Source organism: Shimia sagamensis (genome assembly GCF_900182745.1).
In the GTDB taxonomy this organism is placed as follows: Bacteria; Pseudomonadota; Alphaproteobacteria; order Rhodobacterales; family Rhodobacteraceae; genus Shimia; species Shimia sagamensis.
Genome location: NZ_FXTY01000007.1, coordinates 170,580 through 216,183, shown reverse-complemented (window position 1 = coordinate 216,183; position 45,604 = coordinate 170,580). Strand labels below are relative to the sequence as shown.

38 protein-coding genes, 1 tRNA gene and 1 pseudogene (1 of these 40 running past the window's edge) are annotated in these 45,604 nt (G+C 55.6%); 18 read left to right on the top strand and 22 right to left on the bottom strand.

From position 1 onward, the window contains the following. Window positions 1–18: 18 nt before the first annotated feature. Window positions 19–95, top strand: a tRNA-Met gene (locus QOL67_RS17660). 113 nt (window positions 96–208) lie between these two features. Here QOL67_RS17660 and QOL67_RS17655 read toward each other — a convergent pair. Next, window positions 209–1,157, bottom strand: a pseudogene (locus tag QOL67_RS17655) (transposase). Window positions 1,158–1,556: 399 nt separating this feature from the next. On the opposite strand from QOL67_RS17655, the gene QOL67_RS17650 reads away from it, so the two are divergent. The 3 genes from QOL67_RS17650 (at window position 1,557) to QOL67_RS17640 (ending at window position 6,002) form a co-directional block, all read left to right on the top strand. Continuing rightward, a complete protein-coding gene (locus QOL67_RS17650; RefSeq protein ID WP_283427305.1) occupies window positions 1,557–2,966 on the top strand; it encodes a S41 family peptidase in 1,410 nt (469 codons plus the stop codon). 329 nt (window positions 2,967–3,295) lie between these two features. Beyond that, window positions 3,296–4,471, top strand: coding sequence for a helix-turn-helix domain-containing protein (locus QOL67_RS17645; protein WP_283427304.1), 1,176 nt, complete (start codon window positions 3,296–3,298; stop codon window positions 4,469–4,471). Between the two features lie 364 nt (window positions 4,472–4,835). Continuing rightward, window positions 4,836–6,002, top strand: a complete 1,167-nt coding sequence (locus QOL67_RS17640; protein ID WP_283427303.1) for a tetratricopeptide repeat protein — start codon at window positions 4,836–4,838, stop codon at window positions 6,000–6,002. A gap of 18 nt (window positions 6,003–6,020) precedes the next feature. Here the strand turns inward: QOL67_RS17640 and QOL67_RS17635 are convergent, their stop codons facing one another. Next, window positions 6,021–7,610 (bottom strand): hypothetical protein, encoded by a 1,590-nt coding sequence (locus tag QOL67_RS17635; protein WP_283427302.1) that lies wholly within the window; start codon window positions 7,608–7,610, stop codon window positions 6,021–6,023. A gap of 89 nt (window positions 7,611–7,699) precedes the next feature. Here QOL67_RS17635 and QOL67_RS17630 point away from each other — a divergent pair, with 89 nt between their 5' ends. Beyond that, on the top strand, window positions 7,700–8,095 hold the full coding sequence (locus QOL67_RS17630; protein ID WP_283427301.1) for a hypothetical protein: 396 nt from the start codon (window positions 7,700–7,702) through the stop codon (window positions 8,093–8,095). A gap of 126 nt (window positions 8,096–8,221) precedes the next feature. Here QOL67_RS17630 and QOL67_RS17625 read toward each other — a convergent pair whose 3' ends face one another. The 19 genes from QOL67_RS17625 to QOL67_RS17535 form a co-directional block, all read right to left on the bottom strand. Then, window positions 8,222–9,346, bottom strand: coding sequence for an energy transducer TonB family protein (locus QOL67_RS17625; protein ID WP_283427300.1), 1,125 nt, complete (start codon window positions 9,344–9,346; stop codon window positions 8,222–8,224). After that, on the bottom strand, window positions 9,343–9,720 hold the full coding sequence (locus tag QOL67_RS17620; protein ID WP_283427299.1) for an ExbD/TolR family protein: 378 nt from the start codon (window positions 9,718–9,720) through the stop codon (window positions 9,343–9,345). The genes QOL67_RS17625 and QOL67_RS17620 overlap by 4 nt, the downstream gene beginning before the upstream one ends. Window positions 9,721–9,724: 4 nt before the next feature. Beyond that, window positions 9,725–10,090 carry a biopolymer transporter ExbD gene (locus QOL67_RS17615; protein WP_283427298.1) on the bottom strand — a complete coding sequence of 122 codons (366 nt, stop codon included), beginning with the start codon at window positions 10,088–10,090 and terminating at the stop codon, window positions 9,725–9,727. Next, window positions 10,083–10,730 carry a MotA/TolQ/ExbB proton channel family protein gene (locus QOL67_RS17610; RefSeq protein WP_430458966.1) on the bottom strand — a complete coding sequence of 216 codons (648 nt, stop codon included), beginning with the start codon at window positions 10,728–10,730 and terminating at the stop codon, window positions 10,083–10,085. Before QOL67_RS17610 ends, QOL67_RS17615 begins: the two co-directional genes overlap by 8 nt. A gap of 2 nt (window positions 10,731–10,732) precedes the next feature. After that, on the bottom strand, window positions 10,733–11,164 hold the full coding sequence (locus tag QOL67_RS17605) for a hypothetical protein (RefSeq protein ID WP_283427296.1): 432 nt from the start codon (window positions 11,162–11,164) through the stop codon (window positions 10,733–10,735). A gap of 349 nt (window positions 11,165–11,513) precedes the next feature. Further along, window positions 11,514–12,698 (bottom strand): NnrS family protein, encoded by a 1,185-nt coding sequence (locus tag QOL67_RS17600; protein ID WP_283427295.1) that lies wholly within the window; start codon window positions 12,696–12,698, stop codon window positions 11,514–11,516. Continuing rightward, complete coding sequence (locus tag QOL67_RS17595) at window positions 12,695–13,453, bottom strand: ABC transporter ATP-binding protein (protein WP_283427294.1); 759 nt, start codon at window positions 13,451–13,453, stop codon at window positions 12,695–12,697. Before QOL67_RS17595 ends, QOL67_RS17600 begins: the two co-directional genes overlap by 4 nt. Next, a complete protein-coding gene (locus QOL67_RS17590; protein ID WP_283427293.1) occupies window positions 13,450–14,289 on the bottom strand; it encodes an ABC transporter permease in 840 nt (279 codons plus the stop codon). Before QOL67_RS17590 ends, QOL67_RS17595 begins: the two co-directional genes overlap by 4 nt. Beyond that, on the bottom strand, window positions 14,267–15,259 hold the full coding sequence (locus QOL67_RS17585) for an ABC transporter substrate-binding protein (protein WP_283427292.1): 993 nt from the start codon (window positions 15,257–15,259) through the stop codon (window positions 14,267–14,269). The genes QOL67_RS17590 and QOL67_RS17585 overlap by 23 nt, the downstream gene beginning before the upstream one ends. A gap of 395 nt (window positions 15,260–15,654) precedes the next feature. Next, on the bottom strand, window positions 15,655–16,581 hold the full coding sequence (locus tag QOL67_RS17580) for a sugar kinase (protein WP_283427291.1): 927 nt from the start codon (window positions 16,579–16,581) through the stop codon (window positions 15,655–15,657). Continuing rightward, on the bottom strand, window positions 16,578–17,312 hold the full coding sequence (locus tag QOL67_RS17575; RefSeq protein WP_283427290.1) for a FadR/GntR family transcriptional regulator: 735 nt from the start codon (window positions 17,310–17,312) through the stop codon (window positions 16,578–16,580). The genes QOL67_RS17580 and QOL67_RS17575 overlap by 4 nt, the downstream gene beginning before the upstream one ends. Before the next feature lie 172 nt (window positions 17,313–17,484). Then, window positions 17,485–18,261 (bottom strand): hypothetical protein, encoded by a 777-nt coding sequence (locus QOL67_RS17570; RefSeq protein WP_283427289.1) that lies wholly within the window; start codon window positions 18,259–18,261, stop codon window positions 17,485–17,487. Continuing rightward, complete coding sequence (locus QOL67_RS17565) at window positions 18,258–18,620, bottom strand: hypothetical protein (protein WP_283427288.1); 363 nt, start codon at window positions 18,618–18,620, stop codon at window positions 18,258–18,260. The genes QOL67_RS17570 and QOL67_RS17565 overlap by 4 nt, the downstream gene beginning before the upstream one ends. A 62-nt stretch (window positions 18,621–18,682) precedes the next feature. Beyond that, window positions 18,683–19,642: a dynamin family protein gene (locus QOL67_RS17560; RefSeq protein ID WP_283427287.1), complete on the bottom strand. Its 960-nt coding sequence runs from the start codon at window positions 19,640–19,642 to the stop codon at window positions 18,683–18,685. Beyond that, window positions 19,639–21,720, bottom strand: coding sequence for a dynamin family protein (locus QOL67_RS17555; RefSeq protein ID WP_283427286.1), 2,082 nt, complete (start codon window positions 21,718–21,720; stop codon window positions 19,639–19,641). The genes QOL67_RS17560 and QOL67_RS17555 overlap by 4 nt, the downstream gene beginning before the upstream one ends. After that, window positions 21,717–22,925 carry a hypothetical protein gene (locus QOL67_RS17550; protein WP_283427285.1) on the bottom strand — a complete coding sequence of 403 codons (1,209 nt, stop codon included), beginning with the start codon at window positions 22,923–22,925 and terminating at the stop codon, window positions 21,717–21,719. Before QOL67_RS17550 ends, QOL67_RS17555 begins: the two co-directional genes overlap by 4 nt. Further along, a complete protein-coding gene (locus QOL67_RS17545) occupies window positions 22,925–23,857 on the bottom strand; it encodes a PP2C family protein-serine/threonine phosphatase (RefSeq protein ID WP_283427284.1) in 933 nt (310 codons plus the stop codon). Before QOL67_RS17545 ends, QOL67_RS17550 begins: the two co-directional genes overlap by 1 nt. Beyond that, window positions 23,841–24,938, bottom strand: coding sequence for an FHA domain-containing protein (locus tag QOL67_RS17540; RefSeq protein ID WP_283427283.1), 1,098 nt, complete (start codon window positions 24,936–24,938; stop codon window positions 23,841–23,843). Before QOL67_RS17540 ends, QOL67_RS17545 begins: the two co-directional genes overlap by 17 nt. 11 nt (window positions 24,939–24,949) lie before the next feature. Further along, window positions 24,950–26,260: a serine/threonine protein kinase gene (locus tag QOL67_RS17535; protein ID WP_283427282.1), complete on the bottom strand. Its 1,311-nt coding sequence runs from the start codon at window positions 26,258–26,260 to the stop codon at window positions 24,950–24,952. A 531-nt stretch (window positions 26,261–26,791) separates the two neighbouring features. On the opposite strand from QOL67_RS17535, the gene QOL67_RS17530 reads away from it, so the two are divergent. Beyond that, the gene (locus tag QOL67_RS17530) at window positions 26,792–29,497 is read left to right on the top strand and encodes an AsmA family protein (protein WP_283427281.1); all 2,706 of its coding nucleotides are present in this window, start codon (window positions 26,792–26,794) and stop codon (window positions 29,495–29,497) included. 14 nt (window positions 29,498–29,511) lie between these two features. Then, window positions 29,512–30,006: a hypothetical protein gene (locus tag QOL67_RS17525; RefSeq protein WP_283427280.1), complete on the top strand. Its 495-nt coding sequence runs from the start codon at window positions 29,512–29,514 to the stop codon at window positions 30,004–30,006. 239 nt (window positions 30,007–30,245) lie between these two features. Here QOL67_RS17525 and QOL67_RS17520 read toward each other — a convergent pair whose 3' ends face one another. Further along, on the bottom strand, window positions 30,246–32,726 hold the full coding sequence (locus QOL67_RS17520; protein WP_283427279.1) for a Hint domain-containing protein: 2,481 nt from the start codon (window positions 32,724–32,726) through the stop codon (window positions 30,246–30,248). A 290-nt stretch (window positions 32,727–33,016) separates the two neighbouring features. Here QOL67_RS17520 and QOL67_RS17515 point away from each other — a divergent pair, with 290 nt between their 5' ends. The 11 genes from QOL67_RS17515 to QOL67_RS17465 form a co-directional block, all read left to right on the top strand. Beyond that, the gene (locus QOL67_RS17515; RefSeq protein ID WP_283427278.1) at window positions 33,017–33,502 is read left to right on the top strand and encodes a DUF2946 family protein; all 486 of its coding nucleotides are present in this window, start codon (window positions 33,017–33,019) and stop codon (window positions 33,500–33,502) included. Between the two features lie 56 nt (window positions 33,503–33,558). Then, window positions 33,559–35,673 carry a NosR/NirI family protein gene (locus QOL67_RS17510; RefSeq protein ID WP_283427310.1) on the top strand — a complete coding sequence of 705 codons (2,115 nt, stop codon included), beginning with the start codon at window positions 33,559–33,561 and terminating at the stop codon, window positions 35,671–35,673. A gap of 18 nt (window positions 35,674–35,691) precedes the next feature. Further along, window positions 35,692–37,599, top strand: coding sequence for a TAT-dependent nitrous-oxide reductase (gene nosZ, locus QOL67_RS17505; RefSeq protein WP_283427277.1), 1,908 nt, complete (start codon window positions 35,692–35,694; stop codon window positions 37,597–37,599). A 3-nt stretch (window positions 37,600–37,602) separates the two neighbouring features. Further along, window positions 37,603–38,865, top strand: a complete 1,263-nt coding sequence (locus QOL67_RS17500) for a nitrous oxide reductase family maturation protein NosD (RefSeq protein WP_430458963.1) — start codon at window positions 37,603–37,605, stop codon at window positions 38,863–38,865. Further along, entirely contained in the window at window positions 38,855–39,748 is an 894-nt protein-coding gene (locus tag QOL67_RS17495; RefSeq protein ID WP_283427276.1) for an ABC transporter ATP-binding protein, read from the top strand. Before QOL67_RS17500 ends, QOL67_RS17495 begins: the two co-directional genes overlap by 11 nt. Further along, window positions 39,745–40,566, top strand: coding sequence for an ABC transporter permease (locus QOL67_RS17490; protein ID WP_283427308.1), 822 nt, complete (start codon window positions 39,745–39,747; stop codon window positions 40,564–40,566). The genes QOL67_RS17495 and QOL67_RS17490 overlap by 4 nt, the downstream gene beginning before the upstream one ends. After that, window positions 40,563–41,087 (top strand): nitrous oxide reductase accessory protein NosL, encoded by a 525-nt coding sequence (locus QOL67_RS17485; protein WP_283427275.1) that lies wholly within the window; start codon window positions 40,563–40,565, stop codon window positions 41,085–41,087. Before QOL67_RS17490 ends, QOL67_RS17485 begins: the two co-directional genes overlap by 4 nt. Next, window positions 41,084–41,977, top strand: coding sequence for an FAD:protein FMN transferase (locus QOL67_RS17480; protein WP_283427274.1), 894 nt, complete (start codon window positions 41,084–41,086; stop codon window positions 41,975–41,977). Before QOL67_RS17485 ends, QOL67_RS17480 begins: the two co-directional genes overlap by 4 nt. A gap of 65 nt (window positions 41,978–42,042) precedes the next feature. Beyond that, window positions 42,043–42,951, top strand: coding sequence for a YegS/Rv2252/BmrU family lipid kinase (locus QOL67_RS17475; protein ID WP_283427273.1), 909 nt, complete (start codon window positions 42,043–42,045; stop codon window positions 42,949–42,951). 116 nt (window positions 42,952–43,067) lie between these two features. Further along, window positions 43,068–44,540 carry a globin-coupled sensor protein gene (locus tag QOL67_RS17470; protein WP_283427272.1) on the top strand — a complete coding sequence of 491 codons (1,473 nt, stop codon included), beginning with the start codon at window positions 43,068–43,070 and terminating at the stop codon, window positions 44,538–44,540. A 170-nt stretch (window positions 44,541–44,710) separates the two neighbouring features. After that, window positions 44,711–45,604, top strand: the 5' portion of a protein-coding gene (locus tag QOL67_RS17465; protein ID WP_283427271.1) for an NnrS family protein. It continues 285 nt past the right edge of the window; 894 of the gene's 1,179 nt are visible here — the first part of the coding sequence; it begins with the start codon at window positions 44,711–44,713; the stop codon falls past the right edge of the window.

Here is a 45,604-nt window from a genome sequence, read left to right as displayed (position 1 = left end):
TAGGCCAACATAAAGCGTCGCGGGATGGAGCAGCCCGGTAGCTCGTCAGGCTCATAACCTGAAGGTCGTAGGTTCAAATCCTACTCCCGCAACCAAAATTACAACATTACATCAATATACTAGCGACACCCTCGGGGAGCTCTTCGCGTTGGCGTAGACCCCGTAGAAGGGTAATCCCCCCATTTTTGATGGGGTCCAGCCGTGGAATTCAGGCGGCTGTTTTAAGTTTCATGGCAGGTGTGATCCCGCCGACGCCCATGTTGGGTCTCTCGTTATTATAAGTCCAGAGCCATTCGGTCGCCTGGTCTTGCGCCTCCACAATTGTTTCAAAGATGTATTGTCCGAGCCACTCACTACGAACGGTGCGGTTTTAACGTTCGATGTAGGCGTTCTGCTGCGGCTTGCCCGGCCGGATGTATTCAAGCCGAATATTGCGTTTCTCAGCCCATGTCATGAGCGTGCCACTGATATATTCTGGGCCATTATCGATGCGAATTGCTTGCGGCTGACCGCGCCACTCAATGATCTGGTTCAGGCAACGCACAACGCACTCCGCTGGCAGTGAGAAGTCGACCTGCCATCCGCGAGTTGATTCGCCATGAAATCCAACGACCAAGTGTCGTTTGGGGCGCCTGGCACGGCCAACGGTTCAGGCTTATCGCGCTTCAGCCGTTTCTTAGGTTTGATCCGTAGGTTCAGCTCCAGCTTGCAATAGATCCGATACACCCGTTTGTGGGTCCATCCATAGCCCTGCACGTTGAATAGACACAAAAAGCACAGTCCAAAGCCCCAACTACGCTTGTTCGCCGTCAGGCGTTCCAACCAATCCGCGATCGCCTCGTTCTCGTCGCTTAGCACTGGCTGTATCTGTAGCAGGTCTCGCTGATCTCAAATGCACGGCAGGCCAGCGCTTCCTTCAGTAAAGCATTCTGCATGCTCACCTCCGCATACATCTTCTTGAGCCTGCGGTTTTGCTCAGCAATATCCTTCATCTCCGCGATCAAAGACGCATCCATTCCACCAAACTTTGCCCGCCATTTGTAGAAACTGGCACTGCTCATACCATGCTCGCGGCACAGCTCAGAAACGGGAACACCGCCCTCTGCCTGCTTCAGGATGCCCATAATCTGCGCGTCGCTATATCGTGCTGTCTTCATTGTAAATCTCCTCAGATTTCTTGCCGAGAAAACTCTACTTTTGAACGCCACTAATTTTTGGGGGGATTACCGGAGGATTGCGCATGTTGATCAGGTTGCCCTGCATGTCCAGAAGATGGGCCTTGGTGTTTCGACCTTTTGGACACGCCAACATGATTTGGATTAGTCACGGTTTAATCCGCTTCTTTGGTAATTTCCTTGCGATCAAGAGGTACAGGATGTCGCCGGCTGACTGTAAAAATATGGTCACGCTGACTGCTGCTAACATCCCGCTTCACACAATACTTTGTCTCTCCCGATGGAGTGAGACGACGAAGACTCCCAGTTTTGGCATCGGTGGCATTGGTCACAACAACTGGATTTCTCCTTATGCCTCGACACGTACGAACCTTCATTTCAATGGCAGCCCTTTTTCACCTGCTTGCTTGTCGCGAAGAAATTCCGATTGAAACGGCGGCCCTGTATGCCCGTTTGGATGGGATTTTTGTCAGCGACGGCTACGGATACGTAGTTGATTTGCGTGGCGAGACGCGGGAAGTTTATCATTTGTCAGCAGATACTTGCGTGTTTGATAAAGATAGCAGTGCCTCCCTGCAACATATCCTCAAGCCAGACCACGTCTTCGAAACAGTTGACGGCCAAAGCTTTGCTTTTGGCAGTGCTTATGAACCACATAAGACAATGTTCCACCGGTCTGCTGCATTACCTGAGGCCTGCACAACGCCAATGCCAAACACACCACAAGGCAACTATGATGCTTTTGTCGCAACCTTTGCCGCGCATTACGCTTTCTTTGAGCTTCACGGTGTAGATTGGCTTCAGCAAGTCTCTGCAGACCGGCTCAAGGTAACCCAATCTACGACAGACGAAGACCTATTTGCCCTGTTCTCTGAAATGGTTGCACCACTTGCAGATAGCCACGTGTCGATTGAGGCTAAAATCAACCGTCGCGACTTCAGCTTCAATCCGGTTACAACCAGCCTCAGTCGAGGGGCGATCCGACGGGCTGCCGAAACAGACACCTCCAAAAAAGAGGTCGTGCTGGCAGCGCTTGATGACTACTGGACCCAGGGGGTGGCTGAGACTGTTCTTGCGGGCCAGGGGCGCGAGACCGCGGGTGGCAAGATGCAATACGGCGTTATCGATGGCACAATTGGCTACCTCAATGTGTTGATGTTGATGGGCTACAGCAGCGAAGTGCTCTTTCCGGACACCAATTCTCTGGATGAAGCAGCCGAATACCATTGGATCAACAAAATCCTGGATGAAATTATGATTGTCTTCGCGGAGGCCGAAGTCAACGCGGTCATCATTGACGCCAGTCTGAACTTTGGGGGCAATGATTTCATGGCGCGTGAAATTGCAGCTCGTTTTGCCGACAAGAAACGGCTGGCTTACACCAAGGCGGCCATTGATGGGGCGGGGGCGCCGGAAACGGCGGTGTATGTTGGGCCCACTGATCGGCCATCGTTTGATGGGCCTGTCTATCTGATGACAACGGATTCAACCGTCAGCGCAGGCGAAATTATGACGATGGCGTTACGTGCTTTGCCAAATGTTACTCATGTTGGGCAGCCAACCAATGGGTCTCATTCTGACGTATTGCACAAAGCTCTGCCGAATGGTTGGACTCTAGCTTTATCCAACGAAATCTACCGCGATCACACCGGCACCGTTTGGGAAGGGCGTGGAATTGTCCCTGACATACGCCTGAATATTTTTGACGAAACCAATCTTGTTGCGGGCCATCCTGTCGCCGTCGCGACCCTGGTCGCACACATCAAATCTGTCTTAAACAAACCACAATAATCTTGAACGACAAACCAAATTGAAAGCACGTAACCGGGCAGTGCGACCTTCATCACAGCCATTTGACCAAAGGTACAATCACGCAGGGCGCATGCACCGCAATGAGTCCCATCGACTAAGTTGGCTGCCGCGTCGTTCCCTTTGTGGCACAGGTTGAATTTATGGGTTTGAACGACGTGAAACGCGGCCCCTTGTTTGATATCGACAACCGCACAACCGAACTAATCGGAAAGGCAAATCAGTCGTAGCGAGATGCCACGGCGGGACACCACTCGCCCTGTGCTCCTGTAAATGACACGAGTACATCGTAGATATCAACCGGAACCAAAATGCCATTTTTTGCTCTCATTTTGATAATTCACAGCGCGATTACGGGGTTATGTCTTTTCTGTGCAAACCTGCTGCTACTACGCCGCAGAGACGAAGGCGTTTATGAGCCTCTGGCTCTCCTTTTTCTGTTCCAAGGACTGAGTTATCTTCCTGATCTACTTGCCGACGCGATCTATGGGATCAACGCACAGGTGTCATGGCAAATATACCTAAACGTCTTGACCAGCCCTCTGGACCTCGCCAGCCCACTTCTGTTTTGGCTTTATGTGCGCGCTTTGACCGCCGAGGGACCGGTCGTGGCTGTTGCACGAAAATTCTGGCATGCGGCACCAATTTTTGTGGCATCACTCTGTATTGTGCCGGTGGTCGCGATACCCGCAGAGGTTTTAAATGGAACGATCCCTCCACCTCCAGAATTGATGTCAGGTATTCGGCTGGTAAAGCGGCTTCTACTGACCGCCGATATGATTTTTATGGTCATCGTCACAATCTATTTCACGCTAACCATCCGCATGCTCAAAGCTTATCGGGAGCGGTTACGCGACGTTTTTGCTAGCACCGAAAATCGCGAAGTCACATGGATTTGGGTCATCACGATCAGTGCGGGTGTGTATGTACTGATCGACTTTCTTGACACTATATCGGATAGCTTTGGCTGGGATGCTTCGGCCACGGAACTTCCAAGTCTTCAGGTTCTGTCCGAGTTCATCATTCTTGTTTTGCTGTGGATCATTGGAGTTTGGGGATTGCGGCAACGCCCTGGTCTCCGTGCCGCCATTCAAGATCACGGGACGGAGACAAGCAATCCTGTAACATCAAAGTACAAACACTCCGCGCTAGACTGCGACCGGGTCAATCGTATTGCTGCAAAAATCGAAGCCGCAATGCAAAACGATCTACTTTATCGTGACCCAAACCTCTCGCTGTGGGACCTGTCAAAGCACATTTCAGTCACTTCACACTATGTGTCGCAAACATTGAACACGTCGCTGGGGCGTAGCTTCTTTGACTACGTCAATTCTTGGCGGATAAAAGATGCGGTGGCTCAGCTGACGGCAACTGAAGAGACGACTTTGAAGATCGCGCTCGATGTGGGCTTCAATTCGCGATCATCTTTTTACAAAGCCTTCAAACGAGAAACGGGAAAAACACCGCGAGACATTCGGGCGAAATGATTCGCCTCAACCTGCTCCTATACTTGGACCGTCATTTGCAAAACGCCGCCTTGGCGTTACCGTGATTGCGGCGGAATGTCTTGATACCAAACCCCGCCTTACGCTCCTTATTGTCCCTTTTATCGACTCTTCTCCGACGCGACTTCTTTTACGTCCGCCTGTCAGTTGGAGCATTGGTTGAGCAAAACAACAAATCAGGCTCGGGTCTCTAGTCGGTCATCTCGGCCCTCGGTTTCTGGTTTGAGGAGCGACTACGTCCGGCGGGCAGGGCTCATTATTCAAAAATTGCGTTTGGAAACAAAGATGTGATGACCTACGGTTTCCGAACCTAAGAACAATGTCCTTGGCAAATGGAAATGTGACCGTGAAATTTCAACTATCTCTCATTCTTTCGTCCACTGTTTTGGCGAGCGCCGTATTTGCGCAAGATGTGTGCGAAGATGCGCGTTCGATCTGGCCTGATGTAAAGGATAGTGGCTCTGTTGATGTTCTGAGCAGCTTTGTTGCAACTTTTCCGGAATGCGCGGTCTATGCCAGCCTTGCGAAGGAAAAACTGGATCAATTGCGGACAGGTGACGAGCGTGCGCTGACGGATCTCGATGAGATGCCTTCGGACGCCTTGTCTATGGATGACGAGACCTGCCTGACTATGGCCAGCGCGCCGCTGCAGCATGAGGACTTTCTGGGTGTTGAGTGGACCGACATTATGGTCGCGCCCGCGCTTGAGGCCTGTGAGCGGGCCTATAGCCGGCAAGCAAACCTCAACCCAGAGGTGCGTGCCGTCTACGCCCGCGTTCTGACCAAGGCCGAACTCTACGACGACGCTGTACAGCAGGCGCTTATTGCGGCCAATGATGGCAGCGCTTTGGCAATGGTCATACTATCCAATGCATATGAGCAGGGACGTGGAATTGAGAAAGATGATGACCAGAGCCGTGCCTGGTTGGAAAAAGCTGCAGCACTCCAATTCCCGATGGCGCAACATAATCTGTTTTTTGCTCTGCGTGATGAGGACGCAGACAGAGCTCTGTCAAACCTAAAGCTTGCAGCTGAAGCGGGATACGGCAATTCTCAATTCAAGCTTGGAAATCTGTATCGCAAAGGAACTTTGGTGTCCGAAGACTTGGACGAAGCGATGTTCTGGTACGATCAGGCTATCGAGTTTAGTCAACACACCGATGCAATGTTTTGGGCGGCCTACATCCTTGGCGGAGACAGCGGGTCCTATCCACTTGACTACGAACGTGCGGTATCGCTTTACGAGCGCGCCGCTTCGACCGGAGACAAATGGGCTCAGCACAATCTGGCCTCAATGTACTTCCACGGCAAAGGCGCATATCCAAACTTGGAGAAAGCCACCCATTACTTCGGCCTTGCTGCGGAACAAGGGCACGTGATGGCGATGCGCAAATATGGGCGCTTGCTGCATGAAAGCGGCGATCCAGAAGCGGCGATGTACTGGTATCAGCAGGCTGCTGCAGAAGGTGATGACGTCGCCGCCAAACTGCTTGCGCAGATGCTGGGCGAATGAACGCCAGACGCAGGAGGGTCACCTGCCAGAGATGATGCTCCTCAAGGCTTTCTCTGCCTCACCCAATTTGTAATCTTCCTCCGGGTTGATCAAGAGCACCAATTGAGAGCTGCTCTCTTGAAATCTGTCTGGATATGACGCCGACGTATAGTAGTTTTCCGAAAGGGTTTGGCCTGCAAAATTGATCACTAGTTTCTCGTCGGTGAGCTCATAGGACGCGATATCAAGGACCGAGAATTCGAAAATTGAATTTCGATTGATATCGCTGCCATTTCCACACATTGGCACATGCTGCAGTACATTGAGAGTTAAGACGCCGGTGGTTTCGTCGCTGTCCACATCCGGCATCCGGAAGCTGGCTTTCCCACAATCAATTTCGTAGTAGTCAACAGCAATGCCGCCCAACGCATATTTCAGTTTGCCAACAACGTTCTTGAGATCGAAAGGGGGAGTGTCCTGCGGCGTGCTTGCACCCAATTCCAGAGCTGCCTCGTCGGTGGTCTTGTCATCAGAAGACGTGATTTCCGCTCGTCGAATCGCAATCTGTTCCCTTTCCGCCTGTGCACTGATCGTGCTGGAATGCGTCAAAAGCTGCCAGAACTCTTCATTTTCAAGCGGCGCATCGATTGCTTTCAAAAATGCATTAAGGCCCTTTGTCTGTTCTGCAATTTCAGCTGCGATCGCCGCATCGTTCGATCGGTTTAACAATTGCTTATGCAAGGCTTGAATGTCGTCGATGGTTCCGCGCAGCGCAGCAATGTTGTCCGGGGTTTTTTGCCGGAGGCCTTCAACTATGCGGTCGTGAACGCCTGGCGGGTAATTGGCAAAAGTCTCTTGCCCCCAATCCGCCAAACGATTTGCAACCTTGGCAAGTGCTGCAGCGGTGTCAGTTTGGGCGCCGTAGTTTGATTTCAAATCAGTTAGGTCAAAATCCGCGTTAACCACGTGGACTTGCACCACCTCAAATCCGTTGGAGAGCACGGTCTTGGCATCTTCAGATGTCAGGTACTCGTAGGTATCCGTTTTCCAAAAGTCGTATGACGTTATGGGCATCTTGAAGAATAGTGTGTCCCAGTTTGGCGAACCCGAAGTGTTGTAACCCGGCTCGCCCGCTTTGGATGACAGTGCGCCGGGATTGAACGGCAGATAAATTGAGTGCGAAGAAATGGACGGGGCAACGATCTCTGCGACAAGATCCACGTCAAAGGGGTGCGACCGGTTGTCAGGATCATAGCGCCCTGGATCGGACAGGCGCACAAAACCGTCTTGGCCATAGGGTTTGATACAGGTCGACCCAAACCCGGAGCGCTGCCATGTCAATGATGAACGTACGACGGGCTCTCCAAGCAGCAGGCCTAGTTGCAGCATTGTATCAAACCGGAATGAAATACCCTCTGCGGCGGGTTTGCCCGAAAACCCAAGGCTGCACGTCGGTGTAAAGTCACCGCTCACCTCAAAGGTTTGATCATTCGCCGATACTGCGGGTGTCAATAAGGTAAGGAAAGCACTTGCCCCAACAAGGGAAAGAAAACTGCGACGCAAGAAATTCATTGAGACTGCCCTAGAATATTGTTTCGAAACACTATTGTTTCGGTTGATTTCCTTCAACCCTTCGCAGAGGTTTGGGGGCAGTTAGACGTGTGCCGCCAATCTGGAGCGGGACGGCACTGATAAAATGGCAGGAGGCTCAGCAAAAAATGCGCATGCTAAAAAAATTGGCGTTGCCTTTGGGGATCGTTTTCCTTGCAGGATCAGCGCAAGCAAAAGGTTCGGATTGTTTGGACCAACTGTTTAACTCCGGTCGGGATGATGTTTCGGATTCCGCGTTTTTTGCGGCTTTGGGTGACATGGTGCACACGCCACAAGCTTGCAGCGATATTTTGAGCAAAGCCCATTTCGAACCAGAAATTCCTGAGCTTGCACGGGTTGAGACCGATCTCGAAACCTGTCGTGCAGCCAAACAAACGTGGATTGACGTCAAAGATAGCAGCAGCGCAGCCGTGTTTGAGGCTTTTTCAAATCTCTATGCGGCCTGTCCGATTTACGCCCAGTTGGCGAAGGCAAAAATCCAGAGCGCTCAAGCCAAGAACTAGATCTGAGCCTTAGAGGCTCGAGCTTTGCGTGCCGAAGTGGTTTTGTTTGAGTGAATCTCCCTATGCAACAATTGTATCGCGTCAACGGCACAGTGCGAGATTGCCAAAAATGAAGGGCTGGAACGGTTATCTGGAACTGTACAAAAATGACAATTGGCGTCGCGTGCCGTTTGGTGGCGCGGGAAAAGGAACTGCACTCTGAATTTGGGTTCGTGCTGCGCGGTTGACGGCTTCGTTGCCTGAGCTGTCAATTACCTCAACCCAGTTTAGCGAACCATCTGGGTTAATCTCAAAAAACACACGCGCAAATCCAGAAGCTTTCACGTGCACGGAGCGCGTTCGGTTGAGGTGCACCAGCACGCGGCCAGCATAGTTTGTGGTGTCAGAGTTGCCTGGGCCGCGGGAGGTGGCGGCGGAACCGGACGGGATGCCAAAACCACCAACCGACGCAAGAGATCCTTCTCGTTGGAAGGTTTCCAGTGGAGATTCAAGGGTTTGAGTCGGATTGCGCAGGTCATCAAACCCGTTGCGCAAGCCTGGGAACAAAGCTTGCGGTTCGCTCTCAGAGCCGTCCTCTGGTCGTTCTTCGTCCGATCTCTCACTTGGCACGGCTTCAACCAGGTCTTCCACTTCAGGGAGGGAAAGTGGTGTGACAGGCACAACCGGCATAACAGTTTCCGGCAGCGCAGCTATCTCGTCTTCAACGGGCTCTGTTACCTCAGGGACAACCGGTGTGGCGGGTGTCTGTGCGGCAACGGGAGCGATTGCGTCAGCTGTATCCGTTTCTGTACCAAGTGGCGCAGCAGTGTCGGTTTGCGGTGGCACCGGGTCAGTGTCGTTCGGCTGGGAGGTTGGTTCTGTGACGTCCGGTTTGGGGGTGAAGTCGTCTTGGGTGCCAGCCAAAGGGACGGGCGCGACAATTTGAGCGGTGCCCGTATCGGGCGCATAGGTGTCCTGCGGGTTTTCAGAGGCCACCAACACTTCTGTATCGGGCACTTCCGCTTCACTGACTGGCGGCACCGGTTCAATCGGTTGTTCCAGCTCAGGCTCAGGGGCGCGTTCTGGCGCTTCTGGTTCCTCAAGAGCTTCTGCAATTTCTTCAAACGCATTGCCCACGGCGATTGTTTCACCAGCGCTTTCTGACGCCGGTGGAGATCGCTCTATGCGAATGGCAAATCCCAATCCCAACAGGTGTGCACCAAGGGAGAGCAACACAGCCACTGTCGCAATGAGAAGTGAGCGGCGGATCACTTTAGCGCTCGTTCGGTGACCAGAATCACGGAGGTTGCGCCCGCTCGTCGCAAAGCGCTCGTGACCTCCATGAGGCGCTGCGCCGGGACCGCCCGGTCTGGCACGATGCGGCTCGGGCCTGCGCCGTTAGTTGTAATATGCCGCGCTGGTGTGATGGGCTGGCCTCGAAAACTCAGCCGGCCGTCGGCATGCAGAACCAAAGCATCAGGCGGCTCGCGTCCTTCAAGCTCACCGGTTTGCACCAGATTCAGATTTGGATCGAGCGGCGGCGCAACCGTGCCGGCGATCAGGAAAAAGACCAACATCAGAAAAACAACGTTGATCAACGGTATGGTCGAGTCTCGCTTTTTTCGGGGAGGAGGCTGTCGGATCATCAGGTCACTCCAACACCAAGACGTCCAAACCGGCACGGGCACGCATAAGGTGGAGGAAATCCACAAGTCTTTGCGCCGTGGTGCCGTCATCCAGGCTGACCAAAACCTGCCCGGTTTCGATTTGCGCTGTGATATCCTCCATCGTGCTGGCTTGTCCGTTTAAGGTCAGCCGCTCCGGGCCCAACTGTACAAAGAAACGTTCGATCTCCACCGCCGACGTATCGTTGCCTTTGCGTGCATTGCTGAGTTCGATCTCGCCAAATGTGGAAAACGTCGAGGTCAACATAAAGAACAAGAGCAAAAGAAAGATCACGTCGATCAGTGGCGTGAGTGCCAAAGGGCGGCGGACAAAAGGGGGCAGATTACGCATGGTCCTGTGTCGCGTAACGAGCCGGCTGATCGGCTGTGACATGTGGCATCAAGACGATGCGCAGGGCCTTATCTGCAAACACCCGCTCGCGCGCTGTGCGGCTCTCCAGCCAAGACAGGATCATCGACGTCGGCATCGCGACGGCAAGCCCAACGGCCGTTGTGACCAAGGCCACCCAAATGCCACCTGCGAGCAGAGATGGATCCACCGTTGCTCCGGCAGATTGTAAGCTTTGGAAAGCTTCGATCATGCCCAGTACAGTTCCAAAAAGACCAAGCAACGGCGCCAATTGCGCGATGGAATCCAGCATGCGAAAACCACGTTCCAGACGGGCCAAAGCCAAACCGACCTCCGCATCCAAACGGTCACTAAGGGCCTGCGAGGTTGGCGATTGAATCGCGATTTTGATAAACGGTGCTAGGTAGCTTCGGCTGTCACTCAGGCGCGCGCGTGCTGTATCCTCATCGCCCGTGTCCCAAGCCGCGAGCGCTTCAGAAAGCACTTTATGCCGACCCACACCTGATGCTGCAAATTGCCAGAGCTTGTAGATGGTGACGGCAACCGTCAGAACTGACATCACCAAGAGAATTGCCACCACTGGCCCGCCAAGGGTTAAAATATCGCGCAAACCGTCCATCATCTTCATCCCAGTAGCTTCATTGTGATACGACTGCTGAGCGTTAGTCCGTCGCTGCAAGTATTACTGTTAGCGCCATCAACGACGCATGTATTTGTCCCATTGATAAGAGTTTGCGCAATGGTCTCACAGGTCATTCCGGGAACATCAAACTGGCGCACCCGTGGGCGCCCTTCTGGCAACTCACGAAAATCAAACAGCGCCAAGCGTACCACAGCCCCCGAGGTGTCAAAGATTACCGTTTCAAACACCGCGTTGTCGATGTTTGCACCCGTGTTGTTTTGGGCTACGAAGGTAAACCGGCAGGCGCCTGCGACGTCTTGTACGGCGTTGAGCTCAAGAGAAAGTCCTGATGGTGCCGTGTCCTCGGCTTGCGCTTGAACCAGAGCCGGAGCAGCGAGCAAAGCGATTGTAAGTAAACGAGGAATTAGAGGCATTGCATTTCCATCATAACGACCAAGGTGGCCCTTGATCTACTAAAGTTATCCACTGGATCAGTTTTCTGATAGCTTAGACGAAGGCCGAGTGAAAGATGGGGACGCATCTTGGTGAAGTCTTGAGCTATGATTGAGCGATTATCCGCGCCTAAGCAGCACCAAAACCAATTGGCACTGCGTGAAGCTGATGGCCCCCCTCATTGCGCAGGACTGCGATCATCGTGTCGCGGACATCCAAAACCATAAGGCGTGTTCAACCGCCACGCTGCCATTGGCATACCGGCTACAGAGACCGTAGGAAAAGCCATCCCGGGCAGGACTAGGTTACGCGCCGTCGCCGACACCGGCATTATTGCGCGTCATTTGGATTGCCTGTCAGGATTGGTAGAAAACGACCCAGCCAAATCGCAAACGTCGTTGACCAGATGATTGATGCCAATGCGTAAGGCGCGTGAAACGGGTGGCTGAATAGACCAAGGTCAGGCCCGACCCTTAAACCGACGGAAATAAGAAGGCAGATCATCACAAGCCAAATGACGGCAGGAAACGGAAACGTGTGATCCGTGTGTAGAAGGCCCGCAGTGGTAAAGACGGCGATAATCCCAAACCCAGCCCCGCCCATAGTCGCGACATGCAGACCAGAAATGGATGCGATATTTGTGCCCAAATAACTCGCTCCAAGCAGAAGAAGCCCAATGCCCGTTAGCAAAGACGCGGCCCATAAGACAACAATTTCCGCTCGAAAGAACGCCCGCCCAACAAAGGATTCCGCAAGCCGATCCATATATCCGGCGCCTGCGGCGATCCACAGGAACCCACGAACAGACTCTGAAGTTCCCAAGAGCTCACAAACCATGGCCACCCAAACCAAACCTGCCGCCAAGTTGAGGCGCCCTGGATGCGGCCGAAAGGGGGATGTCTTTTCGCTGGGATCAAGAACAAGATTTGTGACCGGCACGGTGATACGCCCAAGTGCAATGGCCAGGAGGCCGAGAAATACAAATCCAAGCGCTTGGGTGAAGGTTTGCAGGCGCTCCAAATTATCAACCAGCATGTAAAAGCGCGCGCCCGCCTCACAAAAGGCCAAACTGCCCAGCCAGAACAGGAAGCCCAGCAGACGATCTGTACGCCGTTGTCTGCTAAGCGCCGTCAAATAGACTATCAAAGTGAGCATCCAGGCGAGATCGGCCACGGCTGCGAGCCCAATCATGTTGTCCCAGGCCAACAAGCCTACACACCGAGCAACCGCCCACAGACCCAGCAAGACATAGAGCGGGCGATTGCGCAGTGTTGGGGTGTCCGTCCACTCCGGGACCGCGGTGGTGATAAAGCCAATCAAAGCGGCGCCAAAACCACCAACCAGCATTTCATGTGCGTGCCAAATACTGGCCGGGATATCACTTTCAAAAGGCAGGTCAAACCCCTGAACAACAACCCAAAACAACGGCCACAGCGCCAAATGAAAGGCTGATACGACAAAAAACAAGCGCAGGCCTTCATGGCCAAGGTTGCGAAAACCCTTGGACAACGTCATGTAATCGCCCTTTCATCAACATCGAAAATCTGGGCAAAAAGTGGATCATTTCGAAGGGCGTCTCGCACCCATTCAGCAAGAGTTTCATCGCTGCGTGAACCAGGTGAACCCGGTACTTGGCGTGTGCCCAAAATACCGTGTCCATTGGCTTGAAGAACCACAATGCGATGCGCAACCCGAGCGGCTTCGTTGAGATCATGTGTGATAAACAGGCCAGCCGTTTTTGTGGCAATCGCATTGCTGATTACCAGATCCTGCATGCGCCGTTTCAGGGCCACGTCAAGTGCAGTGAACGGTTCGTCGTAGTAAACAAAATCGGGGTGCGCAACCAATGCACGGGCGATCGCTGTGCGCTGCTGCATACCGCCTGAAAGTTCGACTGGAAACTTTATTAGATCGTCTGGCAAGAGGTGCACTTTTTGTGCGGCCTCCAGAACGTGCGCCCGGCGTTGGCGCCTTGGTATTCTGGCAAGCCGAAGTGGGTAGGCGATGTTCTCCGCCGCGGTGGCCCACGGCATTAAGCGGGTGTCTTGGAAGATCATCGCATGGCGTTTGTAGCGACGCTCAATCGCTCCTTCGTGCACCTGCAAAATACCCGATGAAATATGGGCCAAAGTTGATTTTCCGCACCCGGACGGACCAACCAATGCGAGAACTTCGCCACTTTCAACAGTCACGTTGATGTCTGCCAGCACTTTGCGGCCTAAATAGGCATGTCCCAGATTTGACAGTTGGAGGACGGGTTTAAGGGTCATTTTTTGACTCCCCAAGGCTGCGCCGCGGTTTTCCAGCGGTCAAGTTCGGCCCGAAATGGATGGATGAGGCCATACTCAATCCCGATCAACAGCCCAACACTCATCACCACCCAGGCGAGCGCTTCTGCGATGTCGAAATTGGTGCGCGCATCAGAAAGTGCGCCACCTATGCCCCCAGAGTTTGCCAATAATTCGGCCATGACCGCCACTTTGAAGCCAGTCGCGAGTGCGAGGATAAGGGAGGGGAACAGGTGAGAAAGCGTGTGCCGCCATGAAAGGGTTGTGAAGCGGCGAATGGGGCCTGCACCGTAGAGTTGCCCCATGGCATCGAGGCCTCGGTCTCGCGAAAGAATACCCTCCGCCGTTCCAACCAGTACTATCGGGGTAGCTGCCACCAAGACCGTCACAATAACAGTGCCGTCGCCTCCGCCAAACCAGATCATGGCCAGTACGATCCATGCCACGGGAGGCACGCCCAGCAAGACCGTCAAGAGCGGCTTTTGCAGACGCATCACAGCTGGCGCGTGGCCGGAGATGACCCCAAGCGTTACGCCGACTAGGACTGCCAAGAGAAAGGATTCCCCGGCACGTTTGGCGGTTGTTAAAGCAAGCGCCCAAGTCTCGGGAATGTGTAACAACCCAAAAACAGTTGAAAACACCTCCAGAGGCGCAGGCAGAATGAACGCCCCGTAAGTTTCGAACCCGGCCTGCCAGACAGCGCAGAAAAGAGCAAAAGATGCCAAACCTGCCCATCCGCCCCAGATAAACTTGAGGGCACGCGCACCTCGATCAACAAGAGCGCGTGTCATCGCATTAGAAATAGTAGAACCCGTCATCCGGAAGTTTTCCTGCGATTTTTTTGATGTCGACTTCGCCCATGGCTGTCAGCATGGTTTCCACAGGTCCACGCAATTCAGAGGCCTTCCAAGCCCCAAGATGGCTGTGTTTGATTGAGTCGGCGATGACCGGCACTGGCAGTTTCATGGCGGGCGCTGCGGCTTGGGCCGCTGCCATCGGATCGGCGAGCGTCGCGTCTGCGGCCTGCACCAATCCATCATGAAGGGCAGGTATAATGTCGCCGTGCGTTTCCACAAAGCTGCCGGTGACAGCAAGTCCGGCCTGGGGAATGATTGGATCCGAACCGTTTAGTTTGCCCCATTCTTCTTGAATGTCGATCACGCGGGTGATGGAAAGTCCCTTTTGCTTGCCAGCCATAATGGCAGCTGAAATCGCAGGTTCAGGAAGAAGCGCTGCTTCGATCCGGCCAGAAACCAGCATTTGCACAGCCTCAATTGGGGTTCCAACATTTTTGACATCGGTCGACTGCAGAATGCCTTCGTTCTCAAGCAGACGATCAAGAATGATGTCAGGCGTATCGCCTTTGAAGGGCACAACAAGGCTTTGGCCCTTAAGGGCTTGCAGCGAATTTATTTCAGGATTTGTCGAAATGACATAGAGCAACCCTTTGGTCATGATGTTGACCAATTGAATGGGGAACCCTTTGTTGTAGAGATTAACCGCTGCCTGAACAGGCACCACCGACAGGGCGATGTTTTTGGAGGTCAGACCGGCGCGCAATTCATCTGGATTCCGCCAAACCTTGACCCTGACCTCGGCATCGGGAGCAACATTAGTGAGCGCACCGATTTTAACCGCATGTGCCAATACGGCGGATGGCCCAACTGGTGGCCCCCAAATTTCAAGATTTGTCGTAATAGCAGCAGACAAGATATGCGGTGCGGCAAGCGCACCAATCGCGCCAGAGCCAAGCGCAATTGCGTGGCGGCGTGTGATTAGAGAGGACATGTTCGGGCCTTTCACAAAGGTGAGCCAGTATTTGCGGGAAATAGGTGGCTGGCGGAAGGCTGGCGAACGGGTCGTTTGCTAACGGGGTCTTGGCGATAAGGCTTTGATTTAGGTCAAGTGACTTGCGCTCATAAGAACAAGTGAATGTGCATTCAGCCCTCAGCAGCGGATTGTCGGAAAGTTGGCTCCCCCCCCCCAAATATCGATCGCAACCCTAAGTCTGATTGGTTGCGGCGCAGGCTCCCGATCCAAAGGCGCAACAGCTCAGAAAATGTTGCTCGAATGCCCCTCACCATAAGTTTGGGCGGACGTGCGCCTTGGTGGGGTTTATGGACAACTGCTGCCTCGCAGTTGCCTTCCAATTCTCGGGCTCACGGTTACAAAAAGCTTCTCATTCAAGCGCGCCGCGTTTGTATGGCATTCAGAGTAGGAATCGATGTCGCCGCCCCGACATTTTCAACCGACAAAGACGCAGCTGCACATGCAAACTGGGCTGCTGCCACCGCATCCGACGTCCTTGAGTACTTCGCCAAAAAGGCCCCATCAAACGTATCGCCAGCGCCGGTTGCATCTACGAGAGTTGCAGGCACGGGTGAAATGTTAACCCGCCCAGTGGCGTCCGCCACCACGGCGCCTTTTTCGCCCAAAGTCAGCACAACCAAGTCTGCGCCTTCAGCGTGGAACCGATCACAAATCGCATTAATACTGCCGGTGCCAAACAACGCCTCAGCATCCTCGATACTTGGAAACACAATGTCGACCAGAGGTAAGATCTCTGTCAGTGCGCTCCGCGCCTCGTCTGCTGACCACAGGTTTAACCGCAGGTTTGTGTCAAAGGACACACGCGCCCCTGCCGCGCGGGCAAGTTCTGCTGCACGCACTGTTGCAGCGCGGGAGGACAATGAAATCGCCTGCGTGATTCCGCTGATGTGTAACACGCCGATGTTTTCAAACATCTCGGCTGTTAAGTCGTCTGGTCCAATGTGACACGCGGCAGAGCCCGCGCGGCGGTAGGAAAACCGGTGCCCGTCAGGCCCATATTCGATGAAATACAATCCGGTCGGACCGGTGTCTGATTGTGTGACCCGCGTGGCGTCAATGCCTTCGTCGGCATAGAGTTGGAGAATGTGGTCGGCAAAGTTGTCTTGCCCCAAGTGGGTCAACATCCCAGCCTTGGCACCGGCGCGCGCGGCGGCAACCGCCGTGTTGGACACATCCCCGCCAATGCCGGGCCGGATGGTGTCTTTGTCAACCCAGGAGAACTCGAACATCGGTTCGCCAAAACACAGGATGTCGAGTGGTTGGTAGGGGGAGGTGGTCATGGTGTTTGTCCAGTAACTTGAGAGGATGTGTCGCGAAGCAGAGCGGCGTTGGCGGCCGAGAAGTGATCTCGCATGGCTTGGGTTGCGTCCTGGGCTGACCCCGCCGCGATGGCATGATGAATGCGGTGATGGTCGCTTAGAATGCGGGCCTGGTCTTGTGGGCAGGGCTGCGCCAGTCGCCCGGCCGCGACGGAGGTTTTGATCACCTCGCGCAGAGAACTGACAATGTACGCGTAAAGCGGATTGCCGGTGGCTTCGGCCACCGCAAGATGAAAGCGATAATCGAGCTCTGCGAAATCTTCGGGGTGGTCTGCGGCCTTTTCCATCTGCTCACACAGCGTTTGAAGATGCGCAACATCCGCCGCTGATCTGTTTGTCGCGGCCAACGCTGCCGTGCTGGCCTCGATGCCATTACGGACGTCCAAGGCCTGAGCCACCGTGAACTGCGCCGTTGCCAATCCTTGGCTCAACGACGCGGCGAGCACAGAGGCGTTCAAAGACATGACCTGCGCTCTGCGTCCGTTTGAGATCTTGATCAAACCGGCCCCTGCCAACTGGGCCAGCGCCCCTCGGACAACAACGCGGCTGACCCCGGCCTGTGCGCATAGCGCCGCCTCAGACGGCAAGTTGTCCCCGGGGGATAGTCCGTTGTCTTTGATCATTGCCGCAATGCCCTCGGCAACTTGCGTGTACAGAGGGCGGCGATCGAGTGTGTCGAGATCATGGGCCATGACGTGTCCTTGTAGTGGCGGCTCTCGCATTCACATGCAAAGCTGTATGCCTATAATACAGGTTGACTTAACACCGCAAGGGGAGCGAAGACATCAGGGTGGATCACAGGAACGTAATGGGGAAGGAGTACAGAGCAGGAGGCGGTTGGTCAGTCACCTCAGGGTGGGTGTTTTAGTCAGATTGAGTTGCCGCAACATACTGGCGCCAAACGTCAATCAGGTCAGTCTGATCATTGGCATCGCAGAGGCCAATGAGTGTGTCATCAGTCAAGGTGATCTCCACGCAGAGCAGCGCCGGAGATAGAGAAATCAGAGACATTTGCGGCGTCTTGCGCCGAATTTGTGCCTGATCTTCGGCCAGTTGCGCATGTGACGCAGCGACTCGCCGGAGAGCCGCAAGAGCCTCTCCAGAGCCAGTTTCCTTTTCAGATGTTGGCTGCAGCCACGCAATCGCTTTTGCTTTCACAGCTTTTAACACAGGCGCCCCAATTACCGCATGCGTCGCGAATTTGTCATCAGTGCCCAAAGCCTCCATCAGGGCTTTGCAGGACCATGACCGCGCAGAACTTGGCAGGACTGGCGTCCGTGAAACGATGTCAAACTTCACTCTTTGCGTGCCTGCCAGTGCTACGCCAATGTGTTTAACAATCGTTGTTGCGTCCGCTGTTTCTGGGTTGACGGGCAGACCTGAGAGCATGACCAAATGGCGGTTGCTGATCGTCAGGCCAAACGTTTGATGCGCGCCGTCCGACATGATCTCAATGGTACGGGCCAACACCACATCGCCAATTTCGGTTATCACCGCCCGCAACGCGGCCGTTGGCGTGTCAAAGTTGCGCCACGTGCCATAGGGCTTATGCAGGGGAGCCGCCAACCGTTGCAAAGCTTCACGGGTTTCCGCTTCCTCTGAAGGTGGAGCACTTGGGATATCCTTGCGCGGCGTGATCATTCGATCTCCACCAATTGGGCGAGGGCCTGAAAGCCGATTGGCAAAAGTTGAATCGGATCGCTCTCAAGCGGGCAGAGCAAGCACAAAAAATCCTCACGCCCGTTTGCGCGCAGGTAGATGCGCATCTCACGGTCTGTGAGGGTAATGTTATGCGCGCTCCCACCGGTATGATCTGCCAGGCTCTGGGCCATCGTAAAACACCGGGCTGCATCAGCGCACAGCCCGTCCAACACTTCTCGCTGCACAGTTGCATCATGAGACGCTTTGAGGATCAGACGCGCCTTCGCGTCCCCAAAAGCCGCCACTTGGCAGCCGGGGATTTCTGCTCGTAAGGTATCCAAACAGTCTGAAACCGTCACAGATCGCAATCCTTCACTGTCACGCGACCCCCACAAAACAACTTCGCAAGCGCGGGATCACTTCAAAATTCTCCAGCCCCACCAAAAAACTGCAGCGGTTCTTCTTGTAGCTCGTCACTTGATGGCCGCTCCGGATTGGGCGTTTGCGGGCGCACACGGCGCGGCACGACTTTCTTTTGAGCATCATTTGCCACGCTGGGAGCTTCGGCGGTCGCACAGGGGGTGTCAGAGGTCTTTGAAAGAGTCGTGACCGCAGATGGGGGACTTGCTTGAGACTCTTCTAAACCGACCGCGTTAACATTGCCTTGCGCCGCGGCCGCCACGCCGGTCTCATCCACCAACATCGCCACCAAACGTTCAATCAACGCGGCACCGCCACTGTTGCGCCAGGCGGTTTCGTCCATCCCGGCATTGATCGCCTCAAGCGTCGATATCGGGATAATGTCATCAAACACGTCCCCAGCCTCTGCCTGAAGGCGCGCCATCACGCGCCTCTGGTCCCGTTCCGAGCGTAACTTGTCAAACTGAGTCACCACGAGATGATTTGGCCCCTTGATCTGCTGTGAAACTTGCTCCCACAATGCAGCCTCTGATTGCCGCCAGGCCTGGGTCGCATGGGTGCACCAGATCACGCAATCCACGTCTTCCATCAACGTAAGCCATGTTTCATGCTTCAGGTTGGGGTCTGAAATACCGGGAATGTCGATTAGGTCACAGAGGTTCAGAATATCGGAGTCCATCGAGAACCGGATCAAGTCACACCCATCCATCGGAGCCGCACTCAGGTCATCTCCGTCAAACTGTTTTACTGTTCCGTCCTCGCCCACAAGGCTCGCGCTACGCGGTCCATGCGACACCCAAACCGGCGGCACCCGCGTTGCGGTGATGCGCACCGGCATTGGATCACAGCCCAGAAGCAAGTTCATCAAGGTGCTCTTGCCGGCACTGAACTCCCCCATTAAGGCAATGCGAGGTTTGCGTGGCGTGTGCTCCACCACGATATCAACGTCCTGAACGCTCATGGCGAGATTCCTCCCTCGGCAACACTGCGGTCTTTCAAAAGCGTATCAAACTGCATGGTCAGCGCCTCCAACTGCGCACGCTTCTGGCCTTCTTCACCGCCCTGAAACAGCTTCTCGATTTCTGCACTTTGCGGCGCAGCGCTGATGTCTTGCATAATCACATCATGCTCCTCAAAAAACTCGCGCAAACAAGTTGTCGCCATGTCTCGCACTTGATCTGTTTGGATGCCTTTGGATTGCGCCATAAAATCCTCCGTCTCCCGCGCGATCAAGTTTTGAAACCGTTTGGAAAACGCATTGAAGCCCCGAATGCGGTTCCACCAGGAAATCCACCAGCCATCGTTGAAATCCAGCGCGATGGTCTGCCCCAAGGCAATGGGTGCGGGCAGATCGGGCAGGGCAGGGGGCGCCATCTGAATGCCCTCGACCGCATGGCCATAGGTGTTTGCATAAAGCATCGCCACATCCGTCATCGCCGCCTCAAACCGCGCTTGTGCCTGCCCGCGTACCTTTGCCCCAAAAGCTGAATACGCCGTGCGCAACAACATGCGCAGACCGACTGGATCGTAATCCCAGACAATCTCTTTGCCGTAGGATTCCAAATGGGTCAGCAGTGAGCGCAGCGCACGGTCGATGAACTTCGCGTGTGCCCGATCCGCGCGGGTGTGATACTCGGCAATCGTGGCCTCCAACTCTTCGGCAAAGGCCTGCTGGTGAAACGCCGAAATCCCCCGGAACGCCTTAAGTGCATCATAGGTCGACAGGTTGGCACTGCTGCCATCTTTAGCGCCAATTTGTACCATGCCTGCCGCCAATTCACTTGTGGCCACGGTCAGCGCCGCATTAGACGTTTTCTGCAACAACTGCTGGCCCTGTTCTTCGATCACCCGTTCCGACAGCGCGCGATACAAATGGCCCATGCCGGACAGTTCCCACACCATCTCATGGGGTTGCATCTGCCCATGTTGTTGATCCAGCGCAATTTCCGCCCAATCAAACAAGGCTTTGCTGGCGACGTCCGGCATACCTTCGATGTCGCCGCTCAACGCCTTGTTGGCCCAATAGGCACTGCCAAACAGGATTTCTGCGTCTTCCGGCCCCTGCTTATTGTGCAAAGTTTGGCGGATGCTGGCCTCAATCTCCGGCACCTGATTGGCCGGGTCCGGCAACTCGTCAATCCGGTTTACAAAAATCAGCACATTGCGCGATTTCAAGTTGGAGATCAGCCGGATTAGCCCCATGTCCACCGAGGTCAATGCCTGACCGGCGGACAGAACCACCACACAAATCTTACTGCTGCGCAGCGCCTGAATGGTCACTTGCTCGCGCATCATAAACGTGTCGTTCACGCCGGGCGTGTCACGCAGGCAAAGCGGCACCGGAACCGTGTCACAGTTCAGCGTGAGATCGGCAGAGGACAAGATGTCGGCAAACCGCCCTTGTTCGCTGTCCTCTTCGCCAAAATCGTCACCCAGGACGATGTATCGCTCCAGCAGGTTCTTATCAAAATAGCCGTAATTATGGGTCTCCCCCAGCAACAGGTCAAACTTCTTGCCCAGCCGTTTCTGCGCCTTGGCACGGACTTTCTCGATCTGTTTACCAATCTTGGCCAGTTCACTTTCCGCACCTGCGCGGCTGGCCATCTCGCCAATTCGCCCGCCTTGGTTCAATAACCGATCCCAGTTGTCTTCAGTCATAAACTGAAAGCTAGCACCGGTTTCTGAAGGCCGCGACGCTGGCTTCAGGTGCAATGAGGTCACCACCGAGGTCCAGGGGTTCACATCAGACGGCAGCAGATCTGCCCATCCCGCCATCGCATTCACCAATGTGGTTTTTCCGGATTTGACCTGTCCAAGCACGGTGATGGTCGGCTCAAACTCGGCCACATCCTTGCGCAGCCTCTCCACAGTTTTGGCGGAGTGTTTGCCTGCAACCAGCGCCAGCTGCGCCAGCAAGTGGTCCAGTTCATCCAGATCTTTGCCCAATTGGCCCAAGCCTTCCAGCCCCGTGCGCAGGTTGGAAATGCGTCGCGATGTGCGGACTTCGGGCTTGCTGTCTTGCCGGATTTGCATGTTCATGCCTGTGCCCTCGCGCCAATTTCCTTGCGAAGCTGCAACAGCAGAATGACCGCATCCTCTGCCGCTGATGGGCTCTGCTCCACTTGTAACAACATCAGCGTCTCTTCGCCGTCTTGGGCATCTTCCAACAGTCCTGTCGCATCCATTTCCTGACCGGCGTCCGCAGCCAACAGCGAAGTCAAGGCGCGCACAGTGGAGGCACAGCGTGTCAGCAAACCTTCGGAGTTGGGGATTTTCCCATCGTCCAAATCGCTCAACATCTCTTGGGCCGCGGATTGCAAATGTGCTTGTAGCTGATCCAGCAACGCAGCTTGTGTGTCAGTGGTCGATGCTGATGACGGTGATGTTTGGTGTGCCGGCGTTTGCACGCTCTCTTGTGTCGAGGCTTCCACAACCTCGCCCAGCTGTGCCAGCAACACCCGCGCCTGATCCAAATCCGCCGCGCGGCCTTTGCGTACCTGTGCTTCCACGGCTGCGACAAGCTCCTGACCGCCGGAGGCTTGCCACAACGCCGCTTGCGCTTCGCCACCCGCACGAGCCTTGAGCGCATGCAATGTCGCGATTGGATGTAAGCCTAGAAATTCCTGTGCTGCGGTTTCCTCCAGCGCGGCAATCTGTGCGCCCAAATCGCCTTTCATGATTTGGCGGTCTGCTTTGGTCAGCGCCAGAAAACTGTGGTCTTTGATTGCATCTGGTACCGACTGCCAAATGGTGCGTTCTACCTGATCAAATCCTTCGCTGCACCACACTAAAACCTGCCCTTCTTGCAACGCTGTTTCCAACAGGGCCTGTTGGTGTGGCACATCATTGGGTTGTGCCACTTCACAAAACGCCAGTGTCTTGAGGCTCTCCAGCGGCACTTCATACGTGAGCCGCTGGATGTCCCCGCAGTCTTGACCGTCCAAGCTATGACCTGCAAACGTGTGCGTGGTGCCATCTGACAGATGGGCCGTGACCCGCGCAGCCACGCCGTAGACCACCTCAACAACATCGACAGCTTTGTGGGCGTGAACCACCTCTTGGCCCAGCATCATATTGATCAGGCTGGTTTTCCCGCTGCCGGGGCGCCCCAACACAACCACGCGCACCGCTTGTGACAAGTGGCTGAGGATTTCTGCACCAAGGTCTTTTTGGCGCCGCGGCACCTGTCCGCTGCTGAGAACAGAATGTAGCTGCCCTACGATTTGATCCGGTTGTGTCCGCATTATTTTCCGACCTTTCGGGTAAGGCTGACAATGGTGCGCACGGTGCGGTGATCTGCGCGGCGGTCGATCTGCACAACCTGGCCTGTCTCGCTGGGACTGCTTTGTGGAGATTGCCGGGCAGGTGGTCCGTTTTGACCGGCGCCGCGCCGTGTTGCCTTAATGATGCAAAGCGACAGGTTGTCTTGATCCGGGCACGCCTCGGCTAGTACAGCCGCCACCAAGGCCTCACCAATCTGTCGTCCTGATTTGTCTCTATTGTTAACCAGAGCCGAGACGATCTGATCATCGGTCAGGGTATGAACACCATCGCTGGCAGCCAACACAATGTCCCCGTCTTTCAACGTCATGGGTTCCGCACGGCAATCGACTTTGGCAATCTTGCGCCCGGCCAGCACCGAGACCAAAGCACTTCGGTCCGGATGGTTCTGCGCCACATCCCGATCCATCAGCCCGCGGGCCTGCATCAAATCAATCTGCGCCGCGTAGGAGTGATCTTCGTTTAATCGGTACAGCCTGCCGCCGCGCAGCAAGAACAGGGGCGAGTCTCCTACAGACACCCAATACAGCCGCGCCCCAAAGATCACCGGCGCAACCAGTGTTGCCCCCATGCCCTCGGTGTTTGGAGCTTGATCTTCGTACAAACGAATACAGGAATTTGCGGCGGTCACCGCATCTTGCAACACGGCACCAATGGCTCGTTCCATCTGCTCTGGATCACCGCTGAGCAATTTCAACTCGCTGAACAGTTCTGTTGCCACAATGCCGCTTGCTACATCGCCACAGGCATGGCCGCCCATGCCGTCAGACAAAACAGCAAACCCCATTGGAGCCCCCAGCGGGAAGTCGGCCACCACCGTGTCCTCCTGCCGTTCACGCGCTCCAAGCGAGAGCGCTGTGGCAACATCGAAACTCAACTCACCCAAGGTTGTCATGCCCGGCCTCAATATTGCCCCAAGCAAAGTCCCCGCCGCACAGAGCAACAAACCGCAACGTGGTTTCCCCGATGCGAATGATGCTGTTGCTTTGCAAGTCTTCCGTACTCAGCACGGGTCGCCCATTGAGCCGCACAAGGTTGGTTTTACCGCCATGGCCAAAGAAGAACCGTCCCTGTTCGCCGTCAAAGGCAATCGCGGCATGGTTCTCGCGTGAAATGGTATTGTCACCAAAATCCAACCGTACGGTTTGACCTTCGCCCCGGCCAATTTGGGTGAGCCCGTCATGCAGCGAAAACGAGGCCCCTTTGCCGGGACCATCCACCACAACCAGCCAACCAACCGGGAACTGTGCTTGTGCCGAGGTCGCAGCTTGCTGGGTTTGTGACATCGGATCATGCGCTTGGCTCGCCGGTGCGCTGAAGCCCAACAGCCGTGTTTTTACACGACCTTTTGAGCCCCGGCCGGTGGTCGGTTTGCTGGCCGCCATATTGGCCTGCAATGCCGCCAAATCGACTTCTGGTTCCGCTGGCGCGGTTGCTGCCTCAGCCTGGGGCATGAGCGCTACAGCCGGCGCTTCCGCAGATGCTACAGGCGATGGATCAGCCAGCCCGTCTGGCTGTGCGCTGTGTTGTGGTTCAGGCGCTTGTGGTGGCCCAACCGCCTCTTGCGCAGCCATCAAATCGGCAAATGGATCCGGCGGTGCCTCATGGTCCGCTGGTTTGTCAAAATCGAAAGCTGCGGCCTCGTACGACTGCGCAGGCAGCTCCTCCGCAAAATCCAGCTCTGCAGGGGCCGGCGTTTGTACCGGTGGCTCTGGTGTCAAAGCCGCCGAAATGGCCGAAAGGTCCACGGGTGTCTCCACCTTGTCCTCTTCTGGCGGCTGCGGAGCCACAAACTGCGCGGCCTGTGCCTCAGGTGTTGGGGGGGCCTCTGCTTCGATGTTCATCTGTGGTGTGGCGTCAGGGGCCGCATCCGCGCGATCTTGGTCGCGCAAGCGTAACGGATAACGCAACGCAGCGGCTTCATTTTGGCCCGCAGCTTGGGATTTCTCGGCAATGATATCGCGAATGAACCGCATGGGTTGTCCCTTCAGATTAGGAATAGGCGGGTGTTGGGGGAAGACCGGTCGCCTTTGAGCCGATCACAGAATTTTTCAAACAGTGATCCGCCGCTCGTCTGGTTGGACGTGACCTGCACCGGGGCGCGCGCACCAGATGCGCGCAAGTGATCGCCTTGCAGCAAAAGTCGCGTGCGCGATTTTGAACGTTTCTGGCTTAGGCGATCCTGCTCATCCAGATAGGCTTCGACGTCCTCAATTGGGTTGCCAAAGATATCGACGTATTGCTTGGGCGGCGGCGCCTGCCGGGGCTCGTCCAGCGCCTTCAGTGGTCTCTGAAGCACCTTGGGCAATCCCGGGGTGAGCACTTTGTTGGTTTTGACAACCAGCTCTTCGATCACCCCAATCACAGCTGGATCAAACACTGGCAGCGGTTTTGGGATTGGCCCATCCATCACCGCAAGCCACTCGTCGGCGCAGCCCAACCTGTCAGTCGCTGTCAATGCTAGGGAACGGTCTGTGGCCAGCTTTAGGCGAATATCTATCTCAAAATCTGTGGATTCCAGCGGCACATAGGGGTCCATGCGCCCTTGGGCGATCATATCCAATCGTGTCTGCGCGTCCGGTGGTGCCTCCCCGGTGAACATCAAATGACACAGCGCCCCGAGTGAATACATGTCGCTGTGCGCGCCTTGTGCGTCATCGGCACCGTAAAATTCGGGCGGAGAATAGCCATCTTTCACGGCCAACATCCGTTGGTTTTGGCCGTTTTCGGCATCATCCGTTGAATAAGACGCGCCAAAATCAATCAGCGTGACATCGCCGGCCTCGCTCAGGATCAAATTGTCCGGCGCCACGTCCCGGTGCAATACACCGCGGTCGTGCAGGTAACTCAGCGCGTCCAAAACCTGGCGCAACAACCCGTCGACCAACCGAGGAGTCAACCGACCGGGCGCGTGATCCACCAGCTCATGCAGATCTTCGCCTTCAACAAAGTCCATTGCTGTGTAGGCGGTGCCATTTTCTGTAAAGGTTTGATGTACCGCAACAATTTTGGGGTGATCCAGCTCTGCCAAACAATGTGCTTCGGCTTGAAATTGTTCCAAAACGGAGGCGAAAAACGGCGCACTCTCTGCGCCAGATGGAACCACCTGCCTCCCATCTCGGGTGCAAATCTGGGACGGGTAGCACTCCTTGATTACCACAGTGCGGTTCAAACTATCGCTAGCAAGATACGTGAGGCCAAATCCCCCTTGACCCAAACTGCGCGTGATCCGGTACTGCCCCCGCAGGAGTTCAGTGCCAGCAGGCAACGCAGTCACGGTATCGTCAGCGTAATCCATCTACGCAGTTTCCTCTCTATCATGCGACCAGGAGGAAATGCGGCAGCAAGTTCTCACCTTCATGCCCAAGCTGTGGAGGAAATGTGTTCCAATCGTGGCAGTACTGCGCAAGCGCTGTGGCACTCCGTTCAGGTTTGACGCGAATAGAGAGCGAAGCTGAAATCCACAAATCGATTGCCGTGTGCCACGTCTCAAGGGGCGGGTTGCCGTTTTGGCTTGAAAGAGGGTTGTTTATTAACGACTTGGAAGAATGTCTGTCTCAGACGTAGACTGCGGTGGACGCATGCCATGCCTTAACAGTTGGTAAATTTCGCGGGTTTGACCTGCTGCCAAGGGATTGTCCGGCCGGAAAGAGTGGCAGTGCACCTAAACTATTCTCAACACGCCTAAATCTGTGCCATGATCATTTCAGACCGCATCAGTTGCAGGGGTTCGCCCCAGTGAGGCGCCCATTTTGGCGCCGTCCTTACTTGGGACATGCGGCGCAAGACTATTTGAGTTTCCTTGGTGCCCACCGAGAAAGGACCCGTTTTGAGACGCTGGATTTTGAGATTTATCGCTGGGGCTGTTGTGCTCGCTCTAACCCTCTGTGCTCTGATTTGGGCCGCTTTGGCCACCCCCTTGTTCAGTGGATGGCGCAAGGATTTTGTGTCCGACCTTCTGACCGAACAAATAGGGCAGTCGTTTTTGATCGACGGCGACGTGCGTGTGGTATTGGGCAGCACCACCAAAGTACATGTCAGCGGTGCCAGCATCCCAAGCGAGAATATCACCTCGCTCAACCTCGCGGAGTTGGACCTGTTGGAATGGGAGTTGGATTTACCAGCCTTGTTTGAGCGTCGCATCGACATTGATAATCTCACCATTGACGGGTTGCAGGCCAATCTGATCACCCAAGCTGACGGCACCACCAGTTGGACCAAGCCCGATACACCCATGCCTTCACCCGCCGCAGACACCTCTGCCACCCAGTCTCCTCAAACCGCCGACAAACAGCCCAAACCCTCGATTTTCTCATTTCTCAGTGATCGTACCGTGTCCTTCACCAACATCGGTCTGGTGTCCGTGGATGAAGAAAGCGGCTTTGAGTTCATTTTTGAGCTGGAAAAAATCCTGCTTGAGCAATTGCAAGACGGCCAATTGGTCTCGGTCACAGGCGCAGGGGCTTTGAACGGCGAAACCTTTACGTGGGATGGCAAATTCCCGCGCGGCGCTCCGTTCACCAACCAACTGGAATTTGGCGACATTTCCCTCAGTTACAACGGTGAAGCCCTGCCGGATGACGCGTTTGGCTATACCGCACGGCTGGAGCTGAACACCGGTCAAATTGGCGACGTGTTTGAGGTTCTTGGGCTGGCGCGCAGTCTCGAAGGTGTGGGCACGTTGTCGGTGGATGTCACCAGCGCACCCAAACAGCTCTCTCTGGCAAATCTGCAAACCTCCCTGGATTTGGAGAAAGGCCAAGCCATCACAGTTGCGGGGAGTGTCGACAATCTCTTCACCCGCGCCGGTTTTGACATCCGCATTGACGCGCGTCTGCATCCTGAGGGCCAGCCTCCAGCCGAAGCAGAAAACCTGAAGGAGCTCAAACTCACCGAAATCAACGCGCACATTCTCACTGCCGACGGCAAACTGACGTTTGAGGAATTGCTCATTCACACCAACGCCTTTGACCAAGGGCTGGATCGAGTTGGACCAATCTCCATCGGCAGCATTTATCGGTCTGAGGCCAAAACCCTTGGGCTGCGCGATATCTCCATTCAGGCTGGTCCAGAAGATGCACCTTTTCTGACGGCCCAAGGCGACATTGGAGATGTTCTGGGCCTAAGACTTGTGGACCTGACCGGACAACTGAAAGGTTCCGCAGTGCTTCTGCTGAAGAACCTGCCGCCAGAAGAGGTGGCCAAGTTTGGCGGCGTCGAAGCTGACTTTGTCATTGAGGATCAAAACGGGGCTTTGAGCCTGCGCAAATTGGCGGCGCGCACGGTTGACACCGAGCTTTGGACCCTCAACGCCAATTTGGTGGTCGCCAGTATTGAAGAGCTGGCGGGCATGAAGCTGGACTTTCAGTTTGGTGTCACCGAAACCGCACCTTTCCTGACCGCGCTGGGCCTCAAACCGGTGGGGGTGTCGACGCTTGCCACAGGGTTTACACTCGAAGGGGCTGCCAAAGAAGCCAAAATTGGGTTTGATTTTCAAGCGGATGGTACAGACCTCTCCTCCAATATGACTTTCGACCTCAGCCAAGAGGTTAACGTGATCCGCGGAGCCATTCTAAGCGAGCGTATGCGCCTGATCGACTTGCGTGAAGGCGCAAAGATAATTGTGCAACTCAGCGAACGTGCCAAAGCTGCGAAGGCCACCAAAGACGCCGAGAAAGACGAGACAGATGACGGCCGCCCGCCCATTCAACCGCTAGTTTTGGAGAAGGAAAACAAGGTCTTCAGTCTCAAACGCATCTTAACGGAAACCGATTTGGCGATCACCTTGGAGATCGCAGAGTTTGTAGGGGATGCGGGCACCTCGTCCATGAACAGTGAGCTGACAGCCAAAGAAGGTCAAATCCAAGCGGGTCCGTTGGAGCTCTACTATGGCCCTGGGTTTTTCAAGGTCACCGCCTCAATGGATGCCATCGAAGACCCAGAACGTGTGCGCATCGAGGGCGCCACAAGCGGCTGGGACTTTGGCAAAATCCTGAAAGCACTCGACATAAAGATCCCCGCCCGTGGCACGATTTCAGCCAATGTTGACGTCACCGGCAACATCACCTCCGGCAAAGCTTTTGCCAATTCCATGGCGGGGTATGCCTCTCTTAATATGCGCGACGGCGCCATTGCCACCAGCCTGTTGGAGCTCGCTGGCCTTGGCATTTTTCCGTGGCTGGTTTCCAAGGAGTTTTCGGAAGGCCAAACCGAAATTGTTTGCGTGAAAGCCCCGGTGCGGATCAATGCCGGCGAAGTGAGTTTTGACTCCGTTGTGGCTGAAACCCGCAGCGTGCAAATGGTGGTGCGCGGGATGGTGGATTGGGTGCGTGACGCGATCTCCATCCGCGCAGAGCCACGGCGAGTGGGCAAACCGCTCGCCCGCAGCGCCTGGCCGTTTGAGGTCCAAGGCAAGCTGTCAGACCCAAAATTCAAGCTCGACATCGGCGGCTCGCGTCACCATCGCGCCGACGGTGCAGATCACATGCCAGAAACCCGCAAACCCTGTACGCCTGATATTGCGCAACTCGAATAAAACTGGAGAGAGACATGACACACCTCCGCCTAAGCCTCTGCCTGTCCCTGCTGATGCCAACCTTTGTGGCGGCGCAGGCCCATCCGGAATTTGCCACGGTGGGGGACTGGACCGTGCGGTCCAACCCCGCAAATGGCAACGGCTGTTACATGGAAAAGACCTTTGAAAGTGGCACCTTGGTGCAAATTGGCGTGGTTCCGGATCAAAACGGCGCTTTCTTTGCCGCCTATAACGCCGCGTTTGGTGGTGTGGTGGATGGCGAAGCCGGCAGCGTCTTGTTTGATTTTGGTGACAGCCGCTTTCAAGGCGACGCGGTTGGGGCACATTTCGCAGGCCTGCCCGGTGGTTACGCCTTTTTTGACAACCCGGAGTTTGCCTCTGAGTTTGGCAAACGTACCTCAGTGTTGGTGCAGGGCGGGTCGGGGGAAACCGAGGACTTGGACCTGAGTGGCAGCATGAAAGGCCTGCACAGCATCAAGGCGTGTCGGGCGCAGTTTGAGGAGAGTTGAACTCCTCGGCGCTCTGGGTTTTGGCGTAGCGGACGCTCTGGTCTTGGCCGGCCCTTGGACGGTTCGGTAAGCGTGTGCATACAGGTACCTGCGGCGGGAAGGTCAAGCGTTAACACATGGCTTTTGGAATGTCGGTATTGCGTCGGTATCACGTCTGTTTTGCGGAGGTGCGTAGTTTTGTTCATTTTTGGCTGAACAATAGCCCGGCAGCCTTGCATTGGCTGCCGGTTCTTTTGCGATTACGTCAAGGCGCGCACCGGCTCAAACAGTGCCGCGGTGTCACGTGACAGTTCCCGAGATTTGAGGAAGCCACGGGCGGTTGGACCGTAAGCGGACACGCCGGGAAGGGTCAGCAGTTCTGGGAACAAATGGGTAATCTCACGACGCTCATCGGTGCGCAGCGAGCCCATGGCCATGGGGCCCGGATAGAAGCTCTCGGTGGGAGCACCGTCGGCCATGATGATTTCGTGCCGCTCCAACATCAGATGGTAGTAGGTCACCTCCTGAACTCCAAGGGCGATGCGAAAGCCGGGTCCGCCGTTACGAGCCAGATGAATGGCGCGGGCCAATTGCGGCGTGTCCCCTCCTTGGGTTGTGACCATACCATGTTGCGGCGAGACCAGCATGTCGCGGCTGTTGCCCAGCGCACCTTCGCGAATGAACACGGGGCGCAGTTTGGGGAAAGCAATCAACTCGGCTAGGCCCAGGTGCCGTTTGCCAATCCAGACAATTGGTTGCGGACCGTGATCCAAGGTCTGAACCAAATCTCCCACATGCAGGTGATCGATGGGGACCTCCCCATTCGGTGTGGCAATCATCACGCCTGCCGTGAAGCAGGGGATGCCCATTTCGATCAAGGTACTGTTGTTTATGGAAGAGGCCTGAATACCTTGCAGTTTCACAGCCTCTCCATTGGGGAATGACAGGATCGCATTCCCGATGTTGTCACTTGAGACGTCGACGTCGCTGACCTGAACCGGCTCACCGTCCTCATTGGTCAACTCGCTAACGTCGAGTTGGTCGGTCTGCCGGTCATCCATTGTGAAGTCGGTGATGACGTCAAAGCCATCATTGTCTTCGATCACAAATGAGTCGCTGCCTGTGCCACCCGTGATTGTGTCGCTCCCGGCACCGCCCCCTATAGTGTCGTCGCCTGAACTGGCGTTAATGAGATCGTTGTCCCCACCGGCCCAAATTTCATCATCACCATGTGTGCCGATCACCGTGTCGTTGCCATCCCCTGTGACCATGAGCGCACTTTCGAAGGACACGGAGCCATCGATAAAGTCCGCGTTCTCGGTGGTGCGCAGGGCTTCAATGCTGGTGAACGTGCCGTCCACGCCTTCGAGGCCAAAGTTACCTTCAGAATTTCCGGTATAGGTTACAGTGACGCCGGATGTAGATGTGCCTTCGTGGAACGAGAGGGTGTCCCACCATCCACCGCCGTCGACGTGGACTATATCATTGGTCCCGTCGTCGGCTTCCTCATCATCTATCTCATCATCGTCGCCAAGTTCGAGCTCATCATCGGGCTCGTCGTCGGCAGCGTCATCTTCCAAAGGTTCATCATACACGTCGATACTTGGAATTTCTGCGATGGCAGGCTCAACTTCACCAAAGCCACTTAAGTCAAATCCTCCGACTTCCAATCCTCCTACCTCAAAGTCGTCATCGTCGAGCTCTTCGGGTTGCACAACGGCATGCACGTTAAAGACGTCGTTGCCATCGCCACCAAACAGCTTGTCGTCTCCTCCACCGCCGGTGATGGTGTCGTCACCGGCGCCACCGTAGATGTAGTTGTTGCCTGTGCTGCCGGTGATGGAGTCATCCCCGTCGAAGCCTTCGAGCGTTAGATTTGTGGAATCCGCTGAAGCGTCAATGCTGTCGGCGTAGTTAGTGCCAACAATGTGCTCGATTTCCGTGAAAGAACCGTGGGTTGTGGTACCGCCAAAGTCAAACGTGCCCGCCTTGTCTCCTGAAAAAGTGACATCCACGCCTTGGGTGCTTTCCCAGTTTGAAAACCCAACGAGGTCCCAACCGCTGGCGTCGTTGCCGCCGTCTATAAGGGCATAGTCATGGTCGTCCGTGATCCAGAACTCATCGGAGCCTGCACCGCCGGAAAATGTATCAGCGCCGCTCGCCCCATACAGCACATCGTCCCCGTCACCGCCGATGATGTTGTCATTGCCGTCGCCACCAATGATGGTGTCGTTGCCTGCGCCACCGTCGAGACGGTTGTCGCCGGATCCGGTGGTCCACAGGCCAATCTGGTCATTGCCAGATTCGCCGTAAATGCTGTCGTTTCCGTCCCCAAAGACAACCGAGTCGTCACCGCTTCCGGCGTAAATGATGTCGTCGCCGGAGGCGTCGTAGATGTCGCCGTCGGTGTCGTGGATCACGTCGTCGCTGTCGGCCCACACCCAGATGTTGTCATCGCCGCTGCTACCGTTGATGACGTCGGAAAAAGTGTCGATGTAGCCAAGGCTGTCGCCTGGATCGACCTCTGAGTCGTCAGGGACAAAATAGGCCTGGCCGCTCTGTGCATAAAACGTACCAGTGACTGTGCCGAGAGCCGGAAAGGTCACGGAGCCTGAACCAATTGGCATGTCCTGCTGCGTAAAAATGGTGTTTTCGCCAAGACTGCCGTCGATTTCGTCGCTTGTTCCCAGTCCGTTTGATCCCACGTCGAGACTAACCAAATAACCCGTATAAGTTGTCATTGCGCACTCCTTCTGACCCTTTCGTAGAGTTCTGCGCGTTAAAGAGGCGCTAATCGGTGCAGACGGAGGTGGCGAATGTAAGAGAAATAAAATCAGGCATTTAGCAGGGATTTTGTTGAAATTTCCTACGCCAGGGTTGATGTTTATGGAGATCCGTTTTGGTTTGGATCGGCAGGTGGGTTGTGTGTTGGAAGTTTGGCGCAAGAAATGTGAAAGCTTGATATCGATCAAGACGCGGAGATGTGCGGACGCCTATGGAGAGGGCGTTAGAAACTTTCCTGAGACCCCTTATGTCTTTTGAGTCGCCAGCCAATTCCCGCCTTGGCCGATCTTTGATCGGTCTTTTGGCCGTGGTCGGGCTGGTGTTACAGCTGGTGTCGCCGACCATGGCACATGCGCGGTCTGGGGCAGACGTTGGGGCAGATTGGATTGAGATTTGCGCGGAGGCTGGCCCGGTATTTGTGCGGCTGCTTGACGATGGGACCGTTGAAGAACGTACCCCTCAATCCCCAGCGCATGGCGGGTGTCCAAAATGTCTAACGTGTGTGACTTGTGCAGGCGTGGCAGGGATTGACCCCGGTGTTTCCACAATCGACGGGAGCGTTGCCTTTGCTGCGTTGCTGGCGATTGATGAGGCAGACGTGGCAGTGTTCGTCAGCAAGGCGTGGGAGCGCCCGATGACCCGGGGGCCGCCATTGGCGCCCCAGCGTAAAAATGAAATGGCCCGCGTGGGCCATGTGATGACAGCGAACCCGACAGAAGGAGGTGCGCTGTGATTGTGAAGCGCGCATTTACGACCTGGGTGTCTGCAATTGTCTGTGCCTTTGGGCTCATGATGGCAGATGTAGCCAAAGCCGACAGCCTGGCGTCTTTCCTAACAGAGTTAGATCCTGCCGAACTGGCAGAGGGGGCCGACGCGTTTGGCCCGGTGCGCGAGGACGTGAAAGTCGCGCCTGTGCTCAAGGGCGGCGAGACCGTGGCTTGGGCGTTTTTGACCTCTGATTTTGTCGGCACCACTGGCTATTCGGGCAAGCCGATCCATGTTGTCGCAGCCATTGACGACGATGCAGTGTTGACCGGTGTGAAGCTGGTGAAACACAGCGAGCCAATTGTGTTGATTGGTATTCCCAACAGCAAAATGGTGACGCTGACCGAAGGTTACGCTGGTCTTGACCTTAAGGTTGAGGCGGAAACAGGCGGCGAGGGGCATGATCTCGATATCATCTCCGGTGCCACCGTAACCATTATGATCATTGACGACAGTTTGGTGCGCGGCGGCATCAAAGTGGCGCGGGCCTTGGGCTTGGGTGGGCTTGCGGTGCAAGAAACCGGCCCGAAGCGTGACTTGGACATGGCCAATGACGCGGTGCAGGACTGGACCACATTGGCGGGAGACGGCTCTGTGCGGCGCATGACGCTGGACGTGGGGCAGGTCAACCAAGCCTTTGCTGAGATGGATGATGAACGCGCCGCCAAACGTCCCGAAAAAGGCGAGCCGGACGACACGTTTATCGACATGCATATGGCACTGGTGTCTGTGCCGTCGATTGGCCGCAGCTTGCTTGGCGACAATGAATATGAAAACCTTGTTGAATGGCTGGACGAAGGTGAACATGCTATTCTGGTGCTGGGCCGAGGCAAATACAGCTTCAAAGGTTCCGGTTACGTGCGCGGCGGTATCTTTGACCGCATCCAGCTGATCCAAGGCGACAACTCGGTGCGGTTCTTTGACAAACAGCACCGCCGGTTGCGGGCACTGGCAACCGCCGATAGCCCGAGTTTTGTTGAGCTCGAACTCTACAAAATTCCAGCCGACTCGGAGTTTGATCCGGCGAAGCCGTTCCGCCTGCAGCTGTTGGTCCAACGCTCGGTGGGCGCACTGGACCGCGTGTTCCTGACATGGGATCTGGGTTATCGTCTTCCAGATGACTACCTGCTGCCATTGCCGGTTGCGCCTGTTGTGGACAGTGCTGCGGATGAAGCCGCAGCCAAGGCTGCGTTGTGGCAACGCATCTGGAAGGACAAGACCACAGAAATCGCCGTTTTGGGCGTGATGCTTCTGGTGTTGACCGCGGTCTTCTTCTTCCAATTTCAAGCCACTTGGAAAGCGCGTCGGTTCTACTGGTTCCGCATTGGTTATCTGACCTTCACACTGTTCTTCATCGGTTGGTACGCCAACGCACAGCTGTCGGTCGTCAACATCATGGCACTGGCCAACAGTATGCGCTCGGGCTTCACTTGGGATGCGTTCTTGATGGACCCGCTGGTGTTTATCCAATGGTTTGCCATTGCTGCGGCGCTGCTGTTCTGGGGCCGTGGGGCCTACTGTGGCTGGCTGTGCCCGTTTGGCGCGCTGCAAGAGCTGACCAATCAAATTGCGCGCTTCTTCAAAGTGCCGCAATGGACCCTGCCCTGGGGGCTGCATGAGCGCCTGTGGCCGATTAAATATATGATCTTCCTTGGATTGTTTGGCGTGTCGCTGGCGTCTTTGGAAACTGCGGAGCAACTGGCCGAAGTCGAGCCGTTCAAAACTGCGATCATTCTGAAATTTGTACGTGACTGGCCGTTTGTTGTGTTTGCCGGATCGTTGCTGGTGGCGGGGCTGTTCATTGAACGCTTCTACTGCCGCTACCTGTGCCCACTGGGTGGGGCACTCGCGATCCCTGCGCGTATGCGCATGTTTGATTGGCTGCGTCGCTACAAAGAGTGCGGTAGCCCGTGCCAGACCTGTGCCAATGAATGCCCGGTACAGGCCATTCACCCAACCGGGGAAATCAACCCCAATGAATGCGTGAACTGCCTGCATTGTCAGGTGCTCTATCAGAGCGAAACCAAATGTCCTGTTGTGATCCGTCAGCTGAAACGGCGCGAGAAAACGGGCTCGGCTGAGATCAAGATTCCTAAGAAATCTGCTCCGGCCAATCATCCAAATGCAAAGACTGCATAAACCTTTAAGGAGGGAACAATGTCTGAAGACCTGAAAAACATGAAAGTGAGCCGTCGCGGCGTAATGGGGGCAGCAGCCACCGGCGCAGTTTTGGCCGGTACTGGTGTTGGTTCGCTGGTTGGTGGCGCAAGCCCCGCTGCTGCGTCCGGAAAAGCGTCCATGGCGCCAGGCGAGCTCGATGAATACTACGGCTTCTGGTCTTCCGGTCAGGCCGGTGAGATGCGTGTCCTTGGGGTGCCGTCCATGCGTGAGCTGATGCGGGTTCCGGTGTTCAACCGCTGCTCTGCCACGGGCTGGGGCCAGACCAATGAATCGCTGAAGATTCTGACCGAAGGTCTGACCGACAAGACCAAGGAATTCCTTGCGGCCAATGGCAAAAAAACCTACGACAACGGCGACTTGCACCACCCGCATATGTCGTTCACTGACGGCACCTATGACGGCCGTTACCTGTTCATGAACGACAAAGCCAACACCCGTGTTGCGCGCGTGCGTGTGGACATCATGAAGTGTGACAAGATCATTGAGATCCCCAACGCGCATGACATCCATGGTCTGCGTCCGCAGAAATATCCGCGCACGGGTTATGTCTTTGCCAATGGTGAGCACGAAGCACCGCTGGTGAACGACGGGTCGATCCTGAACGAGCCTGACAAATACACCAATATCTACACCGCGATTGACGGTGACACGATGGAGATCGCCTGGCAGGTGATGGTGTCCGGCAACTTGGACAACACCGACTGTGATTATCAGGGCAAATATGCCTTCTCGACCTCCTACAACTCCGAAATGGGTATGAACCTGGCGGAGATGACCGAGAGCGAGCTCGACCACGTGGTTGTGTTCAACCTCAAGGAAATCGAGAAAGCGATCGAGACCGGTGATTATCAGGAACTGAACGGTGTGAAGATTGTGGATGGCCGCAAGGGCTCCAACAAGAAATACACCCGCTACATTCCGATCCCGAACAGCCCACACGGCATCAACACAGCACCAGATGGCAAACACGTTTGTATCGCTGGTAAACTGTCGCCAACCGTATCGGTGATGGATGTGACCAAGCTGGACGCACTGTTTGAAGAAGACGCAGATCCACGCTCCGCCATTGTGGCAGAACCACAGTTGGGTCTTGGTCCGCTTCACACCGCATATGACGGTCAGGGCAACTGCTTCACCACACTGTTCTTGGACTCTCAGGTTGTGAAATGGAACCTTGAAGCGGCTGTGAAACAGTATGCTGGTGAAGATGTGGATCCGATCCTTGAGAAAGTGGACGTGCACTATCAGCCGGGCCACAACTCGACCTCCATGGGTGAAACCAAGGACGCCGACGGCAAGTGGCTGGTCTCGATGAACAAGTTCTCCAAAGACCGGTTCCTGAACGTTGGTCCTCTGAAGCCAGAGAACGAGCAGTTGATCGACATCACCGGTTCCTCGATGGAAGTTGTTCACGACGGTCCAACCTTTGCTGAACCACATGACAGCATCATCGTGCGTCGCGACATCGTGAACCCGAAAAACGCCTATGACCGCAACGACCCGATTTGGGACGATGCGCGCAAACAGGCCGAAGCGGATGGTGTTGACCTTGACGATTGGCAGGACTCGGTTATCCGTGACGGCAACAAGGTTCGCGTCTACATGTCGAGCCAGGCGCCAAACTTCTCGCTGGAAGACTTCACGGTAAAAGAAGGCGACGAAGTCACCGTTTATGTCACCAACCTGGATGACATTGACGATCTGACCCACGGCTTCTGTATGGCGAACTTCGGTGTGGCTATGGAAGTGGGCCCACAGGCGACCGCCTCTGTGACCTTCGTGGCCAGCCGTCCTGGTGTACACTGGTTCTACTGCCAGTGGTTCTGCCACGCGCTTCACATGGAAATGCGCGGCCGGATGTTTGTTGAGCCAAAAGGCGCATAAGTCATGATGAAATGGTCCCTTTCTGCTGTGTTTGCTCTGTTGGCCTCCGCTGTTTCGGCGGCTGACTGGGACGTGCCGCTGCGGGACGGGGCCATTTCCGAGATATTGGCGCAGGCGGAGGACGGTGACGTCCTTCGCCTCGCTGCCGGCACTTACAATGAGACCGTGGTGCTGGAGAAAGCTGTGACGCTGGATGGTCAAGGCCATGCCACCCTTGATGGGCAAGGCAACGGGTCGGTGATTACGGTTACCGGCAATGACGTGGTGGTGCGCGGACTCACTGTTGTTGGCTCTGGCGATCGCCATGAAGACATCGACAGCGGCATTCAGTTAAAAAAGACCGCAAAGGCACCGCAGATTTTGGACAATGTGCTGCTGGGCAACCTCTACGGTATTGATATTCACGGAGCGAAGGACTCGCTAGTGGCGGGCAACCGTATTGAGGGGCGTCAGGACCGGTTGATGAACCGGCGTGGCAACGGTATTTATGTGTGGAACGCGCCGGGTTCGATTGTTGAGAACAATGACATCCAATGGGGCCGCGACGGGATTTTTGTAAATTCCAGCAAGCGTAACATCTTCCGCAATAATCAGATGCGCGAGCTGCGTTTTGCCGTGCACTATATGTATGTGGACCGCTCCGAAGTGGTCGGCAATGTGTCGATCGGCAATGATTTGGGCTTTGCGGTGATGTTTTCGACCTATGTGAAGGTCAAAGACAACGTGTCGATCAACGACCGAGAACATGGTGTGATGTTGAACTACGCCAACCGCAGCGAGATCACCGGGAACTATGTGAAGAGCGCCAAGGAAAAATGCACCTTCCTGTATAATTCCAACAAGAATGACTTTTCCGACAACTGGTTTGAGGGCTGCGGTATTGGCATCCACTTTACCGCTGGCAGCGCGGACAACCGGATTGTTGGCAACGCCTTTGTTGGCAACCGTACGCAGGTGAAATTTGTCTCCTCCAAGTGGCATGAGTGGTCTGAGGACGGCCGTGGCAACTATTGGAGCGACAATGCGGCTTTTGATGTAAACGGCGATGGGTTTGCGGACAGCCCTTATCGACCAAACGACTCGATGGACCATGTGCTCTGGAGCCAGCCGGCAGCAAAGATGCTGCTGGGCTCGCCAGCCGTGCAGATGGTGCGGTGGTCACAATCGGCCTTTCCGGCATTGTTGCCGGGGGGCGTGATTGACAGCCACCCTTTGATGAAACCAGTCCGACCAGCGGCGGCGGAGAAGGTGGAACATGACGGATAAGATCCTAGAAATACAAGGCCTTGTGAAAGATCGAGGTCAAACACGCGTGTTGCATGGTGTGGACCTGACGGTCTCAGCGGGCGAGCGCGTCGCTCTTTTGGGCCACAATGGCGCAGGTAAGTCGACACTGATCAAGACCGTGTTGGGCCTGACCAAAATGGGCAGTGGCAGTGTGAAGATTGCGGGACACAAGCCGGGCAGCGGCGCGGCGCGGGCGGATACCGCGTTTTTGCCGGAAGCAGTGAGCTTTCACCCGGCTTTGACAGGGCGCGAGCAGCTGACGCTGTTTGCGCGGCTTGCGGGGCAAAAGGCAGATATTGCCGGATTGCTGGAACGTGTGGGGCTGGCGGATGCGCTGGACCGGCGCATTGGCACCTATTCCAAAGGCATGCGACAGCGTCTTGGCCTGGCGCAGGTGCTATTGGGTAAGCCTAAGCTTGCGCTGCTCGATGAGCCAACCAGTGGCCTTGACCCGATTTCGCGCCAGGATCTCTATGCCATCATTGATGAGCTCGCTGCAGCAGGATGTGCCGTGCTGATTGCGAGCCATGCGCTAACCGAGGTGGAAGCGCGTACAGATCGCATTGCAATCATGCGCAAGGGCCATCTGGTGGCCGATGACACGTTGGCAGGTCTGTCTGCCAAAGCTGGATTGCGCACCAAGATGCGTGTGCGCGCCACGGCGGACGCCGAAGCGCTGGTTCAAGTCACCGGCGGGCGTCGTATGAACGGTGCCTCTGTGGAGATCGAGATCGACGCCGCTGGCAAAATGGAGATGCTGCGCAAGATCGCGGAAATGGGCGGTGCAGTGGCGGATGTGGATATCACGCCACCACGGCTCGAAGATCTCTATCGTTTCTATGCCAAAGAGGAGTTGCACTGATGCGGTTTCTGGCAATTGCACAGGCGGAAATGCGGATTCTAGCGCGCAACCGTTGGCTCTTTATGGCAACGCTGATCATGGTATTGTTTGCGCTGGCTTTGACCTTTGCGGGTAGTGCACCAACCGGCACTTTGGGCGTGGACATGCTCACCGTGTCTGTGACCTCCATGACCACGCTGTCGGTCTATCTCGCACCACTATTGGCGCTAATGATGGCCTTTGATGCGGTGGCCGGTGACGCGGAGCGCGGCTCCTTGGGCTTGCTGCTCAGCTACCCAGCCGGACGGGGCGAAATCCTGCTTGGCAAGTTTTCGGCCCACCTTGCGGCGTTGACTATCGCCATGACCATTGGCTTTGGCACGGCGGGGGCGATCGCCGCCTATATGGGCGGTGCAGGGCAGGAGAGCGTTCTGGCGCTTCTGCGCTTGATTGGCACCTCAGTGCTGCTGGGCGGTGTGTTCCTGACCTTAGGCTATATGGTGTCCTCTCTGGCAAAATCTGCCACCGCTGCAGCGGGCATGGCGGCAGGGCTTTGGCTGATTTTTGTGGTGCTTTACGATCTGGGCCTGCTGGGCGCAGTGGTGATGGACTCTGGTGGTTGGTTCACCGAAACCCTGTTCCCTTGGCTGATGGTGGCCAATCCGGCGGATGCTTTCCGCCTGTGGAACATTGCCAGTTCTGAAAGCGTGGCTTTGGCCAGCGGCATGGTTGGCGCGGCCTCCGCTTTGCCAAGCTGGGCAGCACCTCTGTCGCTGGCGGTTTGGCCTCTGCTGGGGTTTGCTTTTGCCCGGCTGGCGTTCCGGAGGGTGGAGCCATGAGGGTTGTACTTGTTGCTGCGGCCGCGATTTTGGCGTTGGCCGCCTGTAAAGAAGAGGCGGCGGTTGCACCACCGGACCCCGTGCCATTGACCGAGGAGGCGCTGAGCTTCTTTTGTCAAATGAATATTGCGGAGCACGGTGGCCCCAAAGGGCAGATCCATTTGGAAGGTTATCCCGCGCCGCTGTTTTTTGCGCAAACCCGTGACATGGTGGCTTATCTCAAAAGCCCAGAACGGGACGCGAAAATCATCGGCGTTTATGTAAGTGACATGGGCGCAGCCCCAAGTTGGGAGCAGCCGGGAATCGAAAACTGGGTGCTGGCAGAGGGCGCACATTTTGTCGTTGGGGCAAAAGTGGCCGGTGGAATGGGGGCTCAAGAGGTGGTTCCGTTCAAAGAACTGGACGATGCGGCAAATTTTGCGACCCAATGGGGTGGGCAAATTATGTCATTGGATGCTATTCCCACCGAAGCAGTCCTTGGACCCATAGATTTAGATCAGACGTTGGAGACCCCGTCATGACCCGTTTGAACCGCCGCCGTTTTCTGACCATCGCCGCCGCCAGCGCCGCTGTGCCCGCGGGCATGGCCGTAGCCGCAACCGAAACCGCCTCCTGGTCCGGTATTGCGCTCGGCGCACCTGCCCAGATGAAGATCGCTGGTATGAGTGCTTCTGAAGCTGCGCCGATATTTGGCGCAGTGGAGGCCGAGCTGTCTCGTCTGGAAGGTATCTTTTCCCTGTATCGCGACAGCGCGCTGACCACGCTGAACCGCGACGGTGTTCTGTCTGCGCCAGCGCCAGAGCTGCTGGAAGTTCTGAGCTTGAGCGACGCAATCAACAAGGCCAGCAGCGGTGCGTTTGACCCATCCGTGCAGCCGCTGTGGCTGGCCAAAGGTGGCAAAGGCGACGTGACGGGCGCGCAGGGCCTCGTGGGCTGGCAGAACGTGCAATTTGACACCGCTGCGGTGAAGTTTGACATCGACGGTATGGCGCTGACCCTGAACGGCATCGCGCAAGGCTACGTAACCGACCGCATTGTTGCACTGATGAAAGACGCAGGTCTGACCAATGTGCTGATGGACATGGGCGAAGTGGCCGCGCTGGGTGCCAAGGCGGATGGCGCTGGCTGGAAAGCCGGTGTGGCAACCCCAGAAGGCGATATTGTCGCACGCGTGACCCTGACCGATCGTGCGCTGGCAACCTCCGCGCCGTCGGGCACAGTGCTGTCTGGCACCGAAGGCCATATCTTCCTGCCAAATGGCGCGGCAAGCGTTCAGGCGTTGGCCTCTGTCTCTGCACCGAAGGCTGTTGTGGCGGACGCCTTGTCCACCGCCCTGTGCCTGATGGACGATGCTGCTGGCCGGGCGATGGTCGATCAGTTTGCAGGCGCACGCATCGAAGCGCTGGCCTAAGCGTTCCTGAAAAAAAACACTGCTCCCGGCTTGATTGACAGGCCGGGATCGTCATGACTGGTGTCATGACCCACAAAACACTCCTCACACTCAATGGTAAGTCTGCCGCCCGCGCCGATGTGCGGGAGGCTTTGATGTCGCTTCAGCAGGACTTGGACATTGACGTCTGGGTGCCTTGGAACGGCGCGCAATTCATGCAGATTTTGGAACGTGCCGTGGCCGATGGTGTGACCCGCGTGGTGGGTGCTGGTGGCGATGGTACAGCCAACGCGGTGTGTAATGCGCTGATGCAGTTTCCGAGGGATGCAGGTCTGTCGATGGGCTTGGTGCCGCTAGGCACGGCCAACGACTTTGCCCGCGCTTTTGGTGACGCAGGTGATGATCTTTTGCATTCAATCCGAGTGGCGGCCACTGAAGACGCGACGCCAATTGATGTTGGTGTCATTAATGGAGAGCACTTTGTGAATGTTGCCAGCGGGGGATTTGGCGCGATGATCACATCCACAACACCGGCGGACGTAAAACGCCGTCTCGGTGGGCTGGCCTACACGCTATCAGGTTTGACACGGCTCTCTGAATTGCATCCAACCAAAGCGCGGATTTCGGTGGCTGGTGATGACTCCTTTGACGCAGAGATCACGGCGCTGATCGTTGGCAATAGCCGGTTTGCCGGAGGTGGCTTTGACGTGGCACCACTCGCGGATGTGACCGATGGGCTGCTCGATCTGGCGCTTCTGTCGAAAGAGAGCTTTCAGGGGGGAGCAGGCTCGATGTTGGATTTGGTTGGAGACGATGATCCCACTGAAGCCTTCTTGCAACGCTACCAATGCAGCAGCGCTATCATTGAAACGGAGACGCCGTTTCACATGAATTTGGACGGTGAACCCATGGTGGCAGACCGGTTTGAAGTTTCGGTAAAACCTCAGGCGCTGCAATTTGTCCTGCCTCGAAAATCGGTATTACTTAATAAGTAAACCTTCCCAATCCTCTGAAAACCCACACAGAAATTGGTATGTTTAAGCACTCTGTTAACACCCGGCTATTTAGAAAGGCAAAAGGCAGTTTCAACCGGGAAAGGGTACTCCTAACGATGACACAGAATTTGGCTGTCGCGGTAACGCAATTTGGACTGAACGGAAAAGACGGCGAGACACTCGCACGTGCCGGTGCCAAAGTGATCCCTTGGTTGGACGAAGTTCTCGACTATTTCTACGACTACGCACAAGAAGATGCCGCAAGGTTTTTCCATACCGAAGGTTTGCTAGAACATGCACGCAATCAACAAAAGAAGCATTGGGCAAAACTTCTGAGTGGCACGTTTGACGATGGTTTTGCCGCCGCAACCAAGACCATCGGCGAGGTGCATTTTCGCATTGAACTGCCGTTTGATCTCTATTTGGCAGGCTACTCACGTGCGACATCGTATATCCAAACGTTGTTTCTCAAGCGCAGCAGCAGAATATTGGGGCCAATTGGCAAGGCGGAGATGGCCCGTCAGCTTTCTGTGCTAACGCGGGCGTTCACGTTGGACATGAATTTGGTGATTGAGGCCTATTTCAACGCTCAGCAAGAAGAGCAGGCGCGGGCGTTCAGATACCTTCGGGATGGCATGGGACGCATGGGGCGCAAAGATTTGTCCGAGGACATTCCCTCCCCAGAGCACAGTGACTTCCCGGTACGATATGAGGACATGCGACTTGGCTTTAATGCATTACAGAGCGACATGGGCGAGGTCATGCGATCCATCAAAAATGCCACTGAGGATTTGGACCTCACGGCGGCGGAAGTGAACTCCGGGGCAGATGATCTGGCGCATCGAACAGAAACGCAGGCCGCGACGTTGGAGCAAACCACGCAGTCGGTGGAGCAAATCACAAAAAGCGTTCAATCCTCATCAAGCGCAACACAAGAAACCGACGCAATGATGTCACAGACGCACCAGAAGGCCAAAACAGGTCAGGATGTGATGCAAGAGACCGTCGAAAAAATGCGCGAGATAGCGGAATCCTCCGCGCAGATTTCGCAGATTACAGGCGTGATTGACGATATTGCGTTTCAAACCAATCTTTTGGCGCTCAACGCTGGCGTGGAAGCCGCCCGGGCTGGAGATGCCGGTCGAGGGTTTGCCGTAGTGGCTTCTGAGGTGCGTGGCCTGGCGCAGCGCGCGGCAGAATCTGCTGCAGAAATTAGTGAATTGATCAAAGCCTCATCTGATTTGGTCGAGAATGGTGTCGAGATGGTGGATCAGGCTGGTCGTGTGCTTGGGGATATCGTGAACAAGGTAGAAGCCGTGGCGGGGCTGACCTCGCAGGTTGCGAACTCTTCGCTGGAGCAGTCAGAAGGGCTGAGCGGTATTGCCAGCAGCCTGTCGCAGCTTGACAATGTGACACAGCAAAATGCGGCCATGGTTGAGCAGACAGCTGCCGCTGTGGGCTCGATGCAACGGGACACCACCTCTATGGCGCAGCTGATTGGCGAGTTTGCATTGTCGCCCGAAGGGGAGGGTTACGACGCGGAAGGCGAGAATGATTGTCGTGAGGTTGCCAATCAGGTTGCTGCCTAACACACTGATATTTTTTAGAAACTTTAAGTCGGGACGCGGAGCGTTCCGGCTTATTGCGTTTGTGCTCTGTGACTTTTTCTCACTTTGTTGTTTACGCTTGGGTTTGGTCAAGTGGCGGTTGGCCAGCGCGGCCTAGGCTCGCGGCGAACAGGTAATGCAATAGGTGAATCATGTCCGCGATTCTGCGTGTGTTTTCAGAAGGCTTTCGGGTGTTTTTTCTTGCGGCAGGTGTCTTTGGCGCCGGGGCCGGGCTGCTGTGGACGTTGTCATTGGCCTCCGGTGGTGCCGGGATGGACAGTCTGGATATGGCACCAAGCCAATGGCATGCGCATGAGATGGTTTTTGGCTACGGTGCGGCGGCAATTGGCGGGTTTTTCCTCACAGCGGTGCCTAATTGGACCGGCACCAAAGGCGCGCGTGTTGGGTACATTGCCGGCGTGTTTGGATTGTGGCTGATTGGCCGGATTGCACTATGGCCGATGGGGGTGGTGCCTCCAATGACCGCAATGGTAGCAGATCTTTTGTTTGTGCCTGTATTGGCTTGGAAAATCCTAAATCAGTTGCTGAAACGGCCGAAGCCACAGAACATGGTACTTCTGTCTATGCTGGTGGCTCTGTGGGTGAGCAATCTGCTTGTACATCTGGAATGGGTAGGACTGACAACGAACACGGCCCGACAGGGCATTGTCGGTGGGTTGATGACCTTGGTGGGGTTGATTGGCGTGTTGGGCGGACGGGTCACACCGGCGTTTACGCGCAATGCGATGAAGCGCGCGGAGGTGCCTGAAAATGGCTGGCCACAGACACCGGATGTCTTGAACAAGGTTGCGATGGTGACCTCGCTGGCACTGCCTTGGGCGGCGATGAGCGGAGTCGATGTTCTGTTGACCTGCGCCGCGCTCCTGGCCGGAGCCACGCAACTGGCGCGGCTCAGTGGGTGGAAGAGTCTATGGACTGTAAGCCAGCCAATTTTGTGGTCGCTTCACATTAGTATGGCGTTTTTGGCGGTGGGTTTGCTTCTGTATGGGCTGTCCGGATTTGGCGTCGGTCAAGAGCTGGCCGCG

Excerpts from the sequence above, each read along its gene's own strand:
- QOL67_RS17620 (WP_283427299.1), bottom strand. The coding sequence starts at position 9,720 with ATGATCCGACAGCCTCCTCCCCGAAAAAAGCGAGACTCGACCATACCG.
- QOL67_RS17610 (WP_430458966.1), bottom strand. The coding sequence starts at position 10,730 with ATGATGGACGGTTTGCGCGATATTTTAACCCTTGGCGGGCCAGTGGTG.
- QOL67_RS17585 (WP_283427292.1), bottom strand. The coding sequence starts at position 15,259 with ATGTCCTCTCTAATCACACGCCGCCACGCAATTGCGCTTGGCTCTGGC.
- QOL67_RS17495 (WP_283427276.1), top strand. The coding sequence starts at position 38,855 with ATGACGGATAAGATCCTAGAAATACAAGGCCTTGTGAAAGATCGAGGT.
- QOL67_RS17580 (WP_283427291.1), bottom strand. The coding sequence starts at position 16,581 with ATGACCACCTCCCCCTACCAACCACTCGACATCCTGTGTTTTGGCGAA.
- QOL67_RS17485 (WP_283427275.1), top strand. The coding sequence starts at position 40,563 with ATGAGGGTTGTACTTGTTGCTGCGGCCGCGATTTTGGCGTTGGCCGCC.
- QOL67_RS17590 (WP_283427293.1), bottom strand. The coding sequence starts at position 14,289 with ATGACGGGTTCTACTATTTCTAATGCGATGACACGCGCTCTTGTTGAT.
- QOL67_RS17550 (WP_283427285.1), bottom strand. The coding sequence starts at position 22,925 with ATGCGGACACAACCGGATCAAATCGTAGGGCAGCTACATTCTGTTCTC.
- QOL67_RS17605 (WP_283427296.1), bottom strand. The coding sequence starts at position 11,164 with ATGCCTCTAATTCCTCGTTTACTTACAATCGCTTTGCTCGCTGCTCCG.
- QOL67_RS17650 (WP_283427305.1), top strand. The coding sequence starts at position 1,557 with ATGGCAGCCCTTTTTCACCTGCTTGCTTGTCGCGAAGAAATTCCGATT.
- QOL67_RS17515 (WP_283427278.1), top strand. The coding sequence starts at position 33,017 with ATGTCTTTTGAGTCGCCAGCCAATTCCCGCCTTGGCCGATCTTTGATC.
- QOL67_RS17575 (WP_283427290.1), bottom strand. The coding sequence starts at position 17,312 with ATGGCCCATGATCTCGACACACTCGATCGCCGCCCTCTGTACACGCAA.
- QOL67_RS17475 (WP_283427273.1), top strand. The coding sequence starts at position 42,043 with ATGACCCACAAAACACTCCTCACACTCAATGGTAAGTCTGCCGCCCGC.
- QOL67_RS17570 (WP_283427289.1), bottom strand. The coding sequence starts at position 18,261 with ATGATCACGCCGCGCAAGGATATCCCAAGTGCTCCACCTTCAGAGGAA.
- QOL67_RS17600 (WP_283427295.1), bottom strand. The coding sequence starts at position 12,698 with ATGACGTTGTCCAAGGGTTTTCGCAACCTTGGCCATGAAGGCCTGCGC.
- QOL67_RS17615 (WP_283427298.1), bottom strand. The coding sequence starts at position 10,090 with ATGCGTAATCTGCCCCCTTTTGTCCGCCGCCCTTTGGCACTCACGCCA.
- QOL67_RS17525 (WP_283427280.1), top strand. The coding sequence starts at position 29,512 with ATGACACACCTCCGCCTAAGCCTCTGCCTGTCCCTGCTGATGCCAACC.
- QOL67_RS17545 (WP_283427284.1), bottom strand. The coding sequence starts at position 23,857 with ATGACAACCTTGGGTGAGTTGAGTTTCGATGTTGCCACAGCGCTCTCG.
- QOL67_RS17555 (WP_283427286.1), bottom strand. The coding sequence starts at position 21,720 with ATGAACATGCAAATCCGGCAAGACAGCAAGCCCGAAGTCCGCACATCG.
- QOL67_RS17520 (WP_283427279.1), bottom strand. The coding sequence starts at position 32,726 with ATGACAACTTATACGGGTTATTTGGTTAGTCTCGACGTGGGATCAAAC.
- QOL67_RS17510 (WP_283427310.1), top strand. The coding sequence starts at position 33,559 with ATGATGGCAGATGTAGCCAAAGCCGACAGCCTGGCGTCTTTCCTAACA.
- QOL67_RS17630 (WP_283427301.1), top strand. The coding sequence starts at position 7,700 with ATGCGCATGCTAAAAAAATTGGCGTTGCCTTTGGGGATCGTTTTCCTT.
- QOL67_RS17645 (WP_283427304.1), top strand. The coding sequence starts at position 3,296 with ATGCCATTTTTTGCTCTCATTTTGATAATTCACAGCGCGATTACGGGG.
- QOL67_RS17560 (WP_283427287.1), bottom strand. The coding sequence starts at position 19,642 with ATGAGCGTTCAGGACGTTGATATCGTGGTGGAGCACACGCCACGCAAA.
- QOL67_RS17535 (WP_283427282.1), bottom strand. The coding sequence starts at position 26,260 with ATGGATTACGCTGACGATACCGTGACTGCGTTGCCTGCTGGCACTGAA.
- nosZ (WP_283427277.1), top strand. The coding sequence starts at position 35,692 with ATGTCTGAAGACCTGAAAAACATGAAAGTGAGCCGTCGCGGCGTAATG.
- QOL67_RS17540 (WP_283427283.1), bottom strand. The coding sequence starts at position 24,938 with ATGCGGTTCATTCGCGATATCATTGCCGAGAAATCCCAAGCTGCGGGC.
- QOL67_RS17480 (WP_283427274.1), top strand. The coding sequence starts at position 41,084 with ATGACCCGTTTGAACCGCCGCCGTTTTCTGACCATCGCCGCCGCCAGC.
- QOL67_RS17500 (WP_430458963.1), top strand. The coding sequence starts at position 37,603 with ATGATGAAATGGTCCCTTTCTGCTGTGTTTGCTCTGTTGGCCTCCGCT.
- QOL67_RS17595 (WP_283427294.1), bottom strand. The coding sequence starts at position 13,453 with ATGACCCTTAAACCCGTCCTCCAACTGTCAAATCTGGGACATGCCTAT.
- QOL67_RS17470 (WP_283427272.1), top strand. The coding sequence starts at position 43,068 with ATGACACAGAATTTGGCTGTCGCGGTAACGCAATTTGGACTGAACGGA.